Origin of the sequence: Gymnodinialimonas phycosphaerae (assembly GCF_019195455.1) — a bacterium.
Taxonomy (GTDB): Bacteria; Pseudomonadota; Alphaproteobacteria; order Rhodobacterales; family Rhodobacteraceae; genus Gymnodinialimonas; species Gymnodinialimonas phycosphaerae.
In genome coordinates this window covers 2,139,629-2,194,824 of the sequence record NZ_JAIMBW010000001.1, presented here as the reverse complement: position 1 = coordinate 2,194,824, position 55,196 = coordinate 2,139,629, and the positions used below count along the sequence as shown (strand labels likewise).

The 55,196-nt window shown below is 63.6% G+C and carries 58 protein-coding genes (2 of these 58 running past the window's edge); 29 read left to right on the top strand and 29 right to left on the bottom strand.

Features of this window, described 5'->3' with window-relative positions; all coding sequences use genetic code 11:
* A protein-coding gene (locus KUL25_RS10885; protein ID WP_257892956.1) for a DUF2235 domain-containing protein crosses the window boundary here: on the top strand, positions 1-731 show its 3' portion. 364 nt of this gene lie to the left of the window's left edge; only the last 731 of its 1,095 coding nucleotides appear in the window; its start codon lies beyond the left edge, outside the window; it ends in the stop codon at positions 729-731.
* A gap of 23 nt (positions 732-754) precedes the next feature.
* Here KUL25_RS10885 and hrpB read toward each other — a convergent pair whose 3' ends face one another.
* Positions 755-3,151: an ATP-dependent helicase HrpB gene (gene hrpB, locus KUL25_RS10880; RefSeq protein WP_257892955.1), complete on the bottom strand. Its 2,397-nt coding sequence runs from the start codon at positions 3,149-3,151 to the stop codon at positions 755-757.
* Positions 3,152-3,242: 91 nt separating this feature from the next.
* On the opposite strand from hrpB, the gene meaB reads away from it, so the two are divergent.
* Positions 3,243-4,214 carry a methylmalonyl Co-A mutase-associated GTPase MeaB gene (meaB, locus tag KUL25_RS10875; protein WP_257892954.1) on the top strand — a complete coding sequence of 324 codons (972 nt, stop codon included), beginning with the start codon at positions 3,243-3,245 and terminating at the stop codon, positions 4,212-4,214.
* Here the strand turns inward: meaB and KUL25_RS10870 are convergent.
* The 10 genes from KUL25_RS10870 to KUL25_RS10825 form a co-directional block, all read right to left on the bottom strand.
* The gene (locus tag KUL25_RS10870) at positions 4,211-4,732 is read right to left on the bottom strand and encodes a DUF4166 domain-containing protein (RefSeq protein ID WP_257892953.1); all 522 of its coding nucleotides are present in this window, start codon (positions 4,730-4,732) and stop codon (positions 4,211-4,213) included. The genes meaB and KUL25_RS10870 overlap by 4 nt on opposite strands.
* The gene (locus KUL25_RS10865) at positions 4,732-5,184 is read right to left on the bottom strand and encodes a thiol-disulfide oxidoreductase DCC family protein (RefSeq protein WP_257892952.1); all 453 of its coding nucleotides are present in this window, start codon (positions 5,182-5,184) and stop codon (positions 4,732-4,734) included. The genes KUL25_RS10870 and KUL25_RS10865 overlap by 1 nt, the downstream gene beginning before the upstream one ends.
* A complete protein-coding gene (locus KUL25_RS10860; RefSeq protein ID WP_257892951.1) occupies positions 5,181-5,450 on the bottom strand; it encodes an HlyU family transcriptional regulator in 270 nt (89 codons plus the stop codon). The genes KUL25_RS10865 and KUL25_RS10860 overlap by 4 nt, the downstream gene beginning before the upstream one ends.
* A gap of 562 nt (positions 5,451-6,012) precedes the next feature.
* Positions 6,013-6,768 (bottom strand): sulfotransferase family protein, encoded by a 756-nt coding sequence (locus tag KUL25_RS10855; protein ID WP_257892950.1) that lies wholly within the window; start codon positions 6,766-6,768, stop codon positions 6,013-6,015.
* Positions 6,765-8,771, bottom strand: a complete 2,007-nt coding sequence (gene rpoD / locus KUL25_RS10850) for an RNA polymerase sigma factor RpoD (RefSeq protein ID WP_257894848.1) — start codon at positions 8,769-8,771, stop codon at positions 6,765-6,767. The genes KUL25_RS10855 and rpoD overlap by 4 nt, the downstream gene beginning before the upstream one ends.
* A gap of 92 nt (positions 8,772-8,863) precedes the next feature.
* Positions 8,864-10,825 carry a DNA primase gene (dnaG, locus tag KUL25_RS10845; RefSeq protein ID WP_257892949.1) on the bottom strand — a complete coding sequence of 654 codons (1,962 nt, stop codon included), beginning with the start codon at positions 10,823-10,825 and terminating at the stop codon, positions 8,864-8,866.
* A 107-nt stretch (positions 10,826-10,932) separates the two neighbouring features.
* Positions 10,933-11,469 carry a sarcosine oxidase subunit gamma gene (locus tag KUL25_RS10840; protein ID WP_257892948.1) on the bottom strand — a complete coding sequence of 179 codons (537 nt, stop codon included), beginning with the start codon at positions 11,467-11,469 and terminating at the stop codon, positions 10,933-10,935.
* Positions 11,462-14,392 carry a sarcosine oxidase subunit alpha family protein gene (locus tag KUL25_RS10835; protein WP_257892947.1) on the bottom strand — a complete coding sequence of 977 codons (2,931 nt, stop codon included), beginning with the start codon at positions 14,390-14,392 and terminating at the stop codon, positions 11,462-11,464. Before KUL25_RS10835 ends, KUL25_RS10840 begins: the two co-directional genes overlap by 8 nt.
* Complete coding sequence (locus tag KUL25_RS10830; RefSeq protein ID WP_257892946.1) at positions 14,389-14,652, bottom strand: sarcosine oxidase subunit delta; 264 nt, start codon at positions 14,650-14,652, stop codon at positions 14,389-14,391. The genes KUL25_RS10835 and KUL25_RS10830 overlap by 4 nt, the downstream gene beginning before the upstream one ends.
* Before the next feature lie 13 nt (positions 14,653-14,665).
* Positions 14,666-15,919, bottom strand: a complete 1,254-nt coding sequence (locus KUL25_RS10825) for a sarcosine oxidase subunit beta family protein (protein ID WP_257892945.1) — start codon at positions 15,917-15,919, stop codon at positions 14,666-14,668.
* 235 nt (positions 15,920-16,154) lie between these two features.
* Between KUL25_RS10825 and KUL25_RS10820 the strand changes: the two genes are divergently transcribed.
* Positions 16,155-16,364, top strand: a complete 210-nt coding sequence (locus KUL25_RS10820) for a hypothetical protein (RefSeq protein WP_257892944.1) — start codon at positions 16,155-16,157, stop codon at positions 16,362-16,364.
* A gap of 65 nt (positions 16,365-16,429) precedes the next feature.
* Here KUL25_RS10820 and KUL25_RS10815 read toward each other — a convergent pair whose 3' ends face one another.
* From KUL25_RS10815 to KUL25_RS10805, 3 genes are read right to left on the bottom strand one after another with little or no spacing between them, the layout of a single operon-like run.
* Entirely contained in the window at positions 16,430-16,984 is a 555-nt protein-coding gene (locus KUL25_RS10815) for a TadE/TadG family type IV pilus assembly protein (RefSeq protein WP_257892943.1), read from the bottom strand.
* Between the two features lie 12 nt (positions 16,985-16,996).
* Positions 16,997-17,539, bottom strand: coding sequence for a TadE/TadG family type IV pilus assembly protein (locus KUL25_RS10810; protein WP_257892942.1), 543 nt, complete (start codon positions 17,537-17,539; stop codon positions 16,997-16,999).
* Complete coding sequence (locus KUL25_RS10805; RefSeq protein ID WP_257892941.1) at positions 17,536-19,437, bottom strand: TadE/TadG family type IV pilus assembly protein; 1,902 nt, start codon at positions 19,435-19,437, stop codon at positions 17,536-17,538. Before KUL25_RS10805 ends, KUL25_RS10810 begins: the two co-directional genes overlap by 4 nt.
* 287 nt (positions 19,438-19,724) lie before the next feature.
* Here KUL25_RS10805 and KUL25_RS10800 point away from each other — a divergent pair, with 287 nt between their 5' ends.
* Positions 19,725-21,158 carry a Glu/Leu/Phe/Val family dehydrogenase gene (locus KUL25_RS10800; RefSeq protein WP_257892940.1) on the top strand — a complete coding sequence of 478 codons (1,434 nt, stop codon included), beginning with the start codon at positions 19,725-19,727 and terminating at the stop codon, positions 21,156-21,158.
* Positions 21,159-21,340: 182 nt separating this feature from the next.
* Here the strand turns inward: KUL25_RS10800 and KUL25_RS10795 are convergent, their stop codons facing one another.
* Positions 21,341-21,847: a hypothetical protein gene (locus KUL25_RS10795; protein ID WP_257892939.1), complete on the bottom strand. Its 507-nt coding sequence runs from the start codon at positions 21,845-21,847 to the stop codon at positions 21,341-21,343.
* Between the two features lie 88 nt (positions 21,848-21,935).
* On the opposite strand from KUL25_RS10795, the gene KUL25_RS10790 reads away from it, so the two are divergent.
* Positions 21,936-22,847, top strand: coding sequence for a pirin family protein (locus tag KUL25_RS10790; protein WP_257892938.1), 912 nt, complete (start codon positions 21,936-21,938; stop codon positions 22,845-22,847).
* Between the two features lie 87 nt (positions 22,848-22,934).
* Here KUL25_RS10790 and KUL25_RS10785 read toward each other — a convergent pair whose 3' ends face one another.
* Complete coding sequence (locus KUL25_RS10785; RefSeq protein WP_257892937.1) at positions 22,935-23,306, bottom strand: hypothetical protein; 372 nt, start codon at positions 23,304-23,306, stop codon at positions 22,935-22,937.
* A 112-nt stretch (positions 23,307-23,418) separates the two neighbouring features.
* Here KUL25_RS10785 and KUL25_RS10780 point away from each other — a divergent pair, with 112 nt between their 5' ends.
* From KUL25_RS10780 to KUL25_RS10770, 3 genes are all read left to right on the top strand, one after another.
* Positions 23,419-24,174, top strand: coding sequence for an alpha/beta fold hydrolase (locus tag KUL25_RS10780; RefSeq protein ID WP_257892936.1), 756 nt, complete (start codon positions 23,419-23,421; stop codon positions 24,172-24,174).
* 209 nt (positions 24,175-24,383) lie between these two features.
* Complete coding sequence (locus KUL25_RS10775) at positions 24,384-24,641, top strand: hypothetical protein (protein ID WP_257892935.1); 258 nt, start codon at positions 24,384-24,386, stop codon at positions 24,639-24,641.
* A 32-nt stretch (positions 24,642-24,673) separates the two neighbouring features.
* Positions 24,674-24,874, top strand: a complete 201-nt coding sequence (locus tag KUL25_RS10770) for a DUF2442 domain-containing protein (protein ID WP_257892934.1) — start codon at positions 24,674-24,676, stop codon at positions 24,872-24,874.
* Positions 24,875-25,914: 1,040 nt separating this feature from the next.
* On the opposite strand, the gene lepA is transcribed toward KUL25_RS10770, so the two are convergent.
* Together lepA and KUL25_RS10760 are read right to left on the bottom strand one after the other, a co-directional pair.
* The gene (gene lepA / locus KUL25_RS10765) at positions 25,915-27,714 is read right to left on the bottom strand and encodes a translation elongation factor 4 (RefSeq protein ID WP_257892933.1); all 1,800 of its coding nucleotides are present in this window, start codon (positions 27,712-27,714) and stop codon (positions 25,915-25,917) included.
* A 64-nt stretch (positions 27,715-27,778) separates the two neighbouring features.
* Positions 27,779-29,416: a DNA methyltransferase gene (locus KUL25_RS10760; RefSeq protein WP_257892932.1), complete on the bottom strand. Its 1,638-nt coding sequence runs from the start codon at positions 29,414-29,416 to the stop codon at positions 27,779-27,781.
* Positions 29,417-29,684: 268 nt separating this feature from the next.
* On the opposite strand from KUL25_RS10760, the gene KUL25_RS10755 reads away from it, so the two are divergent.
* Positions 29,685-29,933: a ParB N-terminal domain-containing protein gene (locus KUL25_RS10755; protein WP_257892931.1), complete on the top strand. Its 249-nt coding sequence runs from the start codon at positions 29,685-29,687 to the stop codon at positions 29,931-29,933.
* 7 nt (positions 29,934-29,940) lie between these two features.
* Here the strand turns inward: KUL25_RS10755 and KUL25_RS10750 are convergent, their stop codons facing one another.
* Positions 29,941-30,885: a phosphatidate cytidylyltransferase gene (locus KUL25_RS10750; protein WP_257892930.1), complete on the bottom strand. Its 945-nt coding sequence runs from the start codon at positions 30,883-30,885 to the stop codon at positions 29,941-29,943.
* A complete protein-coding gene (locus KUL25_RS10745; RefSeq protein ID WP_257892929.1) occupies positions 30,882-31,541 on the bottom strand; it encodes a lysophospholipid acyltransferase family protein in 660 nt (219 codons plus the stop codon). Before KUL25_RS10745 ends, KUL25_RS10750 begins: the two co-directional genes overlap by 4 nt.
* A 165-nt stretch (positions 31,542-31,706) precedes the next feature.
* Between KUL25_RS10745 and KUL25_RS10740 the strand changes: the two genes are divergently transcribed.
* Together KUL25_RS10740 and KUL25_RS10735 are read left to right on the top strand one after the other, a co-directional pair.
* Positions 31,707-32,006 (top strand): hypothetical protein, encoded by a 300-nt coding sequence (locus KUL25_RS10740; protein ID WP_068363795.1) that lies wholly within the window; start codon positions 31,707-31,709, stop codon positions 32,004-32,006.
* Positions 31,964-32,581 (top strand): protein kinase family protein, encoded by a 618-nt coding sequence (locus KUL25_RS10735; protein WP_235602214.1) that lies wholly within the window; start codon positions 31,964-31,966, stop codon positions 32,579-32,581. Before KUL25_RS10740 ends, KUL25_RS10735 begins: the two co-directional genes overlap by 43 nt.
* On the opposite strand, the gene KUL25_RS10730 is transcribed toward KUL25_RS10735, so the two are convergent.
* On the bottom strand, positions 32,536-32,865 hold the full coding sequence (locus KUL25_RS10730) for a hypothetical protein (protein WP_257892928.1): 330 nt from the start codon (positions 32,863-32,865) through the stop codon (positions 32,536-32,538). The two genes, KUL25_RS10735 and KUL25_RS10730, sit on opposite strands and share 46 nt — an antisense overlap.
* A 142-nt stretch (positions 32,866-33,007) precedes the next feature.
* Between KUL25_RS10730 and KUL25_RS10725 the strand changes: the two genes are divergently transcribed.
* From KUL25_RS10725 to KUL25_RS10695, 7 genes are all read left to right on the top strand, one after another.
* On the top strand, positions 33,008-33,640 hold the full coding sequence (locus tag KUL25_RS10725; protein ID WP_257894847.1) for a tyrosine-type recombinase/integrase: 633 nt from the start codon (positions 33,008-33,010) through the stop codon (positions 33,638-33,640).
* A gap of 235 nt (positions 33,641-33,875) precedes the next feature.
* A complete protein-coding gene (locus KUL25_RS10720; RefSeq protein ID WP_257892927.1) occupies positions 33,876-34,715 on the top strand; it encodes an arsenate reductase/protein-tyrosine-phosphatase family protein in 840 nt (279 codons plus the stop codon).
* A 4-nt stretch (positions 34,716-34,719) separates the two neighbouring features.
* Positions 34,720-35,718 (top strand): ArsJ-associated glyceraldehyde-3-phosphate dehydrogenase, encoded by a 999-nt coding sequence (locus KUL25_RS10715; protein WP_257892926.1) that lies wholly within the window; start codon positions 34,720-34,722, stop codon positions 35,716-35,718.
* The gene (arsJ, locus tag KUL25_RS10710) at positions 35,715-36,980 is read left to right on the top strand and encodes an organoarsenical effux MFS transporter ArsJ (protein ID WP_257892925.1); all 1,266 of its coding nucleotides are present in this window, start codon (positions 35,715-35,717) and stop codon (positions 36,978-36,980) included. Before KUL25_RS10715 ends, arsJ begins: the two co-directional genes overlap by 4 nt.
* Positions 36,981-37,210: 230 nt before the next feature.
* Positions 37,211-37,594, top strand: a complete 384-nt coding sequence (locus KUL25_RS10705; protein WP_345790976.1) for a hypothetical protein — start codon at positions 37,211-37,213, stop codon at positions 37,592-37,594.
* An 88-nt stretch (positions 37,595-37,682) separates the two neighbouring features.
* The gene (locus KUL25_RS10700; RefSeq protein ID WP_257894924.1) at positions 37,683-37,892 is read left to right on the top strand and encodes a hypothetical protein; all 210 of its coding nucleotides are present in this window, start codon (positions 37,683-37,685) and stop codon (positions 37,890-37,892) included.
* 269 nt (positions 37,893-38,161) lie between these two features.
* Entirely contained in the window at positions 38,162-38,794 is a 633-nt protein-coding gene (locus KUL25_RS10695) for a LysE family translocator (RefSeq protein WP_257892924.1), read from the top strand.
* A gap of 208 nt (positions 38,795-39,002) precedes the next feature.
* On the opposite strand, the gene KUL25_RS10690 is transcribed toward KUL25_RS10695, so the two are convergent.
* From KUL25_RS10690 to rpmB, 3 genes are all read right to left on the bottom strand, one after another.
* A complete protein-coding gene (locus KUL25_RS10690) occupies positions 39,003-39,527 on the bottom strand; it encodes a copper chaperone PCu(A)C (protein WP_257892923.1) in 525 nt (174 codons plus the stop codon).
* A 41-nt stretch (positions 39,528-39,568) separates the two neighbouring features.
* Positions 39,569-39,925 carry a hypothetical protein gene (locus KUL25_RS10685; RefSeq protein ID WP_257892922.1) on the bottom strand — a complete coding sequence of 119 codons (357 nt, stop codon included), beginning with the start codon at positions 39,923-39,925 and terminating at the stop codon, positions 39,569-39,571.
* A 113-nt stretch (positions 39,926-40,038) separates the two neighbouring features.
* Entirely contained in the window at positions 40,039-40,329 is a 291-nt protein-coding gene (gene rpmB / locus KUL25_RS10680) for a 50S ribosomal protein L28 (RefSeq protein WP_068363811.1), read from the bottom strand.
* A 193-nt stretch (positions 40,330-40,522) separates the two neighbouring features.
* On the opposite strand from rpmB, the gene KUL25_RS10675 reads away from it, so the two are divergent.
* From KUL25_RS10675 to ribD, 3 genes are all read left to right on the top strand, one after another.
* Positions 40,523-41,176: a DUF2161 domain-containing phosphodiesterase gene (locus KUL25_RS10675; RefSeq protein WP_257892921.1), complete on the top strand. Its 654-nt coding sequence runs from the start codon at positions 40,523-40,525 to the stop codon at positions 41,174-41,176.
* Positions 41,177-41,441: 265 nt separating this feature from the next.
* Entirely contained in the window at positions 41,442-41,912 is a 471-nt protein-coding gene (nrdR, locus tag KUL25_RS10670; RefSeq protein WP_068363817.1) for a transcriptional regulator NrdR, read from the top strand.
* 2 nt (positions 41,913-41,914) lie between these two features.
* Positions 41,915-43,030, top strand: a complete 1,116-nt coding sequence (gene ribD / locus KUL25_RS10665; RefSeq protein WP_257892920.1) for a bifunctional diaminohydroxyphosphoribosylaminopyrimidine deaminase/5-amino-6-(5-phosphoribosylamino)uracil reductase RibD — start codon at positions 41,915-41,917, stop codon at positions 43,028-43,030.
* A gap of 68 nt (positions 43,031-43,098) precedes the next feature.
* Here the strand turns inward: ribD and KUL25_RS10660 are convergent, their stop codons facing one another.
* From KUL25_RS10660 to KUL25_RS10650, 3 genes are all read right to left on the bottom strand, one after another.
* Positions 43,099-45,138 carry a capsular polysaccharide biosynthesis protein gene (locus KUL25_RS10660; protein WP_257892919.1) on the bottom strand — a complete coding sequence of 680 codons (2,040 nt, stop codon included), beginning with the start codon at positions 45,136-45,138 and terminating at the stop codon, positions 43,099-43,101.
* Between the two features lie 3 nt (positions 45,139-45,141).
* Complete coding sequence (locus KUL25_RS10655) at positions 45,142-46,293, bottom strand: polysaccharide biosynthesis/export family protein (RefSeq protein WP_427854420.1); 1,152 nt, start codon at positions 46,291-46,293, stop codon at positions 45,142-45,144.
* Between the two features lie 103 nt (positions 46,294-46,396).
* Positions 46,397-47,686 (bottom strand): capsule biosynthesis protein, encoded by a 1,290-nt coding sequence (locus KUL25_RS10650; protein WP_068363827.1) that lies wholly within the window; start codon positions 47,684-47,686, stop codon positions 46,397-46,399.
* Between the two features lie 177 nt (positions 47,687-47,863).
* On the opposite strand from KUL25_RS10650, the gene KUL25_RS10645 reads away from it, so the two are divergent.
* The 6 genes from KUL25_RS10645 (at position 47,864) to nusB (ending at position 51,592) form a co-directional block, all read left to right on the top strand.
* Positions 47,864-48,454 (top strand): riboflavin synthase, encoded by a 591-nt coding sequence (locus KUL25_RS10645; RefSeq protein ID WP_257892918.1) that lies wholly within the window; start codon positions 47,864-47,866, stop codon positions 48,452-48,454.
* 132 nt (positions 48,455-48,586) lie between these two features.
* Positions 48,587-48,811, top strand: coding sequence for a hypothetical protein (locus KUL25_RS10640; RefSeq protein ID WP_257892917.1), 225 nt, complete (start codon positions 48,587-48,589; stop codon positions 48,809-48,811).
* A complete protein-coding gene (locus KUL25_RS10635; RefSeq protein ID WP_257892916.1) occupies positions 48,808-49,365 on the top strand; it encodes a hypothetical protein in 558 nt (185 codons plus the stop codon). Before KUL25_RS10640 ends, KUL25_RS10635 begins: the two co-directional genes overlap by 4 nt.
* A gap of 78 nt (positions 49,366-49,443) precedes the next feature.
* A complete protein-coding gene (gene ribB, locus KUL25_RS10630; protein WP_257892915.1) occupies positions 49,444-50,574 on the top strand; it encodes a 3,4-dihydroxy-2-butanone-4-phosphate synthase in 1,131 nt (376 codons plus the stop codon).
* On the top strand, positions 50,574-51,110 hold the full coding sequence (locus tag KUL25_RS10625; RefSeq protein ID WP_257892914.1) for a 6,7-dimethyl-8-ribityllumazine synthase: 537 nt from the start codon (positions 50,574-50,576) through the stop codon (positions 51,108-51,110). The genes ribB and KUL25_RS10625 overlap by 1 nt, the downstream gene beginning before the upstream one ends.
* The gene (nusB, locus tag KUL25_RS10620) at positions 51,107-51,592 is read left to right on the top strand and encodes a transcription antitermination factor NusB (RefSeq protein WP_068362671.1); all 486 of its coding nucleotides are present in this window, start codon (positions 51,107-51,109) and stop codon (positions 51,590-51,592) included. The genes KUL25_RS10625 and nusB overlap by 4 nt, the downstream gene beginning before the upstream one ends.
* Positions 51,593-51,711: 119 nt before the next feature.
* Here nusB and KUL25_RS10615 read toward each other — a convergent pair whose 3' ends face one another.
* Together KUL25_RS10615 and KUL25_RS10610 are read right to left on the bottom strand one after the other, a co-directional pair.
* Complete coding sequence (locus tag KUL25_RS10615; protein ID WP_257892913.1) at positions 51,712-52,521, bottom strand: COG3904 family protein; 810 nt, start codon at positions 52,519-52,521, stop codon at positions 51,712-51,714.
* The gene (locus KUL25_RS10610) at positions 52,514-53,845 is read right to left on the bottom strand and encodes a hypothetical protein (protein WP_257892912.1); all 1,332 of its coding nucleotides are present in this window, start codon (positions 53,843-53,845) and stop codon (positions 52,514-52,516) included. The genes KUL25_RS10615 and KUL25_RS10610 overlap by 8 nt, the downstream gene beginning before the upstream one ends.
* 169 nt (positions 53,846-54,014) lie before the next feature.
* Between KUL25_RS10610 and KUL25_RS10605 the strand changes: the two genes are divergently transcribed.
* Together KUL25_RS10605 and KUL25_RS10600 are read left to right on the top strand one after the other, a co-directional pair.
* On the top strand, positions 54,015-54,935 hold the full coding sequence (locus KUL25_RS10605; RefSeq protein WP_427854419.1) for a sodium:calcium antiporter: 921 nt from the start codon (positions 54,015-54,017) through the stop codon (positions 54,933-54,935).
* 81 nt (positions 54,936-55,016) lie between these two features.
* Positions 55,017-55,196, top strand: partial view of a hypothetical protein gene (locus KUL25_RS10600; protein ID WP_257892910.1) — the 5' portion only. The gene runs 153 nt beyond the window's last position; the window shows 180 of its 333 coding nt (coding positions 1-180); it begins with the start codon at positions 55,017-55,019; its stop codon lies off the right edge, out of view.

Here is a 55,196-nt window from a genome sequence, read left to right as displayed (position 1 = left end):
TGGGGTACTCACGGGGGGCCTATGCGGTCCGGTCCCTTGGGGGGCTGATCGACCAGATGGGGCTTCTGCGGCCTGAAGCCTTGAACCAGGCGCGGGTGGAAGAGATCTATGAACTGTACCGCACCGGCCGTGATCGCACAGCGGTGGCAGAGATGACGGCGGCCTATTGCCGTGCCGACGTGCCGGTCACGTTTCTGGGCATCTACGACACCGTGCGGGCGCTTGGCATCCGTTACCCGTTGGTGTGGCGTTTCCTGCCGCTGCCTCACCCCTACCACACCCATACCCTCGGGCCGCATATCGAGGTAGCCCGCCAGGCGCTGGCGCTGGATGAAACGCGGGTCGCCTATAGGCCGATCCTTTGGGATACCTCCGGGGCCGAGCCGGGGCAAAGCGTGGTGCAGATGTGGTTCAAGGGCAGCCATGGCGACATTGGCGGGCAGTTGAACGGACGCGCCGAGGCGCGGCCCCGTGCGAATGTGGCCCTGACGTGGATGCTGGAGGAGGCAGAAGCGACCGGCCTGCGGCTGCCGCCCGATTGGCGCGCCCGGTTTCCGGCCGATCCAGATGCGCCATCGGTGGGTAATTTCACCGGGTTCGGGAAGTTTTTCTGGGAACGTCGTCGCCGCGAGGTGGGGCGCGACGCATCCGAGGTGCTGCACCCCAGCGCGGCGGCATGGGCAAAGGCGCGGGGCATCGAGCTTGTGGACCTCGAAACCGCCCTTAACTGAAAAGACTGCGCATCGTTTTGGCCCTAGGTGCCGCGCGGCTTCACGCGCAGCGTCGGATCTGCCTCCCGCGGGTCCTCGGGCCAGGGGTGGCGCGGGTAGCGGGCGCGCATGTCCTTGCGGACATCGGCGTAAGAGCCATCCCAGAAGCCCGGCAAGTCGGTCGTGACTTGCACGGGCCGTTGCGCTGGCGACAGAAGCGTGACCTTCAGGGGCAGTCTGTCGGGGCCGATCAAGGGATGCTTAGTTGTTCCGAAGACCTCCTGCAGGCGCAACGCGACCTCGGGCGCATCGCCTGAATAATCGATTGCAATCCGACGGTTCATCGGCGTCGTCCAGACTTCCGGGGCGAGGCGGTTGACCTCCTGCAAGGCGTCCCAGCCAAGCCACGCCTCAAGGGCCGGGGCCGGATCGAAGCGCGCCAGGTCGGCCGCCGACCGAACACCGGAAAGGAAGGGGGCCGCCCAATCGGACAGCGCGTCGGCAAGCGCCTCGTCCGACACATCCGCGACGCCCGAATAAGCCACCCGCGCCCGCAACAGACGCGCGCTTTTGGACCAGCCAAGTGCCGCGATCCCAAGGTCGCGGATGCCGTCCATCGCGGCCCCGATCATCGCATCTGCGGGGGCGTCCTTCCATGCCCGGTCCGCCAGAACCAGCGCGCCAAAGCGCTCTTGCTGGCGGGTTTCCACCCGGCGGTGGCGCTTGGACCATTGGCAAACGTCGTGCCAGCCGATCTGGTCGGCGTAAAGCCTGCGCAGATCATTCTCCGAGACCTCAACCCCCAGTCGCACGCGCGCTTCGCGCGGGTTGCCATCCAGATCCGTCGCCACGATCAGGCGCGCCCCGCTTAGCCCATCGCCATCGGACAGCACGGCCCCTTTCCCGCCCGAAAGGACATAGCGCGGCTGGTCGCCTGCGCGGCGCAGGCCGATACGGTCGGGATAGGCCAACGCGGCCTGCGCACCGACGCTTTGCTGCGCGCCGCCTTCAAACCGTTTTAACCGCTTGGCGTCTTGACGCACGCGGGCCAAAACGCCCGCATCGCCGTCTCGCGTGTCCAATGCCCGTAAGCGCAGGGTCAAATCCGCTCCCACCCCCCTGAGCGGATCACGCTCGGCCATCAGTGCCGCAAGCCGCGCCGCGCCGGGGCCGCCTTGGGTCACCATGTGCGCCAGACGCGGGTGCAGGGGCAGGCGCGCCAGCTTGCGGCCGTGGGGCGTGATCGTGCGGCCGTCGAGGGCCCCCAACGCTTGCAACAAGGCCCGCGCTTCCCCCAGCGCGCCCTCGGGCGGCGGCGTCAGAAATGCCAGCCCGTCCGCGTTGCCCCAAAGCGCTAGCTCCAGCGCCAGCGAGGTCAGATCCGCGGCCTCGATCTCGGCGGGGGGAAAGGCGGGCAGGGCGCCCTCGGCCCCTTTGGTCCACATCCGGTAACATACGCCCGCCGCCACACGGCCCGCGCGGCCCCGGCGCTGATCGGCTTCGGCCCGGCTGACCGGCTCTGTCACCAGCCGCGCCATGCCAGAGTCGGGGTCGAACCGCGCCCGCCGGGCGCGCCCCGCATCGACCACGACGCGGACGTCTTCGATGGTCAGGGAGGTTTCGGCAATGGACGTGGCAAGCACCAGTTTGCGACCCGCGCCCTCGGGCCGGATCGCCGCGCGCTGGTCGGCCAGCTTCATCGCCCCGAACAGGGGCCGGATGACAACGTCCTTCGGCAAACGGCCCTGCAACGCGCCCTCGACCCGGCGAATCTCGCCCTCTCCGGGCAGGAACACAAGGCAGCCGCCCGCGACCTCTTCCATGGCCAGCACGACCAGATCGGCGACCGAGGCCTCGAACCGCGTGTCGCGGTGGGGGGGCTTGGACAGCCACCGCGTCTCGACCGGGAAGGCCCGCCCCTCGGACGAGACAAGCGGCGCATCGTCCAGCAAGGCGGCCACGGGCCCCGCGTCCAATGTCGCGGACATGACCACCAGCCACAGGTCATCTCGCAAGGCGCCGCGTACCTCCCAGGTCAGTGCCAAACCCAGGTCCGCGTTCAACGACCGTTCGTGGAACTCATCGAAGATCACCGCGCCGACGCCCGGTAATTCCGGGTTGTCCTGCAACATCCGTGTCAGGATGCCCTCGGTCACCACCTCGATCCGCGTGTCGGGGCCCACGGCGCTATCGCCGCGCACGCGGTAGCCGACGGTTGCGCCCACGTCCTCGCCCAAGGTCTGCGCCATGCGCTCTGCCGCTGCGCGGGTGGCAAGGCGGCGGGGCTCCAGCATCAGGATCTTGCCCGTGACCTCGGGCAGCAATGCCAAGGGCACCCGTGTGGTCTTGCCCGCGCCCGGGGGGGCTTGCAAGACGGCGCGTCCCTGCGCGCGCAGGGCTGCGACCAGTTCGGGAAGGATGGCGTCGATGGGCAAGTGCATGGCCTCCGCGATAGGGGGCGGGCGGGGCTGCGTCAACGGCTGGACACGGGCCGCACCAGTGGGGCATGTGGAGGCAGCGGAAGGAGCACGCATGACCGACGATCTGGCAGAGCGGATAGCAAAGGGGGAACGCCGTGCACTGGCGCGGGCGGTGACGCTGGTGGAAAGCACGCGGGCCGATCATCAGGCGCAAGCGGCAGTGCTGTTGGAGCGTTTGCGCGGGCTGAACCGACAGGCCTTGCGCATTGGTCTTTCCGGGACACCGGGCGTGGGCAAATCGACCTTCATCGAGGCGTTCGGCATGGCGCTGGTCAAGGCGGGATTGCGCGTGGCGGTGCTGGCGGTGGATCCCAGCTCGGCCCGGTCCGGCGGCTCGATCCTTGGTGACAAAACGCGGATGGACCTGCTGAGCCGTGAACCGGGGGCGTTCATCCGCCCATCCCCCTCTTCGGCCGCTTTGGGGGGCGTGGCCCGCCGCACCCGCGAGGCGATCGCCCTATGCGAGGCCGCGAACTTCGATGTCGTCTTGATCGAGACCGTGGGCGTCGGCCAGTCCGAGACGATGGTGGCCCAGATGTGCGACCTTTTCGTGCTGATTCTGGCTCCCGCGGGCGGGGATGAATTGCAGGGCGTCAAGCGCGGTATCATGGAGATGGCGGACCTGATCCTGATCAACAAGGCTGATGGCGACCTGAAAGCCACCGCCACCCGTACGGTCGCCGACTACGCAGGCGCCCTGCGGCTGCTGCGCAAGCGCCCGCAGGATCCGGAGGGCTTCCCGAAAGCGCTTGCCGTGTCAGCGGTGGAGGGCACCGGGTTGGAGCAGGCGTGGGACGAGATGCAGACGCTGGCGACATGGCGCCGCGACACCGGCCATTGGGACCGCACCCGCGCGGAACAAGCCGCCCATTGGTTCGAATATGAGGTCCGTGAGGGCCTTCTGGCGCGTTTGCGCGAAGACGAAGACGTGAAATCCGCCATGGCTGAAATGGCCCATGCGGTCGCACAGGGGCAGGCGACGCCCACCGCCGCGGCGCGGACCATTCTGGAGCGGTTGGCTTAGGCGGGCGCCAACTCGCCCTTGTAGCGGATGATCAGGCCCAGGCCCCGCACGCTGGCATGCACATCGAAGGTGATCTTGCCGTCCTGCGTGACGCCCTCGACCCCTTCGGCACTGCTGAGAACCCAGGACGGCATCGGCAGGCCGAAGCCACGCAGGCCGATGATCGGAATGCGCAGCTTGTGCCCGTCGACCCTTGGCTGCATCAGGAACGCGCTTGTGCCAACCCGCTCGGCGACGACCCCATCCGAATGCAGCCATTGCAGGGACCGTGTCATGTGGCCGTCGAAATTCCGCTCCCATATCTCGGACTTGCCATCGCGGGTGGCGCGGAAACTGAACGGCATCTCTCCGGATTTGCTTGGCATGCCGCCCGACTTGGCGATCATCCGGCTAAGGGCATTGTCATGGGTGACGGTGACGTGGCCCTTGTAGAATATCGTGTTTTCGACGGCATGGAACGCCTGCAACGGCGTGGGCAAATCGAAGAACGCATCGCCCATGACACGGGGATACAGCATCAGGCGGCCCCGTCGATGAACCGCGCCCGCAGGCCTGCGTCGGGCATCATGCAGGTGTCATAGCGCCCGAACATCGCATAGCGGTTCCGGGCGATGCGATAATAGATGAAACTGCGCAGGGGTTCGGGGATGAAGCGGCTGACGGCCAGCGCCCTGTAGGGCCAGCCCACGGCGGACATCGCGGCGGCGAATGCATCGAGGCGTTCATGGATCATGCCGTCCACGATAACGAGATTGGTGTCGAAGTCATCCACTGGCATGCCGAGGGCGGCGTAAAGCTGCGCCCCAAGGGCGGATTGCGCATGGGCGAAGTGAAACCGCTGCGCCTTGTCCGTCCGCACGATGAAGCGGAAAAAGCCCGAACAGAGAACGCATTCGCCGTCGAACACGATCAGATCGCGGCCTTCTAGCGTGGCTTGCAGGTCAGGGGGCAGGGCGGCGGTGGTCTTCACCGGAAAATGCTGTCGCCCTGCTGATCGATCAGCATCTTGGCCTTGAGCAGCGCGGTTTCCGAGGCCTCTTCCATCGACTGGCACTTGTCGGCGCGGATCATCTGGTGGGTCTTGGTCTCCCCGTCGATGTCCTTCTCGATCCTTGCCTGCACCTGAAAGCCGCCCTGGGCTTGGGCGGGATCGGGGAAGATGCGGTAATCATTGTGGAGGGTGGGTTCAGCGGCGGGTTTGGGTTTGCCGCCGAAAAGCTTGGAGAGGATGGACATGCGGGCTCCGGGTCTGGTTGGTGTTGGGGGAAGGTAGGGCCCGGCGGGCGGGAGGGGAAGGCGGAGCGGGCTATCACGCGTGATAAGGGGGGTAAGTAACGGATATCGCGAAAGAGTTAGTGTGATGTTAGGGTTCTATTAACAGTTTGGAGCGGGGGAACTGCGGGTTTCAGCGCGTCTGGCGGGGGCTGACAGCGCAAGTTTTTGAATGGCTTGCCTCGGGGCAAGGCGCGCTCGTTTGGCGGGTGTGCGTGAAGGCACGCGGTGGGGGTTGAGTTTTTTTGGCAAGATGAAGGGGGAGGACGGCGCGTTTCCGGCTGGCGGCGGGGGACGTGGCTACGGGGATTTGAGCGCTGCTGCGCCCGAGCCGCAGGCGAGGGCGCCGGGGCCCCGCTGGCGGCGCGCGCGACGGGCGACGACGCAGTCGGCGCAAGTCCGCTGGGGGGGGAGCTGAGGGGTTGTGGGTGTTCAGCCTTGGGCAGGCGCCGCTGGTCGCGCCGTCGGCTGATTGCTCTGGCCGGTTGGTGCCCCGCGAGGCAGCCTGACCGCGCAGCCGTTGCGATCAATTGGCCCCGTCAAAGGGGATGGGCGCCGGGTAGCCGAGCGCCTCGAAATCCTGCCTGTAGAGTGCGCTGATCAAATCTGTGTTCTCAGGCGTGAGCAGGGCCGCGCGGTTCGTGGCCGCGCCTGTCCTATGGGCCACGCGATCGGTGCGGGCGGTGAAGCCGCCGAAGAGCCGGGTGCAGATCACCTCGAGATCGGCGTCCAGCGTCTCGATGCGGCCCACGTGATCCATCGCGCCCAATCCGCCGGGGATCATGGCGGTTTGCGGGATGAAATGACCGTTCTTGCGATAATCCCCGTCACGCAACTCCTGCAGGAAAGCCCCAAACGCGTCAGGTCCGAACCCATCGGCGTCGCGGGCCACCTTGTCCAGATAGCCGGAGATGACCCGATCCGTTGGATCGCGCACGACCGTGAATTTGAAGGCCGCGTCGAACTGGCGCTTTGTCGGCAGGCGGTTCAACCGCTGCTTATCTGCGGCCATGCTCGCCGCCGATGCTGTCGGGTCGATGTGGCGGATCAGCGTCGAGACGACGGTGGAATTGCCCGCCTTGGGGATCCGCGCGAAAAAGAATTTGTGCTTCGGATCGTAAGCCAGCCGCATCATCACCGGACGGTGGTAGGCAGGGTCGATCCCGGCGAAGAGCGGATAGCGATGGACCGCGCCGTAGCGCACGATCAGCCGCGCCTCCATGCGACGATTGCGAGAGAATTTGCGTGCGATCCAGGACCGACGTTCGGGTTGGGCCGTCACTGATCCAAGAACGACCGCAGCTTCCGTGACCGGCTCGGGTGCTTCAGCTTCCGCAACGCCTTCGCCTCGATCTGGCGGATCCGTTCGCGGGTCACGCTGAACTGTTGGCCGACTTCTTCCAGGGTGTGGTCGGTGTTCATGCCGATACCGAAGCGCATGCGCAACACGCGTTCTTCGCGGGGCGTGAGCGACGCCAGCACGCGGGTTGTGGTTTCTTTCAGGTTCTCCTGGATGGCAGAATCCAACGGCAGGACGGCGTTCTTGTCCTCGATGAAATCGCCAAGCTGTGAGTCTTCCTCGTCGCCGATGGGCGTCTCAAGGGAGATCGGCTCCTTGGCGATTTTCATCACCTTGCGGACCTTCTCCAGCGGCATTTGCAGCTTTTCGGCCAATTCCTCGGGCGTCGGCTCCCGGCCGATTTCGTGGAGCATCTGGCGGCCGGTGCGGACCAGCTTGTTGATCGTCTCGATCATGTGGACCGGGATACGGATCGTGCGGGCCTGGTCGGCGATGGAGCGGGTGATCGCCTGACGGATCCACCACGTCGCATAGGTGGAGAACTTGTAGCCGCGCCGGTATTCGAACTTATCGACGGCCTTCATCAAGCCGATGTTGCCTTCCTGGATCAGGTCGAGGAATTGCAGGCCGCGGTTGGTGTATTTCTTGGCGATGGAAATCACGAGGCGCAGGTTCGCCTCGACCATTTCCTTCTTGGCCTGACGGGCTTCTTTTTCGCCCTTCTGGACCTGGTTCACGATGCGGCGGAATTCAGGGATATCGAGGCCGACGTATTGACCGACTTGCGCCATATCTCCGCGCAGTTCTTCGATCTTGTCCGACGAGCGTTCCATCAACGCCTGCCAGCCGCGACCGGATTTCTGCGTCATCCGCTCCATCCACGAGGGGTCGAGTTCCTGACCGCGATATTCCTCGATGAATTCGCGGCGGTTGATGCGGGCCTGGTCGGCCAGCTTCACCATGGAGCTGTCGATGGACATGATCCGGCGGTTGATGCCGTAAAGCTGATCGACCAGCGCTTCGATACGGTTGTTGTGCAGGTGCAGCTCGTTCACCAGTTCCACGATCTCGGAACGCAGGTGCTGGTATTCTGTCTCTTCCGTCTTCGAAAAACTGTTGTCTTCGTTCAGGGTCGCTGACAGGCGGCTGTCCTGCATTTCCGACAGCCGGATGTAGTCGTTCGCGATCTGATCGAGGGTCGCCAGAACCTGCGGCTTCAGCGCCATTTCCATGGCCGCCAGCGACATGTTGGCCTGCTCGTCCTCATCCTCATCGTCGTCCTTGGCGATGGGATTGCCGTCGGCGTCCAGCTCTTCGGCCGGTTCTTCCTTCTTCGGCTCGGGCGTCACGGGGGCGATGCCGGGCGGGGTGGAGCCCACGCCTGCGGGCACGACGGGCGTATCCGCGTCGTCGCCCATGGTGCGGCCAAAGGTGGTGTCGAGGTCGATGACATCGCGCAGCAGAATGTCTTCTTCCAGAAGTTCGTCGCGCCAGATGGTGATGGCCTGGAATGTAAGGGGGCTTTCGCACAGGCCCGCGATCATCGTGTTGCGGCCCGCCTCGATCCGCTTGGCGATGGCGATTTCGCCTTCGCGAGACAGCAGTTCGACGCTGCCCATCTCGCGCAGGTACATGCGGACGGGGTCATCGGTGCGGTCGAGCTTCTCGGTCTCGGTCGCGGCGACGGCGACTTCGCGAGAGCCTTCGGTGGTGACCAGTTCGCCGGCGGCCTTGTCGTCGCCGTCTTCGGCTTCGTCATCCTCGATGATGTTGATGCCCATTTCCGACAGCATCGACATCACGTCTTCGATCTGCTCCGAGCTGACCTGCTCGGGCGGGAGAACGGTGTTGAGCTGGTCGTAGGTGATGTAGCCGCGAACACGGGCCTCCGCGATCATCTTCTTGACGGCGGCTTGGCTCATGTCGAGGCCCATCTCTGGCTCGTCGCCGTCCTGCTTACGATCGTCGGTGTCTTTGGCCATTATCGTCTACCCCTTTGGGCTTGGATTGTTTCGGGCGCGCCCGAATCATTTCGACTGCAAGCATACTTTAAGCCGAATCACTGATTCGGGTAGGCCTACATCCCTTTTTTCTTGCCCTGTCCGGCGGTCGAGAGCAACTGGTGGAACGCGGATCGCGCCTGGGTGGTCTCCCCAAATTGTTCAGCGTTCTCTTCACCCTTCGGGTTTTGGGCGGCGTGTTTGCTGCGCAGGGCCTCTTTCATGCGGTAGGCCAGCGCGGGATCTCCTTCGTCGGGCACGTCGGCCATGTCGTGGCGCGCTTCGGCCATCTCTTCTTCAATGGCGCGTGCGGCGGCCAGCTTGGTGAATTCCTCTTCCAGGCATTCCTCGGCGCGCACAGCATCGCCATTGCCAATCAAGAAGGGCGTGATGGCGAGATGGGAAAGACCCAGCAGGCTTTCAAGGGCAGGCGCGAGGGGGGAGGCATTTATTTCGTCCAGAAGCGTGGCGGCGTCGCGTGTCGCGGTGCGCAACAGATGCGCGACAAGGCGGGCGTGGTCCGGGTCGCGGGGGGGCAGGCGGTCCAACTGTGGCTCGAACAAATCGATCAGGTCGGGGAAGCGAATACACGTGGCCACGATCAAGCCCGTGCGCAACGTCTCGCCGTTCAGCGCGCCGACACGGGCGCGCGTTGCGGCCAGTGGCGCCTGCGCTTCGGCAAAGCCGCGCCCTTTCCACTTCCCCTTCGGCTGCCATTTCCCGCGACCGCCGCCGGGTTGCCACGGTTGCGAGGCCGGGCGGAACAGGGCCCGGCGCAATTCGGCGATGGCGTCGGCATAGTGGCGGCGCAGGCCCTGGTCAGTGATCCGTTGCAGGGTCGCGCGCAGACGTCCATCCAGCGCCGCGCGCCGCTCGGGGCTGTCAAAGACCTGGCCCTCGGTCTCTCGCCGCCACAAAAGCGTCACCATCGGCTCGGCCTTGTCGAGCAGTGCCTGCATCGCCGCAGGGCCTTGGGCCCGGATCAGATCATCGGGGTCCTGCCCCTCGGGCAAGACAACGAAACGCAGGCTCTTGCCGCCTTCCAGCAGGGGCAGCGCCAGATCGACCAGGCGCATCGCCGCGCGCAGGCCCGCCGTGTCGCCGTCCAGCGCAATGATCGGCTCGTCGGTGATCCGCCACATCAGGCGCAGTTGATCTTCGGTGATTGCGGTGCCAAGGGGCGCCACCGCCGCCCCGAAGCCCGCCTTCACCAAGGCGATGACGTCCATGTAGCCTTCGGCCACGATCAGGGGCTGGCCCTTGCCCGCCGCTTCGCGGGCGGGGCCGTGGTTATAAAGCGCGCGGCCCTTGTCAAACAAAGGTGTCTCGCGCGAGTTGAGGTACTTGGCCCGCGCATCCGCCGCCATCGCGCGGCCGCCGAACCCGATGCAGCGCCCGCGCGCGTCGCGGATCGGAAAGATGATCCGGTCGCGGAACGCATCATAGGGCGCGCCGCCGTCATCGGGCTTGGTCGAGAGGCCCGCCAGCGTCACATCCTCGGCGCGCATGCCCTTGCCCACCAGTGCCTGGTGGATGCCTTGGCGGGCATTGGGGGCAAATCCGATCTCGAACCGGTCCAGAGTTGCAGCGTCCATGCCGCGCGCTTCCAGATAAGCGCGCGCCTCGGCGGCGGCCTGGGTCTTCAGTTGCAGGCGAAAGTGCTGAACGGCGGCTTCCGTCACCTTGGCCAGTTCAGCGTTCTTGTCTGCCTTTTCCTGCGCCATTGGATCACGCTCGGGCATGGGCATACCGGCCTCGGCGGCAAGGATCTGCACCGCTTCCATGAAGCCCACATTCTCGGTTTCCTGCACGAACTTGAACATGTCGCCTTTGGCCTGACAGCCGAAGCAATAATAGAAGCCCTTGCGGTCATCGACGTGGAAACTGGCGCTTTTTTCCTGATGGAACGGGCAGGGTGCCCACATGTCGCCCTTGCCCTGGTTGGACTTGCGATTGTCCCACATCACCTTGCGGCCCACCACTTGCGCGATGGAGGTGCGGGTGCGCAGTTCATCCAAGAATCCGGGGGGCAATGACATGAACGCAATATCGGCCCGCGCGCGGGCGAAGTCTAGGGCTGGCCGACCCTGATTGGTTAACCCACGCGACCCGCTAGATATTTAGGTCGGCGAGAGACGCGGACGGGTCAGACGAGGCTTTGGCGCGCTGCCACCATCGCCATCGCGCGGGTCAATTCATGCGTCGCCGTCTTCGCCATGGAGCGGAACACCATGACCTCATAGCGATCGCGGGTGGGGCGCATCACAATGCAATTCATATGCCCCAGCACCGTCCGTGCGGCGTGGCCGACCTTGAACACGTCCGCGCGCAGATCGATGGGCACAAGCCGGGAAAGGACATCGCGCGCGTCCGGGCCGATTATCGCGCAGCAAGCCCAGGCGCTGGTCTGATCCGACAGCGCCGCCCCGGTCAGCGGCCTGAGCGGCTGCCCCAGAACCATCGCTTGCCCCGGGCCGGTCCAGACGGCGGGGCCGCTCATACGGTTCGGCTTGGGGAAGGGCGCCTGGATCTGTTTTTCCAACGCCTTGGACACCGCGACCGCCTTGCCCCTGGCGGGCGAGACCCAGGTGATCGCGTCATGGGTCACCTCTTCCAGCGTGGCGGTGCCTGCGGTGATCGGAAGCAGCCCGCCAAAAGCTGTCTTTTGGGTCAAACTAGCCACGGGCGCGCCCTCCGTCAGGATCGAAGAAGACCGGATCGCAGATTTCCACTTCGGCGGTCACGCCGCGCAAATGGTCGACGATTTTCATGTGGTGCCCGATGCGGTTGGGGCCGTCGCGCAGGAACCCAAGCCCGATGAAATGCCCCAGCGTGGGCGAGTAGCCGACGGAGGTGACATAGCCCAGATCGTTCTGGCGGGTGGGTGCTGCGTCGGCTTCGAAAAAATGCGCCCCGGCGGTCAATTCCTTGACTGCGCCCACAGGTTTCAAGCCCACCAGACGCTCTCGATCTTCTTCCAGCAGGCCGGGGCGCGTCGCCGCCGCCTTGCCGATGAAATCCTTCTTTTTCGACAGCATGCCTTGCATGCCGACATCAAAGGCCGTCACCCGCCCGTTGATTTCCGAGTGGGTGATAAACCCCTTCTCGATCCGCAGAACGTTGAGCGCCTCCATCCCGTAGGCGCCGCCGCCCAGGGCCTCGGCGCGGGCCACGAGATCGCGATAGAGCGCGTCGCCATAGGCGCTGGGGACGGCAACCTCATAGGCGTGCTCGCCGCTGAAGGAGATGCGGAAAAGGCGGGCGCCGATGCCGTGCACCTTGACGGCACCGCATTGCATGAAGGGGAAGCTGTCGTTGTCGATCGGCTGATCGGCGATGCCGTTGATCAGGTCCCGTGCGCGGGGCCCGGCGACAGAGAACTGCGCCCATTGCTCTGTGACCGAGGTGAAAGCGACGTCCCATTCCGGTTTCAGGACTTGGCTCACGAACTCCATATGGGCCATCACCTGACCCGCCGCAGCGGTAGTGGTGGTCATGACGTAATGACCCTCGGCAAGGCAGGCGGTGGTGCCGTCGTCCATGACGTGGCCGTCTTCACGCAGCATCAGGCCATAGCGCGCGCGGCCCGGTTTCAGGGCGGAGAAGTTATTCGTGTACAAGAAGTCGAGGAACGCGCCCGCGTCCTTCCCGAAGATCTCGATCTTGCCCAGGGTCGAAACATCGACGACGCCAACGGCGGTGCGGACCATGGTGACTTCTCGGTCGCAGGACTGCCGCCAGTGGGTTTCACCGGGCTGCGGCATGTAGGAGGCGCGATACCAGAGGCCCACGGCGATCATCGGCGCGCCGCGCGCGCGGGCGGCCTTGTCGGAGGTGGTGAACCGCTCGGGCGCGAAGCCCTTGCCCTGCGCGCCTGCGGCCATGGTGCCGAGGGCCACGGGCGTGAAGGGCGGACGGTAGGTGGTGGTGCCGGTCTCGGGGATGCCGCGGCCTGTGGCATCGGCCAGCACCGCCAGGGCCCCGATGTTGGAGGATTTCCCCTGATCGGGCGCCATGCCCTGCGTGGTGTAGCGCTTCATATGCTCCACCGATTTGAAGCCTTCTGCGGCCGATTGCTTCACGTCCTTCGTCGTGACGTCATTGGCAAAATCAAGCCAGGCCCGGCCTTTGGCCTCAACGCTCCAGAGGGCCTGGGTCGCGCCTGCGGCGTCCTCTGCCTGCGGCAGATCGGGTTTTCGCACGCGCCGCCCGAGCGCTTTGAGCGCCTCCTCTGCGGCCTGACGGCCTTCTCGCAGGCACCCTTCGGTGTGCAGGGTGCCGTTGCACGCCCCTGCGGGGCGCAGGCCCGCTATCGCGTTGGCCTTGGGGACGAAAGCATGGATGCCTGCGTCCCATTCGGGGCGGGCGCCGAGGTGGCAGGTCAAGTGCAGGGTCGGGTTCCAGCCGCCGGACAGACCGAGGCAGTCGGTTTCCAGCCTGAACTCGGAGCCGCCGCTGCGCACGGTGATTTCGCGCAGGGCCTGACGGCCCCTGGAGCCGACAACTTGCGCGCCACGATGCAGGCGATAGTCGCCGATGGCTTGCGCATCGGGGCGGCTATCGATGACGGCTGCGACGTCCACGCCCGCGTCCAGCAATTCGAGCGCGGTCTTGTGGGCATCATCGTTGGCGGCGAAAATCGCCACCTTCTCACCCGGCGTGACCCCATAGCGGTTGATATAGGTGCGAATGGCCGAGGCCATCATGATGCCGGGGCGGTCGTTATCGGGAAAGGCGATGGGGCGCTCCAGCGCGCCTGCGGCAAGCACGGCCTGGCCCGCGCGGATGCGCCAGAAGCATTCCTGCGGCAGGTCATCGGCACGGGGCACATGGCTGCCCACACGCTCCACGGCGCCGAAGGTCAGGCCGTCGTAGACACCCGTGGCGGTGGTGCGGGTCATGATCCGCACGTTGCCCGTTTCTTTCAGCTTTTCGACGGTTTCCGAGACCCAGATGTCGGCGGGAATCCCGTCGATGACGTCCCCGTCCGACAAGAGCTGCCCGCCAAGATCGGCGGTTTCCTCCAGCAAGATCACATCCGCGCCGGACATCGCGGCGGTCAGCGCGGCCATCAGGCCAGCGGGTCCGCCCCCGATCACGAGCACGTCACAGAAGGCGAAGGCGCGCTCGGACGGGTCCGGGTTTGCCGCAAGCGTCATGCGCCCCAGACCGGCGGCGCGGCGGATCGCGGGCTCGTAGACGCGTTCCCAGAAGGCGCGGGGCCACATGAACGTCTTGTAGTAGAAGCCTGCGCTGAGGAAATTCGGGAACAGGTCGTTGACGCTGAGAAGATCATAGGCGAGGGGGCCCATGTGGTTTTGCGAGGACGTCTCCAGCCCGGTGAAGACCTCTTGCACCGTGGCGCGGACGTTGGGCAGCATCGCGTCGCCTGCGCCCACCTGGATCAGGGCGTTGGGTTCTTCCGATCCGGCGGTCAGCACGCCGCGCGGGCGGTGGTATTTGAACGAGCGGCCCATCAGCTTCACGCCGTTGGCCATCAGCGCCGAGGCGACGGTGTCGCCCTTGAAGCCGGTGTAGGGCTGGCCGTTGAAATGGAACCTGCTCAAGCTTGAGCGGTCCACTAAGCCTTGGTTATCTAACCTCATTCCAAAACCTCGCGCGCCAATCGCGTGCCGAACACCTCGTGCGTGGTGGTATCGCGGTCCACCACCAGCCACGCACCGCAGCCGCCGGAGTGATACCACAGCTCCTCCGTGCGGCCTGCGGGGTTGTCACGGTTGTGGATGAAGTCATCCCAGGCGTCAGACCAGACCTCGCCCTCGGGGCGGGCGGCGCCCAAGGCGTGGCCTCGGACGGTGAATTCCCGCAAGTCGCGGTCGCCGCAAAGGGGGCAGGGGATTTGCATGGTGCGTGCCTCCTTAATGCAGGTTGTGCTGGCTGCCCGTCGCTTCTTCATCCATCAGGCCACGGCCAGTGGTGAAGCGATCAAGGCGGTGCCTTGTGGCGGCGGGGTGGGGCTGGTCGGTGGCCATCAGATGGGCGAAGCAATGGCCCGAGCCCGGCACCGCCTTGAAGCCGCCATAGCACCAGCCGCCGTTGAAATAGAGCCCCTCGATATGGGTCTTGTCGATGATCGGAGAGCCGTCGGACGACATGTCCATGATCCCGCCCCAAGAGCGCAACATCGTGGCCTTTCCGATCATCGGCATGAGCGTCATCCCCGCCTCTACCACATGTTCGGCCATGGGCAGGTTGCCGCGCGCGGCATAGGAGGCGTAGAAATCCAGATCGCCGCCAAAGACCAGCCCGCCCTTGTCGGACTGGCTGATATAGAAATGGCCCATGCCGTAGGTGATGACATTGTCGATGGTCGGTTTCAGGCCCTCGGTCACGAAGGCTTGCAGGACGTGGGATTCAATCGGCAGGCGCAGGCCGGCCATGGCCGCCACCTGAGAGGATCGCCCGGCCACGACCATGCCCACCTTACGCGCGCGGATCGCGCCGCGCGTGGTCTGCACCCCGCGCACGGCGCCGTTTTCGATATCGATCCCGGTGACTTCGCAGTTCTGGATCAGGTCGACCCCGCGCTGATCTGCACCACGTGCAAAGCCCCAGGCCACGGCGTCGTGACGGGCGGTGCCGCCGCGCGGGTGGTAGAGGCCGCCGAAGATCGGAAAGCGGGTCTGTTCGAAGTCGAGGTAGGGCACCATGCGGCGCACGCCTTCGCGATCCAGCAGGATCGCATCGTCACCCTGATTGATCATCGCATTGCCACGCCGCGCGTAGGCGTCGCGCTGGCCGTCAGAATGGAACAGATTGATGATGCCGCGCTGGGAATGCATCACGTTGTAGTTGAGGTCCTGCTCCAACCCCTCCCACAATTTCAGCGAATGGCTGTAGAACTCGGAGTTGCCGGGCAGCCCGTAGTTGGCGCGCACGATGGTGGTGTTGCGGCCGATGTTGCCGCCGCCAAGGTAGCCTTTTTCAAGGACGGCGATATTGGTGAGCCCATGTTCGCGGGCCAGGTAATAGGCGGTCGCAAGACCATGGCCGCCGCCACCGATGATGATGATATCATACTCGGGCTTGGGATCGGGATCGCGCCAAGCGGGCGTCCAGCCCTTGTTGCCTGTCAGGCCCTGCCAAAGCACCTGAAGCCCGGAATATCGCATGGTCTCTCCGTTCAAACGGGTAGGGTTCGGGCAGAGGTTATGCGCAGGGCGGGGAAGAGGAAAGACCCGCGGGCGACATGAGTTGGGTTAGAGGCGACGCCCCGTTTCACCGGCGTTCGGTAGGGAAAACCACCAGTCGCCGGTGGCGTTTTCTTCTTTGGGATGCGCGGACGGCTTGTTATCCTGAACACATTCCAAAGCAAATGCATTCATCCCCTTTTGAAAGGAGCAAATCATGTCTGACAAATACAAAACGCAAGAGCTGACCGATGCGGATCTTGAAGGCGCGCAGGGCGGTCTGGGCAATTTCGAGATCCAGGACCTGATGGCACGCAAATCGCAAGCCATGCAGCCCGGCCGCACGGGTGTCGTGGATCACAAGGCCGATGATTTCGCGCCCATCAAGGGCAGAACCGGCGTGGTAGACCACAAGGCGGACGACTGAACCGCCACAAAGCGAAGGGAACCGGCGTCAGGCGACGCCGCCCTTCACCATCTGCCTTATAGACCTCAGCTCGACGGCGGGGTCATTTCGTCGTCGTAGGGGACCTGTCCCGCGTAGCGCGGCCGGGTCAGGGTGAAATTGTCGAAGGTCAGGTCGTTCAGGCCGACGTTGAAGGCGGGGTCGTAGTCGACGAAGCTTTCCACCAGCACGACACGCTCGCCGTTGGCCATGTCCGGCAGGCGGTCTTCGACCCCTGCGAGGCTGGCGGTAAACAGTTGAGCCTGGGTGCCGGTCGCATGGCTCCAATCCACCTGATAGTTGCCGTCGTTGTCACGCAGGATCTGCGTCACGCGCATCTCGACCCCATCGGTGTCGCGGATCATCGCCTCCAGCATGCGGGCCATGCCCTCGATGTCATACCCGTAGACCGTGGAGGTCTGGCGCGAGATCAGGTCCGCAATCGTGAAGGTTGCCTTGATCGATGTGTTATAGACGCGGTAGGCGTCGAAGAAGGCAAAGGTTCCGATCCAGGCCCAGGTCAGCAGCGGGAACACGATCACGGTCTCGAACGAGACGGCGGCCGAGGTATCGCGGAGGAAGTGCTTGAACAGGCGTTTCATGGCAGGCGTTCCTCAATCCGGTTCGTTCACGAAGATCGTGGAGGCCATCATGTGCATGCCTCCGCTATCGTCGCGGGTCAGGTTCAGGCCGAAGCCCGAGAACGGCAGGATCCGATCCACGATCAGACAGGTGCGGATCAGCAGGAAGTCGTTGTCGGCGCCGACCTGGAATTCGTTGTCGGGGGCGATGACGATGTCTTCGCCGCGCCCGGCACAAACCTGATCGTTGGACGGCATGTCGTAGACATCGCGGTCGATGATCTGAAGGTCGATGGTGAGAAGCGTATCGCAGTTGGGCAGAAGGTTGGTGTTGGCGCACATGGTATCACGCACCGTGTCGGCGTCGGTGATCACGCCCTGGGCCAGCCGCAGGACCCGCGTCGACATATCCAGCGTCCGCTCCAGCATGATCTGGCGCGTCAGGATCAGCGCCGTCTCGAAGGCGGCGATGAAGACGATCATCAGAAGCGGGAAGACGATCACGAATTCCAGCGTCGCCGTGGCGGACTGATCCTCCCAGAACTCTTTGACGCGGTAGCGCAGGGGAAACATCATTGGATCAATCGCAGCTGGTTGATGGTCCGCGCGATGGAGGCGAAGGCCTGAGAGATCTCGATCCCGTCCACGTCATAGTAATGGGCATCGGACGAGGCGCAGTAGCGCATCACTTCCTGGCCCCGGTCAGGCGCCTCGAACCCGATGGCGAAGACAATGATGCCCGCGCCGTTGGCCGCGTCGCAGACTGCGCGCAGGTTGGTGTCGGCCTGGCCGCCGCCTGCATAAAGGTAGCTGGCGTTGTCGGCTACGAGATCGTGGAAATCCCAGTTGCCCGAAGCGCGGGCCGGTTCCTCGAACCATTCCTCGGCGATATTTTCGGCGGTCAGCATGCCCCAAAGCCCGGGCCAGTTCATCACCGTTCCTTGCAGGTCGTCGGTGTTGCCATCGCCATCGCGGTCCACCGTGGGATCGAATGCGTTCGCCCGCTGGGTCTCCCAAGTGTCCACGACCTGCCCATCGTCCGGGTCGAGCATGCCGTAGGCCGCCCATCCGCCGTAGGGTTCATTGGACCAGTAGCCGCCCGCGTCGCGGGGATCGCCCGTGGGGATCCAGAACTGGCCGGTTGCGCCGCGATCTTCCCACCAGATCGAGAAGCGGTCATCGCCAAAGCGCCAGCGATCGCTGTTGGTGTAGCCGTTCGACAGGACGCCGTCGGCACCTTCATGCCGGAATATCGGAGCCCGCCCCGTGCGCAGGCCGATATAGCGGGCCGCAGCCGGCGGGGTGGAGCCGTTGAAGTAGTAGGTGCCGTTATGCTCCCACACATCGCGCAGGTCATTTTGGTTGGTGTTGTCGCCGTCCGTCATCAGGACCACGACCTTGATCGTTTCGTCATCCAGCGTCGTGTTCGGGTCGCCGTCGCGGTAGGGGGCGGGGCGATCTTCGAATTCCGAGTGCACATTGTTGGAGGCGATCAAGCCGTCCACGGCAGGCCGTGCCGCCGGGTCCAGCAGGGCCACGGCCCAGTTCATGCCCAGGTCAATGGCGGTCCAGCCGCCGGTGTTCAGCGCGTTGATATGGCTGTGCAGAACGTTTTCACGATATTCCCAAGGCAGGATCGCGCCGTATTCGTCGGTTTGACAATGGGGCGAGCCGAACAGCTCGTCATCGCCCTCGTCATCGCGGTCCCAGTGGGAAATCCGCTGGATCGCGACGGCGGGGTCAATCGCTGTCGTCTGGAAATCGGCCGCGCTGAAGCGCGCGCAGTTGGATTCGTCATGGACATCGTCGAAGGTGAAGACGCTTTCGATCAGGTCGCCACCGTTCACGCGCCCGTTGTAGGGCACGATGGAGACGGACACGAGAAGCTCGTTGTTGACGTTGTTGTTGGCGTTCAGGACCTCGGTCACGAATTCCCGCGCGGCGGGGCGCATGTTGGTCATCCGGCTGTTGTTGCCCATGGAGCCCGAGATATCGAGGACCATGGAAACCTCGATCCGGCGCACCCGTTCCTCGGCTGCGCCAATCGCGGGCGATGTCATCACGCGCACGCCGAAAAGCTGCATGAACAGCGAGCGCACTTCAAGCTCTGCATAGGCGTGCACGCGGCGGAAGTTGATGCCTTCCTCGACGCGGACGTCGAGGCGGTAGCCCTCGATTCCGGCGATGGAGAAGTAGTCGCGCACCACACCTTCGGGGTCATAGGGCTGGGTCAGCGAGGCCGCAGCCAGAACGGCGCGGTCCAATGTATACTGCAACTGGGTGCGCTGTGTCTCGTAGCGCATGACATCAATGGCGATGCCGCTGGCACCGATCATCAGCACGAAAAGCATCACCGCGAAGGCCGTAACCGTCCCGTCTTCGCGCTGCATGTAACGGCGCGGCGCCAGAGACGATCCCAATCGGGCGGCCATCGCCCCGGCGGAACTTTGCATCTTGTGGAAGAGGCCAAACATGCCTTCTCTCCTGCTGATAAACCCAATCGGCCAAGGACTATCCGGGGGACAGACCCATGGCACCGAGGGTCCTTGTGACGCGAAAGCAAGGCAAAAATGGGGCGCAGACGTGGAGGAAACGGGTTCTTTACCAACGCGTCGTAACACGGGGTGCACAATGTTTGTGCACCTCAAGGTTGCGCGGCGTCCCATGCTGTGGCCTTGTGGCCATGGGCGCGCGGGGCCCCACGCGCCTGAACGCTGCTGCTGTTTTGCAAGCCGGGGGCAACCGCGAAGGGAGACGCGCCATGACGACCAACCGGGTAGAGCCCAGTTTCCGAGAATCCGTTGACCTGATGTTCAACCGCGCTGCGGCACTTCTGGATTTGCCGCCCGGGTTGGAAGAGAAGATCCGCGTCTGCAACTCTACCTACACAGTGCGGTTCGGCGTGAAACTGCGCGGCGAGGTGCGGACGTTTACCGGATACCGAAGCGTCCACTCCGAGCATACGGAACCGGTGAAGGGCGGTATTCGCTACTCGCTTGGCGTGAACCAGGACGAGGTGGAGGCGCTGGCCGCCCTGATGACCTATAAATGCGCGTTGGTGGAGGCGCCGTTCGGCGGCTCCAAGGGGGGGCTGTGCATCGATCCGCGTGAATATGATGTGGACGAACTGGAAAAGATCACCCGCCGCTTCGCCTATGAGTTGATCAAGCGTGACCTGATCGACCCGGCCCAGAACGTCCCCGCCCCCGACATGGGCACCGGAGAGCGTGAGATGGCGATCATGGCCGATCAATACGCGCGGATGAACACCACCGACATCAACGCGCGCGCCTGCGTCACCGGCAAGCCGCCCCATGCGGGCGGCATCAAGGGCCGGGTGGAGGCAACGGGGCGCGGCGTGCAATACGCGCTTCAGGAATTCTTCCGCCATCCCGAGGATATCGCCAAGGCGGGCATGACCGGCACGCTCGACGGCAAACGCGTCATCGTCCAGGGCCTGGGTAACGTGGGATATCACGCCGCCAAGTTCCTGAGTGAAGAGGACGGCGCCATCGTCACCCATGTCATTGAACGTGACGGGGTGATCCATGACGATCACGGCATCCATATCGAAAGCCTGCACGACTGGATCGTGCAGCATGGCGGTGTGAAGGGCTATCCAAACGGCCACTATCTTGAAGACGGCAAGGCGGCGCTGGAAGAGGCCTGCGATATCCTGATCCCCGCCGCGCTTGAAGGCGTGATCAACATGGAGAACGCCGCACGGATCCAGGCGCAGTTGATCATCGAGGCCGCCAACGGCCCGGTCACGGCAGGGGCCAACGATATCCTGATGGAGAAGGGGACAGTGATCATCCCCGACCTTTACGCCAACGCAGGCGGTGTGACCGTGTCCTATTTCGAATGGGTCAAGAACCTGAGCCACATCCGCTTTGGCCGCATGCAACGCCGTCAGGAGGAATCGCGTCACCAGTTGATCGTGGACGAGTTGGAGCGTCTGGACCGCCACCTTGGCGGCGCGTGGTCAATGACGCCGGACTTCAAGTCAAAGTACCTGCGCGGCGCCGGAGAGTTGGAACTTGTCCGCTCGGGCCTCGACGACACGATGCGCGAGGCTTACGCCGCCATGCGCGAGGTCTGGCACGGCCGCGAAGACGTGCATGACCTGCGGACGGCGGGGTTCCTGGTGTCGATCAGCCGCGTCGCGGCCAGCTATCAGGCGAAGGGCATCTGAGGCGTCTCGGACCCGGCACGTACCCTCTGGAGGTGGCGCCTGTTGCAACGGCGGACCCTCCGGGGGGAGTTGTATTTGGCAAGATGAAAGGGAGCGTGGTGCAAGAGCCCGCATGTAACGTGAAACCTTTCGTTGCGAGGCGGGCAGGCAGCGTAGGGGCTTGATCCAGGGAGGAGCAGCGTTCAGACGTCTTCGCCGCGCTCCACCAGCATCACGATCATCATGTCGGCGACGTTCTTGCCATCTTGCCGCGCTGTCACGCCGCCCACGGCCACCGTGCGCCCCGCGCGCCACCAGACGCCCGGCGCATAGGTGCGCGGGCCTTCGGGCTGTTTCAGGCGGATCAGGAAGCCGCCCGCGGGTTTGAACGCGAAAGCGCCGCGATCCACGCGGGCTACGTTGTCGACGCGGCACAGCACCCGGCCCCCGACCTCTCGCAACTCGGACCGGGTCAGCTCGATCTCACGGGCCGAGGCCTGCCACATCCCGTAGGCCAGCCAGAAACAGCCCGCGCCGAAAAACACGAGAAACAGCATGTAGCCGAAATGCTCGGGCGGGCGCGCGGCGGCGACTGTCCAGACGATCACGGCCAAGGCCGCGACGAAGCCAACCGCCACGACCCGGCGGGCCGGGCGCGGGACGATGGAGGCCAAATGCTCATCCGGGTCGATCTTCTTCTTCCGCGCCATTGCACACCTTTCGTGCCTCCGTGCAGGATAGACGAAGGCTGAGCCCGGTCCTACCTATCGTGAAACCACGCCGCAAGGAGGCAAGCCCATGTCACTTCGTCCCATTCTGGAAACACGTTCCGCACAGCCCACCATGGAGGGCGCGGGCGTCCACCTGCACCGCGCTTTCGGGTTCCACGACCCGAGTGAGCTGGATCCGTTCTTGTTGTTTGACGATTTCCGCAACGACGACCCGGCCTTCTACGCCAAGGGCTTCCCGTGGCACCCCCACCGGGGCATCGAGACGATCACCTACGTGCTGGAAGGCACGGTGGAGCATTCCGACAGCCTTGGGAACACTGGCAAACTGGGGCCCGGATCCGTGCAGTGGATGACTGCGGGCTCGGGCATTTTGCACCAGGAAATGCCATTGGGGAACGCCAAGGGTCAGATGCACGGGTTCCAGTTGTGGGGTAACCTGCCTGCCGCTGACAAGATGACCGCCCCGCGCTACCAGGACATCACCGGTGCCGATATTCCCGAGGTGACCGATGACGATGGCACCCGTGTGCGTGTGATCACGGGCGCGTTCTGGGGCAAGCGCGGCCCGGTCGATGGCATCGCGGCGGACCCGCAATACCTGGACATCAGTGTGCCCGCAGGCGTGAAAAAGACGTTCCGCATCGACACCTACCGCCGGGCTTTCGCCTATGTGTTCGAGGGCGCGGGGGCCTTTGCGGATGCCTCGGGGCCGGAAGGCGTGTTGCTGGAGAAAGAGGTTATGGGCCAGGAGGTCAACATCCGGGACCTGTCGGGCGACAGGACGTTGATCCGCTTTGGCACCGGCGATGAGGTGACGGTGCAGGCCGGTGCAGAGGGCGTGCGCTTCCTGCTGATTTCCGGCGCGCCGATCGAGGAGCCGGTGGCGTGGCACGGCCCGATCGTGATGAACACGCAGGAAGAGTTGCGCACCGCGATGCGAGAGCTGAACAACGGGACGTTCATCAAGCCCGCGCACTAGGGGGCTTTCGCTCTGCCTTTGGCAGAAGCGACCAGGCGAGGGGGGAAGGCCCCCCGCGCGCTCCCCCATGGCGCATGTTGCGGGTGTTCAGACCGGCCCCTGCCACTGCATGAAGGCGAGGCCTGCGCCGATCACCACAAGCGCGCGGAAACCAATCTCGGCGGCCAGAAGGCTGCGCTTCTGACCGGCGCGGGCGCCGGGACGATGCCGCATGAGCGCGTAGCGGACCGTCTCGGCGGCGCGCGTTGCTTGCGCCGGATCGGTGCGCGCGGCCAGTTTGGGGTGGCTCAGGCGGGTCTCCAGCGCGATCAACTCCTGCGCGGCGGTGCGTGCGGGGGCAGGCAACAGCCGCCCGGCCCGGCGCACAGCGCGCGGGAACGTCCGCCCCCGCACCGACAAACGCTCGGCCATGAGGCTGCGAAGCTCTTCGGTCAGGGCTTGATACTGCACGTGATCCATCGAATCGGCCTTCCCCAGTCTGGCACCGGCTAAGGGTAGGCCTTGCGCCCCTTCCGCTCAACCCGCACCGCCCGGCTGGAAATCGGCCGTGATCGCGCGTACTCCTTGCCCCATGTTGGAGACCTACACTTTTGGCGCCGAAACCGCCGCCCCCCCGATCCTGATCGTCCATGGGCTTTTCGGCTCGGCCCGCAACTGGAACGTCATCGCCAAGCGCCTGTCGGAGACGCGCTTCGTGGTCAGCGTCGACATGCGCAACCACGGCCACAGCCCCTGGGCCGCACCCCATGACTACGCGGCGATGGCCGATGACCTGGCGGAGATCGTGGCGGAATTCGGCGGGGTTGCCGATGTGGTCGGTCATTCCATGGGGGGCAAGGCCGCGATGATGCTGGCCCTGCGCGCGCCTTTGGCCGTGCGCAAGCTGGTCGTCGCTGACATCGCGCCGGTGGCCTATGGGCACACGCAGCAGGGCATGATCGACGCGATGCGGGCGGTGAATTTGGCCGTGATCGAGGCGCGGGGGGATGCGGACCGGCAGTTGGCCCTGGCGGTGGACGACCCGGGGGTGCGCGCGTTCCTTCTGCAATCGCTTGATGTGAAGGGGCGGCGCTGGCGGCTCAACCTTGATCAATTGCAGGCCGACATGGCCCAGATCCTGGGGTTTCCGCCCGTTGACGGCGCGTTCGGCGGCGATGTTCTGATGCTGTCGGGCGGGGCCTCGGACTATGTCCAGCCAGCGCACCGGGGGGAGATCAAACGCCTCTTCCCCGCCGCCCGCTTCGCGAAAATTCCGGGCGCGGGGCACTGGCTGCACGCGGAAAAGCCCCGGGAGTTCGAGGCGGCTGTGGGGGCGTTTCTTGGCTGAGATTTGAGGGGCTGTGCAGGGGTGCTCAAGCTTGAGCAGGGTTTTAAGGTGTTGGTTTTGTGGGGTATTTGGATTTTATATAAGAATTGGGGTGGTGTGATTTCCAGGGTTGCTTACGGTGATTTGAATGGGTGGCGGCACGGGGACATGGTACTTCGCGAGATGGCTTTGTAGGGTGCGTCGAACACCAACGATCAAGAGAATTTACAATGTTCTACACTAGGATCGGCAGCTTCATTGCCGCAACAGTCTTCGTCCTTTCTGTTTTCTCAATTGTCTTTGCAGTTGGGCTGCTGTGGAGCGGAAGCGCGGTAGAAGCAATCCAGCAACGCTCTGGAATGACGCCGGGCCAAGCGATTGATCGGGGCATATACGGCATCGTGTTCAGCGTGGCCTTGGGTATTCTCACGGAAATCAGTGGGAAGGTCGGCTACATAGAGGAGAAATTGCCAGAGTCGCCGGAGTAGTGGGCTTAGGAAAGGCCATTTCGGCAACTAGGGTGCGGTTCGACGAGGACACGATGTGGATGGGCCTGGAAAAAGGCCGGACGCTAGGCGTACCGCTGGTGTGGTTTCTTCGGCTACTGGGGGCGGACGCGGCGGCGCAGGAGATTGTGGCGTTCAGGTTGCAGTGGGGGGCGCTGAACAAGGATGTGAGCGTTGTGGAGTTGTTGGAAGGGAAGCGGGGGGCGGCGGCTTGAGGTTGAGGTGGGTTGCACTCACCCTAAACCTGTTGCACTCCGTCACTGTTTAAGCATACCGAAATTCGCTCAGTCCACGTTAGTCGTAATACTAGGTCTTATGCAATGCCATCTATACTGCTGAATCCCGCTGGAGTTTGCATTTATTGCGGTGCGACTGACCAGAAGTTGACCCTTGAACATGTTATCCCGGCGGCGTTTTCTGGGCATATAAGACTTCCAGAGGCTTCCTGTTGCGTTTGCCAGCGACTAATAAATGCCAGTATTGAAGGGAGCTATATCAACCGCGTTGTTGGTCCTCACCGTGCACGTTTACGTCTTAAATCAAGATCAAATAGCATCCGGAGACGGGTTTCATATCCGGTAACGTTTATTTTGGGTGATGGATCTGAAGTGGAGAGATACGTTGATATCGCGGACTATCCCCCATTATTCAGCAGGGTATCGTTTGACGTTCCTTCTTACATACAACAGATTTGGCAAGCTGGGTCAGTTGTTTTTAGTAGCGCTCACACCGAAACTGTAGAATTTCCAAGAACACTTGTTAAGCTCAAAAACAGGTATGAGCCCGAAGCGGTTCAGGTTAAGATTCGAGCATATTTTGAGCAAGAAAAGCTTATAAGACTGCTCTATAAAGTGGCTGTCGGCCTATTCTTTGACTTTCATCCGCAAGGCGTAATGGATTTTCGACTCGGGTCGAAGGTTATAAGTGAATACTCTCGTATATTCAATTCGGAAGATTTATGGATCGCAGAAGATGTTTTCTCTCTCCCATTCAGTTATGAGAGTACCGAACAAACCGCGAGCTATGCCGAAGTGTTCGAAACGCAAGATCATGGAAACCGGGTGATTTACGCGTCATTCCGATTTGTTCCGCGAATTTTTCCCGTTACCTATTTCGTACGAATTCCGTCACCGCTGAACGGCGCATACAAGAAAGTTACGTATGGCCGTAAGCGCAAACAGTTCTTCCGAAGTGAGCCCTGGTAGCCAAAATTCATGTAACTTGAGAACGCGGTGTCTAGTTTGCTGAAAACCATTTACCCATCCATCTTCAACGCTGAAATAAACGCCGACTGCGGGATCTCCACCTTCCCGAACTGGCGCATTTTCTTCTTGCCCGCCTTCTGCTTATCCAGCAGCTTCCGCTTCCGCGACGCATCCCCGCCATAGCACTTCGCCGTCACGTCCTTGCGCATCGCGCTTAGCGTCTCGCGGGCGATCACGCGGCCGCCGATGGCCGCCTGGATCGGGATCTTGAACATGTGGCGGGGGATCAGTTCCTTGAGTTTCTCGACCATGGCGCGGCCACGGGTCTCGGCGCGGTCGCGGTGGACCATGATCGACAGCGCGTCGACGGGCTCATCATTGACCAGCACCTGCATCTTGACCAGCGCATCCTCGCGGTAGCCGATCATCTGGTAGTCGAAACTCGCATACCCTTTGGTAACACTTTTCAGCCTATCGTAGAAATCGAACACCACCTCGTTGAGGGGCAAATCGTAGACGACCATCGCGCGGGTGCCGGCATAGGTGAGGTCCATCTGGATGCCGCGCCGGTCCTGACAGAGTTTCAGGACGTCGCCCAGGTATTCATCGGGCACAAGGATGGTGGCCTTGATCCGAGGCTCCTCGATCCGGTCGATATGGGCGGGGTCGGGCATGTCGGCGGGGTTGTGCAGCTCCACCATAGAGCCGTCGCGCATGTGGACGTGGTAAATCACGCTGGGCGCGGTGGTGATCAGGTCGATGTCGTACTCGCGCTCCAGCCGGTCGCGGATCACTTCAAGGTGGAGCAGGCCCAGGAAGCCGCAACGGAAGCCGAAGCCGAGGGCGGCTGATGTCTCCATCTCATGGGAGAAGGAGGCATCGTTGAGGGCGAGCTTTTCGATGGCGTCGCGCAGGTCTTCGAACTGATTGGTGTCCACGGGGAAGAGGCCACAGAAAACAACGGGTTGGGACGGTTTGAAGCCCGGAAGCGGCTGCGCCGCGCCGCCCTTGTCGTGGGTGATCGTGTCGCCCACGCGCGTGTCACGCACCTGCTTGATGGAGGCGGTGAGGAAGCCGATTTCGCCGGGGCCAAGCTCGGCGATGTCCTGCATCTTGGGGGTGAAGACGCCGAGGCGGTCGACGGGATATTGCCCACCCGTCCGCATCATCTTGATCTTGTCGCCCTTCTTGATGACCCCGTCGATAACCCGGATCAGGACGACGACGCCGAGGTAGCTGTCGTAGTAGCTGTCGACCAGCATGGCCTTGAGGGGGGCATCGCGGTCGCCCTTGGGCGCGGGCAGGCGGGTGACGATGGCCTCCAGCACATCGGGGATGCCGATGCCGGTTTTGGCCGAGATTTCAACGGCTTCCGAGGCGTCGATGCCGATGACATCCTCGATCTGTTCGCGCACGCGGTCGGGTTCGGCGGCGGGCAGGTCGACCTTGTTGAGGACGGGCACGATCTCATGATCCGCATCGATGGCCTGGTAGACGTTGGCGAGCGTCTGCGCCTCGACCCCCTGGGAGGCATCCACCACCAGAAGCGAGCCCTCGACGGCCTGCATGGAGCGGGAAACCTCATAGGCGAAGTCCACGTGGCCGGGCGTGTCGATGAGGTTGAGCACGTAGGTATGGCCGTCCTTGGCGGGGTAGAGGATGCGGACGGTGTTGGCCTTGATGGTGATGCCGCGCTCGCGCTCGATATCCATCTGATCCATGATCTGCGCCTGCATATCCCGCGCGGCGACGGTGCCGGTGAGCTGGATCAGACGGTCAGCCAGGGTGGATTTGCCGTGGTCGATATGGGCCACGATGGAGAAGTTGCGGATGCGGTTGAGGTCGGTCATGGGGACGGCCTTGAAGCGTTGCGTTGCAAGGGGATGTAGCGTGTGGAGGGGGGGGAGGGAAGGGTTAGAGTTCCAACTTGCCCTGCGCCTTGGTGTCCTGTTCGCGCGCGGCCTTTTTGAAGGTGTCGTCGCGGCGGGCGGGCAGGCGGACGGCGCGGTCGCGCAAGCTGAGGGCATCCTCGACCGAGACGATCTGAATGCGCGGCACCGGGTCAAAGCCGTCTTCATGGTGTTGGCCCGCCGCCGCCGCCTCGGCCACCATGGGCTTGGTGGGGGGCGTGAGGGTGAGGAAGATGCCGATCTCGGCGCGCTCGCGCTCGATCACGCCGCGCAGATCTCGGATCATGGCGACGCCGACGTTGTCGCCCGCCTTCACGGACACGATGGCGCGAGAGGTCTTGGCGAAATAGACGTTGCCGTCGATGCCCTTGTCCGCGCCTTTCTTCGAGAGGTTTCCGGGTTGGGCGTTGATCAGCGACAGGGCCCATTTCTCAAACTCGAAATAGTAATTCTTGTCGGTGCGGCCCCGGTTCGCCATGTCACGCGCACCGGAGATATCCTGAGGGACGCCGTGGGTGGTGAACTCGACCTTGGGAAACGCATCGCGCAGGCGCTTTTCGATGAGACCGATGGCGAGGTGGGTGACGTCGATGCCGATCCACTGACGGTCGAGTTTTTGGGCGGCATGGACGGTGGTGCCGCAGCCGCAGAAGGGGTCCAGCACCACGTCGCCGGGATTGGAGGAGGCGGAAAGGATGCGTTCGAGAAGCGCCACGGGTTTTTGGGTAGGGTAGCCGAGGCGTTCTTTTGCTTGGGAGTTGAGCGGAGGGATGTCTGTCCAGATGTCCCCCATCACGCCGCCCTCCATCTCGTTGAGGTAGCGTTTGAGTTGGGGGCGACGCGATGTGTTGAATTCGCCGGTCTCCGTAGTTGGATACCAAATACGGCCCTCGTCATCCAATCGCTGCATGGTTTCGCGTTGGTAGCGCCAGCCCTTTTCAGGAAACGGAAACCCGCGCCATTCATACATCATGTTGGGCCGTGGGCTTGGGCTTGTCATGTTATCGAGGCGATAAGGACCGAGCCCATCGTTGTCGTCTCGTCCATACTTGGACTTGATGTATTCGGCGGAATGAGGTTCGCGGGGTGTATTCCAGATGAAATCTTTTTCAGACTTCGCATAGAATAGGATGCAATCTGCGTTATTGCTCCACGTCTTTGCATCGCTGTGAGTGCTGGTTCGCTTCCAATCAATTTCGTTCTTGAAATTCTTCGGCCCAAACACCGCATCCAGCAGGATCTTGAGGTAGTGGCTCGCCGTGGGGTCGCAGTGCAGATAGAGGCTCCCCGTGGGTTTCAACACCCGGTGAAGCTCCAGCAGGCGCACGGCCATCATCGCCAGATAGGCCATCATGTCGTTCTCACCCAGAAACGACCGCATCGCCCGCAGCATTTCCGCCGCCGCGCCATTACCCGATCGCAGGACCTCGCCAAAGGCCTCCTCCGCCGTGTCGTTCCAGCTCCATGTGTCGTCGAACGCCTCGATCTGTGCGGCACTCTCGTTGCCCGAGGGGCCTTTGAACAGCACGTTGTAGGAGGCATTGGAGTTGAACGGCGGGTCGAGATAGATCAGGTCAACGGTTTCGTCCGCGATGCTCTCGCGCAGCACGGCGAGGTTGTCGCCGTAATAGAGGTGGTTCATCTGCTCTCTCTCCGGCTTCTTGCGCGTTCGGCGTTAGATTTTGTTGGCCGAAGCCTGCAACCTGTGGCGCACGGACGCAAGGCCCCCGGCACGGTGATTTGGCTGGGGCTGGGTGCTTCGAATGGGTGGAGAGCTTCCGTGGCTGCCATAAAGTGATATGAACGGAGGTTGTATCGCCGCACTACGGCCCGCCGATGGCGCGGCGTGAATTGTCGGTGCATGTGGGAGGCTGCGTGTTAGGCTCCACCCAAACCAAGGAGCGCCCCCCATGCCGAACCCTGTCCCGCTGCGAATTGCTGACATCTATGTGCCCGGCCCGCGCAAGAAGACGTTGGAGCCGGACAAGGTGGAGGCCTTGGCCAATGACATCATCGAGAACGGGCAGACGACGCCGATCCGGGTGCGGGAAGGAAAGGGCAGATATGTGCTGCTGGAAGGCCTGCACCGGTTGGAGGCGCTAAGGGCGCTTGGGGAGGAAAAGGTCGTGGTCTACATCACCCAGGCGCGGTTGCACTGAGGGGGCCCTAGCCCCAGACCAGATGCGTCACGTGGTAGAACACGGGGGCTGCGAAGATCACGCTGTCGAGTTGGTCCAGCAGCCCGCCCTGTCCGGGGATCAGGTGGGACCAGTCCTTGACGCCCTTGTCGCGTTTGATCGCGGCAAAGACGAGAGAGCCGAACATGCCGGTGAGCGAGGCCAAGGCGGCCATGGCCGCCGCCCCTGCAACGCCGAAGGGGGTGGTCCAGCTGAGGAGCGCGCCGATGAGGGCGGCGGCGAGCACGCCGGTCACCATCCCCTCGACCGTTTTGGGCGAGAGGGTGGGCGCGATGCGGCGGCGCCCGAAACGGCGGCCTGCGTAGTAGTCGAAGAGGTCTCCGAACTGGACGACCATGGCGAAGAAGACGATCAGCAGGATCGAGCGGTCAGAGCCGTCGGGCATGTCATAGGTCAGAAGCGCGGGCACGTGGCTGATGCAGAAGACGCAGATCATCAGGCCCCATTGCGTCTCGGCCACGCGGGCCAGGAAATTCTGGCTGTCACCGCGCAGGGCGCTGACGATGGGCAGAAGCAGGAAGGCATAGACCGGGATGAAAACGGTGAAAAGCGCGGTCCAATCGAGCGCCACGAAGAGGTATTGCAGCGGCAGGATCACGAAGCATCCCAGCGCCAGCGACAGGTGATCGGCGCGGCGTTTCACGGCATAGGTCAGGTATTCGCGCAGGGCCGCGAAGCTGGCGAAGGCGAACAGAAGGATGACCCCGATGCGCCCGCTGATCACGGCCAGCGACAACAGGATCGCCAGGCCCCACCAGGTGTGGACGCGCATCACGAAAGCCTCGACCACCGGGTTGGAAGTGCCGCGCGGCTGGCGCGCGCGCAGGGCCTCACCCACCAGGGTGAAGGCCAGAAGGATGCCCGCAACGGCGAGGCCCAGGATCAAGATGTCGGTGGTGGTTTGGGAGGTCACGGTCGCGGCTCCGGCGGGGCGAGGGCTTTGAGCGCGTCGGCGGCGCGGGTCAGGAAGGCGTCCTTGCCCTCGCCTTCGGCCACATGGATCGGCGCGCCGAAGGTGACAGTGCAGATCAGCGGCAGGGGAATGACCTCTCCCTTGGGCATGATCTCGTTGAGGTTGGCGACCCAGGTGGGCACGAGGTCCACATCGGGGCGCGCCCGGCCCATGTTGTAGAGGCCCGAGCGGAACGGCAGCAGCGGATCGTCGGTCATGTTGCGGTTGCCTTCGGGAAAGATGATCAGCGAGGAGCCTTCATCGAGGGCTTCGAGGATCTTTGCCATCGGGACTTCGGTCCGCGCCTCGGGCCTGCGGTCGATCAGGACGCAGTTGAACACCTCGGGGCCGATGAAGGCGCGCATCCTGGTCTTGAGCCAGTAATCGGCGGCGGCGACGGGGCGGGTCTGGCGGCGCATGTGGCCGGGAAGGACGGTCCAGATCATCGGCATGTCGGCGTTGCTGACGTGGTTGGCGTAATAGACGCGCTGTTTGGCCACGGGCTCGATCCCGCGCCAATCGGCGCGCACGGCGGTGATGAACCGGGCGACGAAGGCCAGCGCGTGGCCCACGATGCGGGCAGCGATCCGGCGCGGAAGTGACGCGACGTCAGACATTTGGCGGTTGTGGCAGAGCCGCCCGCCTAAAGAAAGAGGCTTGGTGCCTGGCGGGCCCGCGACGGGTGGGGGCGCAAACACGTGAATTGACCGAAATGGCTGCGGTCTGGCATAAGCCCCCCAGAGCAAAACCGGGCAAAAGACCCAAATCCTGAGGCCATCGTCATGAAATTGATTTATCCCGTTCTTGCGGCTGCATTTTTGGCCGTCCCCTCAACCGCCGAGGCCAACCCGATCCAGCGCGCCTGCATGGCGTCGGACCGTTATACCTCACGGTCCTTGTGTTCGTGCATCGGCGAGGCCGCCGACGCCACGCTGTCGCGCAGCCAGATGCGCGAGGGTGCGCGGTGGTTCGATGATCCACAGCGCGCGCAGGACACACGGCAATCGGATCGGGAGCGGGATGAAGAGATGTGGCAGGCGTGGCGCACGTTCTCATCGCTGGCCGAACAGCGGTGCGGCTGACCGGCCCCGGCCTTTGGGCAACGGCGGCGATCGGATGCGGTGCGGCCTTGGGCCTGAGTGCGCCTGCGGGCGCGTTCGTGCTGGGTGGAGAGATCCTGCAACAGACGGGTAACGGCAGCTTCGTGAAGCTTGGCACCGACGCGCCCTTTGCCGTGGGCGCCGATACCTTCGACACCGACGACCTTTATGCCTTTGACGAGGATCAGAATATCCTGCTGGTGGAACCTATTCGCGTGGACATCGGCGGCGGCGATCTTGGCGCGATCCCGGCCGGTACGGTGGTCGCCAGCCACTACGTGTTCTTCGACAGCCTGAATGGCACGCAATATGGCTACGTCGATTTCGACGCGCCGATCCTGGGCATCGCGGCGCAGCAAGAGACCATGGCCGCGACGGACTTCCTTGCCAATACCGCCGTCACCTACCTGAGCCTGGAGCTGCGGGGCCTTGAGCGCGGGGATCAGGTGTGGATCGACGCAGACGACCCATTTCGGCTGTGGGTCTACTGGGCCGGGTCGTCGCCCGGCGACTACATCCGCGTCTTCACCGCGCGCTCCGCGGCGGCAATGATGTGAGCGGCACGGGCCGGGCCTTCGGACACGGTGGCGCGGATGTTAGTTGCGCGGATGGAGCGGGCCATCACTTGGATTAATCCGACTGTTGCTTCCGCCCCAAACCGGACCTTCATGACGTCCGCAGCGAAAGGCAAGAATGAGCCCAATCTGTGAATCTGGTTTTCATGCTGCGTGCGCTCGCAGCGAGGATAATGCTGCAACTGCGTAGATTTCCATGCAGATTCGCAGCAGGAAAAGTGATCATTCAAACAAATCGCAGCGAAGAAAAAAGGCGAAAGGATCAAGTGTGGCTTGTTGCGGCGCGATGCTGTCTTGGAAATGCCGCCTGCACGCACGTCCAAGGACGGCCATTCAATCCAATGCTATGCTTTTGATGTCAGCGTGGTGCTGACGTTTGGGTTTGGAGGGAGGATTGGAGGGCAAATCATGCCAAGAGTCCAACTTCCTGCAGTAACCCCTAGGCGAAAGGCCTGGAACAAAGGGCGGCTCATCGGGCAGAAACGGCCGCTGCTTCCCAAACAAGTCTGGGCAATCCGCGCGCGCCTCGAACTTGCAGGCTACCTGCGCGACCTAGCGCTGTTCAATGTTGCGATTGATAGTAGGCTGCGGGGTTGCGATCTGGTCAAACTCGCCGTGACTGACCTGGTTAAAGAGGGTCGCGTTCGCGAACGCGTTTCGGTGATCCAAAGCAAGACCAAAAAGCCGGTTCAGTTTGAATTGACCGAAAACACACGAGATGCCGTCATTGCTTGGACGAGGTCACCAGAGATGATTGGTTGCCGCTTCATATTTCCGAGCCGCTTCCACGCCCGCCCACACATTTCAACACGTCAATATGGTCGGCTTGTTCGTGATTGGGTGACATCAATTGGGTTGGAGCCGAGCGGCTACGGCACCCATTCGCTCCGTCGAACCAAAGCTGCCGAGATATACCGTAAGACCGGCAACTTGCGCGCAGTGCACCTTTTGCTGGGCCATACGAAGGTCGATAGCACAGTGCGCTACCTCGGTGTCGAACCAGAAGTTGCTCTGACTATCGCAGAGGGCATCGACATCTAAGCGATATCGGCGAACGGTGCTGGCCGTTCGCCGAGGGCTTGGTGAGGTCTGCCGAATTGGAATATGACTATCAGGTTGCAGGTGATGCACAGATCGATTGCTTCATTCCCACAGACCAGTTCGCCTAAGCTCGTGTAACCGGGACGCGTCACAGAGTTTTGCGGCCACGGCCCCCGGGCTCAGCGTCACAAAACCTTCACTTTGAGCCGATCCATAATTCACATATTCATGAATTATGGATACTTTGATTCCCAATCGACTTTCGACACTTGGCCATCCAAACCGGCTAGCCGTGTTTCGGCTACTCATGCGGCGCTATCCTGATCGGGTTCCGGCGACGGAGCTCGCGAATGCGCTCGACCTGAAGCCCAATACGCTGTCCACCTATGTGTCCGGGCTGATGCAGTCCGGCCTGATCCTGCAAGAACGGGTGGGGACATCGTTGCGTTACACGGTGGATATAGACGCGGCGCAAGCGACAATCGGGTTTCTTGTGCACGACTGCTGTCGGGGGCGACCCGAAATTTGTCTTCCTTTTGATCATCATGCAACGCATAGGACTCTCGAAATGGCGGACCGAAAATTCAATGTCTTGTTCATCTGCACCGGCAATTCCGCCCGGTCGATCTTTGCTGAAGCCATCCTGCGCGACCTCGCGCCGGAACGTTTCAATGTATATTCGGCGGGTACAAAGCCGAAATCGGAGCTGAACCCCTTCGCCCTGGAGGTGTTGGAGCAGAACGGCCATGACGTGTCTGCCCTTCGCGCCAAGAATGTCGGAGAGTTTCAGGGCGAAGATGCGCCAACCTTGGATTTTGTGTTCACCGTTTGTGATCAGGCCGCCAACGAAGAATGTCCCGCATGGCAGGGTCAGACAATCAGCGCCCATTGGGGGCTTCCGGATCCGGTCAAGGTTGATGGTACGGATGCCGAAAAGGGCCTTGCGTTTCGTCAGACCTATGGCGCGTTGCGCAACCGCATGACGGGGTTTACCGCGCTGCCGATCCCGGCGCTTGATCGTATTTCCCTGCAAAAGGCCGTCGATGACATCGGCCAAATCAAAGACAATGGATAGACCAATGACAGTTTACGCCCTCAACGGCCTTGGCCGGATTGGTAAGCTCGCACTGAAACCATTGTTGGTGCGCGGCGCAAAGATCGCTTGGATCAACGACGCGGTGGGTGATCCCGAAATGCACGCGCATCTGCTGGAGTTTGATACGGTCCACGGACGTTGGGACGCCGAATTTAGCTATGACGACGACAGCGTGACCATTGATGGCACGCGGCTGCCCTTCATCGGCACCCGCGACATCGCGGACCTTCCGCTGGACGGTGTTGATGTGGTGATCGACTGCACAGGCGTGTTCAAATCCCAGGCGAAACTGGCCCCGTTTTTTGAGGCGGGTGTGAAAAAGGTCGTTGTTTCGGCCCCGGTCAAGGATGGGAATGCAGCCAATATCGTGATGGGCGTGAACGATGACATCTACGATGCGGATCGCCACAATATCATCACCGCGGCCAGTTGTACGACGAACTGTCTTGCCCCCGTGGTGAAGGTGATCCACGAGAACTTGGCGATCAAACACGGATCGATCACCACGATCCATGATGTGACAAACACCCAGACCATCGTGGATCGCCCCGCCAAGGATTTGCGCCGTGCGCGATCAGCCTTAAATTCCCTGATCCCGACGACAACGGGCAGTGCGACGGCGATCACGCTGATCTACCCGGAACTGACGGGGCGGTTGAACGGCCATGCGGTGCGGGTGCCGCTGCTGAATGCCTCACTGACCGATTGTGTGTTTGAGGTGGAACGCGCAACGACCGCAGAAGAGGTGAATGCCCTTTTCAAAGCCGCGTCCGAGGGCGAGTTGAAGGGCATCCTTGGCTACGAAGAACGTCCGCTGGTGTCGACGGATTACACCAACGATGAACGCTCAAGCATCGTGGATGCGCTATCGACCATGGTGATCAACGGCACGCAGGTGAAAATCTATGCGTGGTATGACAACGAAATGGGCTATGCACACCGCTTGGTGGATGTGGCGTTCATGGTTGGGGACAGTCTGTGACCACAGCGCGGCCCGAAGGTCTTTCAGCCTACATCGCGGTGACAGCGGCCTATTGGGCGTTTATGCTCACCGACGGGGCGTTGCGGATGTTGGTGCTGTTGCACTTTCATACGCTGGGATTTTCACCCGTGCAGCTGGCCTATCTGTTTGTGCTATACGAGATCGCAGGCGTCGTGACGAACCTGTGCGCAGGCTGGATCGCGGCGCGGTTCGGGCTGACATCAACCCTTTATGCGGGGATTGGGTTGCAAGTCGTCGCCTTGTTGGCGCTGGCGCAGCTTGATCCCGCATGGGCTGTTGGGGCGTCGGTGGTGTTTGTGATGTTGGTGCAGGGCGCAAGTGGCGTCGCCAAGGATCTGGCCAAGATGTCGTCTAAATCGGCGGTCAAATTGCTCGCCCCCACACTTGATGCGGGATTGTTCCGCTGGGTCGCGTTGCTGACGGGGTCCAAGAATATGGTCAAAGGCTTGGGGTTTCTGCTGGGTGCCGCGCTTCTGGGAACGGTAGGTTTTGTGGGCGCGGTGCTGGGGATGGCTGCGGTTTTGGCGGCGATCCTGATCGCCGTGTTGGCCTTCATGCCGGCGGGCCTGCCCAAGGGGCGCAAGGACGCGAAATTCACAGAGGTCTTTTCCAAATCGTCCAACGTCAACTGGCTAAGCGCTGCGCGGGTTGTGCTGTTCGGCGCACGGGATGTCTGGTTCGTGGTCGGCATCCCGATCTATTTTTACGCCGTTCTGTCGGATGGCACGACGGACGGAAATCGCACGGCGTTCTTCCTGATCGGGACATTCATGGCCGTGTGGGTCATTCTTTACGGGTTAGTGCAGGCCAACACCCCACGCATCCTGCGCGCCAAAACGCGCCCCACAGCTGAACTGATCACAGCGGCACATGGATGGGCTTGGGCGCTGGCGGTGGTGCCTGCGGTTCTGGCCTTGGCAGCTCTGGCGGCGAATGGTCCGCAAAATTGGCTAACGCTCTGCGTGGTCGCTGGCCTGTTGGTGTTCGGGGCACTCTTTGCAGTGAACTCCTCGCTCCATTCCTTTCTGATCTTGTCGTTCACAAAGGCGGAACGCGTCACAATGGACGTCGGATTCTACTACATGGCAAACGCGGCGGGGCGTTTAATCGGGACGCTTGCGTCGGGGCTTAGCTATCAAATCGGGGGACTTCCGCTGATGCTGGGGATCGCGGCGGGCATGGTCGCGCTCTCCGCCGTCGCGGTGAGTTTCCTGACACCCGAAGAGCAACAAGCAGCTTGATACCTTTGGCTCTGCGTCGCTGTCGGCGTTGTGTTTTGGCACCATACAATTTGGCGGCACAGCCGATGCTTTGGCGAGCCGTGCGCATCGACTGACACCGGATCAGCGATTTATGGGGTAGGCCATTTAACGGTCCGCGCCTTCGCCTACCGGTTACAATTCCATATTTCGCTCCCGCGGGGGGCCGCTGCATCAAGCGCGCTTTGACACCCGAAATAATAGGAAGAAACATGACTGTTCGCACGCTTTTTATGACATCTTCACTCGCTTGTTTTGCGCTGCCAGCCTTCGCACAAGACATGAATTTCAACCGGATCGCGTCGTTTCAGGTCGCAGATAACCTACCGAACTCCGAAGAAACCCCTGCCGAGATTATTGCCGCCACCGCCGACGGGATGACGCTGGTCTATACAGACAGCCCCGGTGCCTCGATCGGCTTCATCGACATCACGGACCCCGCAAATCCTGCCCCCTTGGGTGTGTTTATGCTAGAAGGCGTGCCCACATCCGTTGCCGTTATCGGAAACTACGCACTTGCCGGCGTGAACACATCTGCCAGCTACACAGAGCCATCGGGCTTTCTCGTTGAAATCGATGTGACCACGCAAGAATAGGTCGGCCATTGCGAACTGTCCGGCCAACCCGACAGCGTTGGCATTGCGCCATACGGATCCTTCCTTGCCGTGGCGATTGAAAACGAGCGTGACGAAGACCTTGGCGATGGCCGCGTCGGACTTCCTTGCCAATACCGCCGTCACCTACCTGAGCCTGGAGCTGCGGGGCCTTGAGCGCGGGGATCAGGTGTGGATCGACGCAGACGACCCGTTTCGGCTGTGGGTCTACTGGGCCGGGTCGTCGCCCGGCGACTACATCCGCGTCTTCACCGCGCGCTCAGCGGCGGCAATGATGTGAGCGGCACGGGCCGGGCCTTCGGACACGGTGGCGCGGATGTCAGTTGCGCGGATGGAGCGGGCCATCACTTGGATTAATCCGACTGTTGCTTCCGCCCCAAACCGGACCTTCATAACGTCCGCAGCGAACGGCAAGAATGGGCCCATACCTCCCAAATTGCTGCAATGAGGCGAATGGCCGTTCTCCGGTACGTCCGGGTGGCGAAATGCCGCCCTCGTGAAAATCGACCGCGCTGCTAGTGACAACGAAATACTTTCAAGGAGAACATGATGCCACCCGTAGAACTGCTTGTTCCATTTCTGGCCGCGACGGCGATATTCGCGTTCACCCCCGGCCCTGGAATGCTCTACATGGCCGTTCAAACAATAGCACATGGAGCGAAGGCGGGATGGCTCAGCTCCATCGCATTTCACCTCGCGTCCTATTTGCACATCTTTGCGGCTGCCTTCGGTGTAATTGTTCTTTTGAAAACCGTGCCAGTCGTGTTGGTCGTTCTCAAGGTAATTGGAGGGTTCTACCTGATTTGGATGGGAATTCGACTGTGGAAACGCCCAAGCAGCGATGTTCCAACAGTCCAGTCATCCGACGCGCAATCTGCTCGTAGGGCTTTTCGCGATAGTCTCACCATCGAAGTACTAAACCCGAAATCCGCACTCTTCTACTTTGCCTTCCTTCCCCAATTCACAACACTAGATGCGACCTCTCCGTTTTGGTTGCAAATCCTAGCACTCGGCATCATCGCCAATGTAGCCTTCAGCCTTTCGGACATCGTTTGTATCGTTTTTGCTCGACTTGTCGCTGCCAAAGCTGCAGCGTCGGCCCGCCTTGTCGCATGGGGGCGATGCCTCGGAGGCACCGTTCTTATCGTATTGGGTGCAAGGATCATCGCGGATGCGCGTTAGCTCAGCGGACATTCACCACCGGCAACGGAACGGCGGCTTTGTCCCGCAGAGCAAACGTTAGAGCGAACCGCAGCGAAGCGCCGCTTCCCGCCCGTTGCTGCCGTCTATGCCGTTTCAGCCGGCACCTTGGGCGCCAAGCCGCCGTTCGCCGGGCCATGAACTGGCGGTGCCCACCCTGCGTGGGTCGCAGGGTGGGGCCATTCAGGGACTAGCCGTCGGTGCCGTGGCCCGCGCCGTTCATTTGCATGGTGCCGTTGCCTTCACCATTCATCTGCATGTTGCCATGGCCACCCATCGTGGGCTGACGCTCGTTGTCGATGATGATGGTATGGGTCAGGGGCTCTGCGTGCTCGAAGGTGAACGTGACCTCGATCTCTTCGCCCTGGACCAGCGGCTCGGTCAGGCCAAGCATCATTACATGCAAGCCGCCGCGCTGGAGCGTGATGGTTTCACCGGCGGGGATGGCGAAGCCCTCCTCGACCTCGACCATGCGCATGATACCGGAGTCCTCCTGAATGTGGGTGTGCAGTTCCAACCGCTCGGCGGCGGTGGACTCGGCGGCGATCAGGCGGTCATCCACGTCGGTCGGGTTGAAGATGGTCATGAAGGCCGCGCCCGATTGGGCCAGGGGACTGGCAGAGCGCGCGTAGGCGTCCTCGATCACCATTTGAGCGGACGCAAGGGCGGGGAGCACCGCGAAGGCGGTGGCAAGAAGCGTTGTCTTGAAGGTCATGAGTGTCTCTTTTCGTGTATGTCGTTTGGATCTGTTCGGGCTCAGGCCGTGTGCGGGGGGGCACGGGCCTGGGCCGCCAGAAGGGCGACACGCGGCGTGAGAGAGACGGGAGAAAGGGGCGCTGCCTGTTGCAGCACGAGGAGGGGTGTTTCGGCGTTGGGCGGCGTGGGCGCGAGAATCGCCAGCGTGAGGTGACAGGCGGGACAGTCGGGCGCCATGACGGCGGTGCCGTCGGCGTCCAGAAGCGGCAGACCGGCGGCATCCAGCAGCAGTTGCGGCGTCCCGATGCCGCAATAGCCCCCCGCCGCCGCCATCCGCGTTTCCGCGACAACAGACGTCAGGCCGCTCAGCACAAGGCTGAGGGCGAGCAGCATATGGAGGAGCGCGCGGCGGATCATGCCAAAGTGTGTAGCGCGCGCGGCGGGGCGGGGGAAGGTGGCCAAGCGTCAAAAACGCAATCGCCCCGCGCGGGATGTCCCGGCGGGGCGATGTGTCAGGCGTGGAAAGAAGATCAGGCTTGGGCCGCTTGGGCTTTCGCGATCTCTTTCTTGATCTTGAGGGCCTTTTCGCTCAGCTCTTCGTCCTTGGCTTTCGCCATGAACGCGTCAAGGCCGCCGCGGTGGTCGACCGTGCGCAGGGCTGCGTTGGAGATGCGCAGCTTGAAGCGGCGATCAAGCGTGTCCGAGCCGAGCGTCACATCGCTCAGGTTCGGGAGGAACCGACGGCGGGTGCGGTTCTTGGCGTGGCTTACGTTGTTGCCCGTCATCGGGCCTTTGCCGGTCAGTTCGCAGACGCGCGACATGGGGTGTCCTTCTCATATCTCATGCAGGGCCGGGGCGGATGCCGTGGGCTCTGAAACCAATAGGGCGCGGAGAAGCCCCCTGCGCCCGGAAAATCTGAAATGGGGAGTACGAAGGCAGGGGCCGGGTGTCAAGGCGTGAATCGGCGGGTTTGGGGGATTCACGCGGCGCCGTTTTGCCCGTAGCGTGGCGGCGATGAAAGAGACCGATCTATATCCGCCCGTGAAGGCCCATCTGGAGGCGCAGGGCTTCGAGGTGAAGGGCGAGATCGGCCCCGCCGATGTCGTGGGCGTGCGGCCCGGATCAAAGGGCGACGACATTGTGGTGGTGGAGTTGAAGCGGGGGTTCTCGTTGACGCTGTTCCACCAAGGCATCGCCCGGCTGGCCGTGAGCGATTGCGTCTACGTGGCGGTGGCCAAGGGCCGGGGGCGGCCGTGGCTGAAGTCGCTGCGCGAAAACGTGCGCATGGCGCGGCGGTTGGGCCTTGGGGTGATCGGCGTGGATGTGGGGGCGGGCGCGGTGAAGGTCTATTGCGAGCCGGGGCCTTACGTGCCGCGCAAGGTGGCGCGCAAGAAACGCGCGATATTGGGCGAGTTCGAGAAGCGCGAGGGCGACCCGAACCTGGGCGGGCTGCAAGGGCCAAGGGTGACGGCATACCGGCAGGAAGCGGTGCTTTGCGCCGAGTTCCTGGCCCTGGCCGGAGAGGCGCGGGGCGCGGAGGTGGCGAAATCCACCGGCGTAGCGCGCGCGACCCTGATCATGCGCAACAACCACTATGGCTGGTTCGAGAAGGTGTCCAAGGGTGTCTACACGCTGACCGACACGGGCCGCGCGGCGCTATCTGACTGAAAGGCGCGCGTGCCGCGCACGCCATGTTTCATTGGCGCCCGTGGCTGATGGCAGCGCGCCGGTTGCGGGGGATGGCCAAGGGATTGCCAGGGGATGGCCTGTCTGCAACAGGTGAAACTCCCCTATATCGTGTGGGGGTGAATTGGGCCTACACAAGGCATGCGAGCCTGCCTATAGTGCCTGTGGATAAGCGGGCAAAAGCCCCAAGGATCGAGGCAGGCGTGGCGAGAGTTCTCCAAGCGCGCTAGGGACAGGAGGCTGCGCCATGCGTTGCCCATTTTGCGGAAATGTTGACACCCAGGTGAAGGACTCGCGTCCGGCCGAAGACCATGTGGCGATCCGGCGACGGCGGTTTTGCCCGGCCTGTGCGGGGCGCTTCACGACCTATGAGCGCGTGCAACTGCGTGATCTGGTGGTGATCAAGTCGAGCGGCAAGCGCGAAGATTTCGACCGGACGAAGCTGGAACGCTCGATCCGGATGGCGTTGCAGAAGCGCCCGATCGACCCGGATCGGGTGGATCAGATGATCTCGGGCATGGTGCGACGGCTGGAAAGCCTTGGCGAGACGGATGTGCAGTCCAAGGTCATCGGCGAGATCGTGATGGAGCGTCTAGCGGCGATCGATACCGTCGCCTACGTGCGCTTCGCGAGCGTGTACAAGAACTTCCAGGCGACGGGCGATTTCGAAGACTTCCTGTCGGAGCTACGCCCCCCTGCGCCGACTTCTGAAAGCTGATCATGCCGGATCTTCCCGCGCCCCATGACGCGCGCTGGATGGCTCTGGCGCTGTCTTTGGGCGCGCGCGGATTGGGCCGCGTGTGGCCGAACCCGGCGGTGGGCTGCGTGCTGGTGCGCGGGGCCCGCGTTGTCGGGCGCGGCTGGACCGCGCCGGGGGGGCGACCCCATGCGGAAGTTGTGGCCTTGCGCCAAGCCGGCGCCTTGGCCCACGGGGCCTGCGCCTACGTGTCCCTGGAGCCGTGCAATCACACCGGACAGACCGGACCCTGCGCGCAGGCGTTGATCGACGCGGGCGTGGCGCGGGTTGTCGTGGCCTGCACGGACCCGGACCCGCGCGTCGCGGGCGGCGGGATTGACCGCATGCGCGCGGCGGGGATCGAGGTGGTGACGGGCGTGCGGGCGGCAGAGGCCGAGCGCGCCCATGCGGGATTCTTCAGCCGGGTACGGTCTGGGCGACCGATGGTGACCCTGAAGATGGCGACGTCGTTGGATGGCCGTATCGCGACGGCCAGCGGAGAAAGCCAGTGGATCACCGGGCCCGAGGCGCGGCGGCGCGTCCACAGCATGCGCGCGCGCCACGACGCTGTGATGATCGGCGCGGGCACCGCGCGGGCCGATGACCCGGCCTTGACGGTGCGCGGGTTTGGCGAGGTGCCGCAGCCGGTGCGCGTGGTGGTGTCGCGGCGGTTGGGCGTGCCGGTGGCCTCGGGTCTGGGGCGCACGGCGCAACAGGTTCCCGTGTGGTTGATCCATGGACCCGACGCGCCGGAGACAGCGCGCGTGGCCTGGCGAGACGCAGGTGCGCGGTTGATCGAAGGGACCTTGGAGGACGGCGGGCAACTGGACGTTGCGGCGGCGTTGCAGGCCCTTGGTGCGGCCGGCCTGACACGGGTGTTTTGCGAGGGCGGCGGCGCGCTGGCGGCCTCGCTTCTGGCGGCGGATCTGGTGGATGATCTGGCGGTCTTCTCGGGCGGGCTGGTGATCGGCGCCGAGGGTACGCCCTCGGTCGGGGCGATGGGGGTTGCGGGTTTGACCGAGGCGCCCCGGTTCGCGTTGGAGCGGGTTGAGGGTATCGGCCCGGACGCGCTTGGTCTTTGGACGCGTCGCCGGGATTAGTCCGTTACTAGACGTATTTCTGTGGATAAAGCTGTAAGTAGCGGCATTTCAGATGCGCTTTGTGCAAGTCAACGCCGCCAGAGCCAACTTTGCCCGGCAAGCCAGCCTTGCAGTTTCGCCAAGACACGCAGACCCGGTTTGCGGGGAGTGCCCTCGCCGGAGGCAAGGCGTGCGACGGCGATTTCGACGGGGCAGGGCAGCCCCGTGACCGGATCGATGTAGCGCGGGTAGGTGATGAGGGCCGCATGGACGAGGGCGGCGAGGGACGGCTGGGCGCGGCGGCGCGCGGGCACGGTCCCGTGGTCCGTCGTCAGGCTCCAACCGGCATAGAAGGGCGCGCCCAGGGTGGTCACGGGGATGCCCCGGATCAACGCCTCGAACCCCATGGCAGAGGTCATCGTCACGACGTGATCTGCGACAGCCAAAAGCTGTTCCGCGCCGGTTTGATCGGCGATGTGATCGGCCAGGGCGCGGGCGTCATCGGGCAGCGCGCCGATGCGCAATCCGGCCTCTACATCGGGGTGGGGTTTGTAGATCAGGTAGGCGTCGGGGTGCAGGCGGCGCGCCTTTGCCAAAAGCGCGGCGTTGGTGTTGATCGCGCCCGCCCCAAGACGGATGGAGGCGTCGTCTTCGACCTGTCCGGGCACCAGCACGATGGTGCGATCTGGGGGCAGATCGGGCAGGGTGCCGCCGCTGAGGTTATACTTTGTCAGGCCCGCGCGGCGCAGGGTTGCGATCAGCTTTTCGGCCCGCTCGAGACGGGCGAGGGGCAAGTCGGCGGCCTGGGCGATCAGGCGTTCCAATCGGCTTTCGCGGGTGGGATCGTAGTAGATGCCAAGGTCGTCCAGGACGAGCGACAGGGGGGGCACCAAATTGGCACCGAGGCCGCGCGACCGAAGAAATCCGTCCTCCATCCGCAACAGCTTGCCTGAGGCTGCCGCGATCTCGGGCGTCTCGCGACCGGCCCAGACGATCGTGGGACGGCCCGCCACGGGGGCGTCGGCGAAATCCAAACGCCCATGCTGGCCGAAGCCCGCCTGGAGGTGTCCCTTTTTCCAGCTGCGCATGCCGACGGCGACGTATCCGGCGCGGTCCTCTCGCCAACTGCGGGCCTGTGCTTCCAGCGCGCCGAGGACGTCTTCAACCGTGCCCAACGTATCGCGGTAGGGGTCGTACCAAACCGGATAGAGCAGCAGCGCACCCACCACGAGTTGTGCGCGGGTCAGCACCCGTCGGCGGCGGGCGGGGGTGGGCCTGCGGTCATCGGTCAGGCCCCACCCGGCATAGAAGGGCACGCCGAAGGTCACGGGCCTGTGGCCTGCAAGAATAGCCTCGAACCCGGCCTGTGAGGTGACGCAATAGACGGCGCGCGCGCCCTCGAACATCCGCCAGAGGCTGATGGGGCGATCATCGAGCGACACGTTGGGGGGCAGGGTTTCGGGGTCGAAATGGCCGGGGCGATGGCCTTGCTGGGTTTCGGGATGGGTCTTGATGACGATATGGGCGTCGGGGTGATCCTCACGCGCCCAGGCCAGCGCCTCGGCGAAGCTGTCGGGGGTGGCTTGACCCAGCGCAATGGAGGCATCGCCCTTGGTTTGATCGATCAGAAGCACGTAGCCGGGGGCGGGCGGTTCCAGCGCCGGGTCATTGGCGGAATACTTCGACAAATGCCCCTCGGCCATGCGGGCCATGACATCGCGGGCGCGGTTCAGCAGCGCAGTGTCGTCGAAGGGATGTGTCGCGAGGATATGTTCAAGGTCGGACGGACGGGTCGCGTCGAAGTAGATGCCGCGCCGGTCAATCACGAGGCCCAGGGGCGGCTCGCCCGTGCGACCGGGTTGGAGAGAACGCAGGAAGGCATCCTCCACCCGCACGAGGTGGGCGCCGGTGGCCTCTGCCACGGCCTCGCCGCGCAGGGCATAGGGCGAGTGGCCCCAGACGATGACATCGTCGGTCGCATCGGGTTTGCCCAATTTCAGGTCATGGTCCGCGAGGGTCAGGATGCGGCGCACGCGAGCGTTCGTCAGAAAGCCCGCGTTGAAGTGGTAGGCGCGGCGTCGGGGCGTGACCCCGGAAGGTCCCGCCCCGTTATCGCCAGAGGGCGCCAAGGATCAGTTGCCGTTGACCGCGTCGGTGACGCCCGTGACGCTGGTCAGGGTGCCGGTCAGCGCCGAGATCGCAGTGTTGAACTGCGTGATCGGCGCGGAGGTGACGTAGACGGTATCGCCGTCACGGATCACGAAATCACGGGCCTCGAACATGCCGGTGGGTGCGGTAAGGTCGAGCACGTAGATCATCCGCTGGGCACCGATCAGGTCATTGCGGGCAAGGACCAGGTTGGCCAGTTCTTCCGGCTCGTTGCGGAGCACGAAGACGCCGGTGGGATCGGCAAGCGACGGGTTCAGGCCGCCGACGGAGGCGATGGCATCGATCGCCGAGATCACCTGGCTGTCGAAATCCACCACGGTCTGGGCACCGGTGGCCCCCAGCGCCGTAAAGCGACGGGTGTCGCCTTCGACGATGATCCGGTCATCGGCGCGCAGGGAGATATCGACGGAGGGGTCGCGGAAGATGTCTTCGTACCAAACGGTGCCGGTCTGGCCGCCGCGCACCAGGGTCACGCGGGTAATCTCGGCATCGTTGGTGGTGCCGCCCGCCGCCGACAGCATGCCGGAAAGGGTGCGTGTCGGACGCTCGATCGGGAAAATCCCCTGGCCGTTCACATCACCGGATATCACGACCGTCGCGCCGTCCCCGGCTTCACGGGAAACGATGACCTGCGGATCGGGGGTCTGTTCGTCGAGGTTACGGGTGATCAACTCACGCAGTTGGTCGGGCGTATTGCCCGCCGCGCGGATGCGGCCCGCGTAGGGGATGAAGATGAAGCCCGAGGTGTCCACTTGCAGCGTGGTCAGCTGCGCGGCATTGGCACCTTCGCCCGCCAGAAGGCCATCGGTCACGTTTTCGAAGATGGTCAGGGTCAGCGTATCGCCGGGGCGGATCAGATCGGTGTTGGACACGCCTGCGTTCAGCAACGCGGGCGGGAAACCCAGGGTCGGGACCAGCGAGGTCGCGGCGGTCACGCGTTGGTTGACCTCGACCACGAAAGCGTCGCCTTCGTTCTGGACGGATCCTGCGAAGATCTGGTTGCGGGTGGGACCTGCGGACGGAAGCACACGGGTGAGCACGTCACATGCGGTAATAGACACCACACAGGTGCACAGCGCGGCGATGCGCGCGAAACGGGGAACCCTCGATGTCACGGGGATGGCTCCTTTAGCCTGAACTGCCTCAGATACTTTATTCTCGTTTTGAGGCAGATTAGCCAATAAGCCTCGACCGGGGAAGCCCTTTGCAAGGATTACCTTATTTCACCAGTGAAAGGTGTTGCCTTGGTGCCGGTCTGCCCGCGTCGAGCGCATCATAGGCATCTTCCGGGGACAGCATCATGTCGACCACCTGGCGCAGAAGTTGGCGGCGGCCCCGGGCGGAATAATAGCTGCCCGAGATTTGCGAGGTTTCCAGCAGATAATGGCGATAATCGCGGTAGGCGCGGCTGTCAGGGCGGGTGGGGTTCTGGAAGAAGGCGGGCAGGGGCTGATCCGAGACGAACTCGGGCTTGAGGTAGACGGCTTGGCCGAAGGCCTTGAGCGGAAGTCCGCGCCAGAGCGCCTGCTGCGCGGCGGTGGAATTCACGGTGACGGCAGAACGCGCATCATTCAGCAGGCGCGCCAGCTTGCCGCCGCGCACGTAATGCACGCGGTCCGAGACGCCGTGCTGGGCGGCAAGGCGGCGGATATCGGCCCGGATCGGGGTGCGCCCATCCTCCAGCGGGTGGGCCTTGAAGACGAGGTGATGGTGCGCGGGCGCGCCATCGGCAAAGCCTGCGATCAAGACCTCAAGAAACTCGGCCATTGACTCAAAAGGCCCATGGTCGCGGAAGCTGGCGTCATGGGCCAATTGCAGAAGGGCCAGATGATACGGAAAGCCGCCGGTCTTGATGCGGTAGGTAGCCTGCACCCGGTCGAGCCAGAGAAACGGCATGAGGGCGAGGCGGCGCAGGTAGAGGCGGAATTCCTGCGATACGGTCAGGGTCCGGTGGGGTTTGAACGAGGCGTAGCGTCCGTTCCGGGTCATCACGAACCAATGATAAAGGGCGCCGTAGAAGACATGCTGGCGCATGTCGCCCCATTTGGCCGGCGCATCGGGCAGGTCGAGATCAAGGCCCTTGAGGGCGTTGCGCATCCGCGCGACCGGAGTGTCCATCAGGCGCGAGTGGCCGTTGGCGCCGCCGCGTTCGTACGTCACCCAATAGGGGCGCAGGTAGCCTTCTTCGAACACATGGACGGTGATGCCACGGGCCTTGGCGTGTTCAATGGCCTGGGCATGGATCGGGCGCGTGTCGCCGTAAAGCACCAGATCGGTAATGCCTTTTGCGTCCAGCAGGTGGGCCACGTGGTCAGGCCAGTCCGCGCTGGGATCGGTGAAGGGAAGGTAGGTGGATTTGTTGGGCCAGAAGGCCTGGTCCCCCCGGTTGAAGCCGACCCGCCAGACCGATGCGCCTGCATGCGCCATCATGTCAGCCAGGCGCGCGAAGAAGGGCCCATGGGGGCCTTGCAGGAACAGGAATGCGCGATGGGCGTGGCTGGGCGCCATGGGGGCAGGATCCTTCGGTCTGGCCTTTGTCTATCCGGGTTTTGTTAACAAGAGCAAAAGGGAACGGCAGGGTCTGGGCTGAATTGTGGCATCTGCGTGGCTGGAGCAACGCTGGACCTTGGCGTCCAGAGCACGATATCAGGGGGCAAGCAGCGGAGCCAACGGGGGAGCTTGCAGATGTTCACAGGAATTATCACCGATCTGGGCGAGGTTCGCGCGTTGGAGCATCGCGGCGATCTGCGCGCGCGCATTGGCACGGGCTACGACATGGGCACGGTGGATCTGGGGGCCTCGATCGCCTGCGATGGCGTGTGTCTGACCGTCGTGGCCATGGGCGACGATTGGTTCGATGTCGATATCTCGGCCGAGTCCGTTTCGAAGACCAATATCGGCACCTGGGAGGTCGGCAGCCGTCTGAACCTTGAGAGGGCCTTGAAGGTGGGGGACGAGTTGGGCGGTCACATCGTCTCGGGGCATGTGGACGGGGTCGCCGAGATTGTGGAGATGCACGACGAAGGCGATAGTACCCGGTTCACGTTCCATGCACCGGGTGATTTGGGGCGGTTCGTGGCGCCCAAGGGCTCGGTCGCGCTGAACGGCACGTCCTTGACGGTGAACGAGGTCGACGGGGCCCGGTTTGGTGTGAATATCATTCCGCACACCAAGGAGGTGACGACCTGGGGGGCGGCCAAGGTCGGTGACCGGGTGAATTTCGAGATCGACACCTTGGCGCGCTACGTGGCGCGGCTGGCGGATTGGCAGGGGTAGGACGGGCAGAGGCGCGTCGCCCACCCACCCACCCCGACGCGCCTCTGCCCGGGTGCGCCTTCTTGGGGAAGACGGCGCATGGGGTGGGTGCGGGATTGAGTTTTTTCGGCAAGATGAAAGGGAGGGTCGCGCGTGAAGCCCCTGGTGGTGCGTTCGATTGAGGATGGGTCCGGGCAGCGCTGCGTCGATCTGCGGCGCGAGGGCGATGGGCTGTTTTCATGGGCAGAGTGCAGGCGCGACCCGGAAGACGCCCATGGGTGGCGGTTTTTGGGGGTTGGCGCGGGTGGGTTTGCAGGGGAAGCTGAGGCCCATGCGGATGCAGTACGCTGCGTGGATTGGATGGAGAACGCGCGATGACGGGAATGGGGCACAACAAGGGACCCAGCATGGAGGCCGGCGCGGGCTTTCGCCGGGTGGCGTGGTCCAAGGCGCGGGCGGCGTTGCTGCCGAGCCTGCCGCTGGAGGTCGTGCGGCTGCGCGTGAAACGGGCCGAGCGGTTGGGGCTGCCCTACAGGACCTACGCCACGGTGCACGCGGTGACCGGGCGCGATATCGTGGGGTTTCTGTTCTCGGACAATGCGTTGGAGATGCGGCGCGGGGGCGAGATGTCTGTCGCGGCTCGCCAGCGTTTGATCAAGTTGGACGGGGCGGTGGCGCGGTTGGCGGCAGTCCATGCCCCCCGCGATCCCGCCAGCGTGGTGGCGGCGGGCGTGTTGGACGGCGCGGGGCGGGCGCCGGGTTTGGCCACGCCGTGGCGTGCCGCACGCGAAAGTTTGCAGGCCTTGGCGCGCGACGCCGCCGTGCCGCTTGACGGGCTGGTGGTGGTGGCTGCCACCGCGCTGGAGGGCGAGTGGAGTGCCACGGGCGGCCTTGGCGGCACGATCCCCCGCGAAGTCATGTTCCCGGGCTAAGCGCCGCATGCCCTAGTCAATGGGGGCGTGTTGGATTATCTGCCGTGCAACCGTGCAGCGCGAGAGGGATGCCCGTCCATGACCCAAGCCTTTGAAGAACCCGGCCCCGTCGAGCGGGATTGGTCTGATGCCATCTCTTCCGTGGAAGAGATTCTTGAAGACGCGCGCAATGGGCGCATGTTCATTCTGGTCGATCACGAGGACCGCGAGAATGAGGGGGACCTTGTCATCCCCGCGCAGATGGCCACGCCCGAAGCGGTGAACTTCATGGCCACCTACGGGCGCGGGTTGATTTGCCTGTCCTTGCCCGGCGAGCGCATCGATGCCCTGGGCCTGAGCCTGATGAGCACCAACAATTCGTCGCGCCACGAGACGGCCTTCACGATTTCCATCGAGGCACGTGAAGGCGTCAGCACCGGGATCAGCGCCCATGACCGTGCCCGCACGGTGGCTGTGGCGATCGATGCAGGCAAAGGGGCGCAGGACATCGCGACGCCGGGGCATGTTTTCCCGTTGCGGGCAAAGGATGGCGGCGTGCTGGTTCGTGCAGGCCATACGGAGGCGGCGGTTGATATCTCGCGCCTGGCGGGGCTCAACCCCTCGGGTGTCATTTGCGAGATCATGAACGACGACGGCTCCATGGCGCGGTTGCCGGACCTTGTGGCTTTCGCTCAACGCCACAACCTGAAAATCGGCACGATCAGTGATCTGATCGCCTACCGTCGTCGTCACGACAACCTTGTGCGGGTGCGGCAGGAAGAGGTCATCACCTCGGAGTTCGGTGGGGAGTGGACGATGCGGATCTACACCGATCAGACCCAGGGTGCCGAACATATCGTGCTGATCAAGGGCGATATCTCCGGCGATGATCCGGTGCTGGTGCGGATGCATGCGATGGATCCGCTTCTCGACATTGTCGGCACCGGACCCAAGGGGCGGGCGGCGGAATTCGCCGATGCCATGAAGCTGATTGCCGACGAGGGGCGCGGAGTGCTGGTGTTGCTGCGCGATCTGACGATGAAGCTGGCGGTGGATGATGAGGTCAGCCCCCAGACGCTGCGCCAATACGGGCTGGGCGCGCAGATCCTGTCGTCGCTGGAGATCAGCGATATGATCCTGTTGACGAATTCGCCCAGGCCCAAGGTCGTTGGGCTGGATGCCTATGGGCTCTCCATCGTGGGAACGCGCAAGATATCGGAGCTTGGATAATGGCTGGACATTCTGACCACGATTTGGGGCTGCCGTCCTTCGACAAGCCGGTGAAAGTCGCCATCGTGATCGCGCCGTATTACACGAGCATTTCCGAGGCGCAGTTGGCTGCGGCCCGTGACGTTCTGGACCGCGCCGGCGTGGCCCACGAGACGATCGAAGTGCCAGGGTCGCTGGAGGTGCCGACGGCCATCGGCATCGCCCACCGCATGAGCAATTTCGACGGTTTCGTCGCCTTGGGCTGCGTGATCCGGGGGGCGACCTCGCACTACGATATCGTAATCAACGAATCCTCGCGCGCGCTGACGATGTTGGGCTTGCAGGGGGTTTGTATCGGCAACGGCATCATCACCGTGGAAAACCGCGAGCAGGCCGAAGAACGCGCTGATGGCGCGCGCCTGAACACGGCGGGCGGTGCCGCAGAGGCCGCGCTGCACCTGATCGCGTTGACGCGCAAGTATGGCGCGCCTAAGGGGAACCTCGGGTTCAAACCCAGGGGCACCCTTGAGATTGCGGACGGATCAGGCACGGCATGAGCGACAAGAAACCAAAGGGCCCGTCACGGGACGAAAAGCGGCAGATGCGGTCTGCCGCGCGGCTTTATGCCGTGCAGGCGCTGTTCCAGATGGAGCATTCCAACCAGTCCTATGATCAGGTCCGGGTGGAGTTCGAGGATTACCGGTTCGGTGAGACCTACGAAGGCGACGAAATGGCAGAAGGCGACCCGACCCTGTTTCGCAAGACCCTGGAAGACGCCGTGGGTCATCAGGCCAGGATCGACCAGATGACGGACCGGGCACTGGTGGCGAAGTGGCCGATCGATCGCATCGACCCGACCCTGCGCGCCGTTTTTCGGGCGGCGGGGGCCGAGTTGGTTGCGGGCAACGCGCCGCCCAAGGTGGTGATCACGGAATTCGTCGACGTGGCGCGCGCGTTCTTCCCCGAGGGTAAAGAGGCCAAATTCGTCAACGCCGTGCTTGACCACATGGCGCGTGAGGCCAAACCCGAAGCGTTTTGAGCCGGGGGGCCCCGCGCGGAAGGGCGGCGGCGGTTTCGGCACGGGACGCGCGTCGCTGGCCGGGGCAGTGACCGGGGTGGGCGTTGGATTTGCAAATTGGTAGAACAAAGAGGGGCGGGTCAGCCCTCTGACTCTGGGTCCGCGTCAAACACCATGCGGTACGCCTCCAATTCCTCGGGCAAGAGCACATAGATCGCCTCGGGCGGGGTAGTCAGGGCGTGTTGCATGAGGCGGACGTCGATGCCCATGGCGTCGAGGTGGGCCATGACCTCACCCTGTCCGAACTGGATGTCTTCGATGGCGAGAAACGCAGGCAGGGCGGTGTTTTCACCAAAGTAGTGCTGATGCACGCCGACCATGGCACCGTCGGGGACGGTGCGCGTGGTGCCGCCTGCAAGAACGTAGGGGCAGGCCGACAGGCAGATGTCGCCGGGCTCCATCACGGTCGCGATCCCGGCGTCGCGGATGGTCTGGCCGATCGCCAGCGCGTCGTGGACGGAGCCGCCGGGGGAATGCAGGCGGATCGCCTCGAACGTCGCATCCGTTTGCATCCATTCGGCAAAGCGTGTGCTGTCGCCGGGGGCGATCTGGCCGGTCATAAGGGCGATGCCCCCCTCTACCGAGAAGCGCAGGCGGGAGGGCATATCGCCGGGGTCGGGGATCGGCGTTTGCCGGTCGGGATCTGTGCGCTGGCGGGTTGGCAGATCACCGGGGCGGTAACGGCGCACCTGATCGCCGGGGGCGACGGGCGCGTCGAGGTGCGGCGCGGACGTTCCCGCCAGCAGGCGGGGCAGCGCCGAGATCAGGTCCGACCCGGCCAGCACCACCGCCATGGCGATCTGGAACGCAAGGATCGCGGTGATCGCGCGTTTGACCGTGAAGCCGTTTGCCGCCGTTCCGGGGCCCGTTTCAGTCGCTGTTTCAGTCATTGGAGCGCGCGGGCTGTGGCGGCAGGGGGCTGACATTCTCGGGCGTCGCAGCGGCGGGTGGGTGCGCCGGTCGCCCTGCCTCCTCCACATGCAGTTGATCGGCGCGGTCCAGCGCCTCCATCTCGCGCATGGCATGCAGCGCCGAGCGCAGTTCGGCCAGCGTCAGCGTGTCTTCGGCAGGCAAGTCGCCGCGTCCGGCACGGATCGCGCCCTGGGTGACCATCAGGATCAGAACCAGGACGGCGGGCAGTAGGTCGATCGCGATCGCCCCGGCCCAGGAGGGCACGAAGTTGCCCGCGTAAAGGATGACGGCATCGGCGGATGAGATCGGCGTGTAGGTGACCTGCGCGGTGGCGGGGCGGGCCAGGACCTGTTCGGCCGCATCTTCCAGCGAGGTGGCGCGCAGGGCCAGCACCTGAAGGACGGAGGTGATGGTAGAGGCCTGCGCCTGTTGCCCGCCTGCGCCGCTGGCATCCAGTTCCGGTAACACTACGGAGGCCGAAAGATCCTCGGCCGCGCGGTCCACGAGGGGCGCGACGGAGAGCTGCCGTAGGGACGACACAAGGCCCGCCAGACGCACAGCGTCTTCGGAGAAGGCAACGGAACGCGCCTCGACCGCGCCGGGCTCCACGATCAGGGCGCGCATGCGCGACAGGATCACGTTGCCTTCCTCGAACGCGGCTTCGATCAGGGGCGTTTGTGCCTGGATCTGAACCTCCAGCGCGGCCAGTTCCTCGGCCTTCTGGCGCAAGACCCGGAAGACGGCCCCGCGCCCGGCAAGGCCCGACAGGTTGCCGTCGGCCTCCTGTTCGGACAAGTCTTCGAACGATTGGCGCACGCGGGCCACGTCCCGCTCGAGCGCTTGTGCGCTGACGGCGGTGTCATGGGCTTGCTCCAGCGCTTCCTGATATTCCTGCACGGTCTGCGCCAGGTGCTGCTCGACCGCGGCAGATCCCGCCAACGCGGCGGCGTTCAGCCAGGACGACATGGCGATAATCGCCAGCGATCCCAACGCCATGGCGCCCATCAGCTTCAGCTTCGCGGCCACCGTGCGCATCGCTGGCATCAGGCGCATCAGGTAGGACCAGAACACGAAAATGCCCACCGACACGGCGATGGAATAGGCCGACGCCGCGAAGAATGACAGCGCCCCGGTGTCGTCCAGCAGCGAGGACACGCCAAGGTAGGTGTAGATCCCCGACGCCGTGGCCAATACCGCCAGCGCGGTGCCGGAAAAGCTTTCGAGCCACGTCAGATGCCCCTGCAATTCACGGGCATGGGCCAGGCCATGGGGGTTGGTGTTTCGGGGGATCGGGTCGGACATGGCAAAGGGCTCCGCTAACGCTTTGGGATGACATATAGACCTGCGGGCGCTGCTTCGTAAGGGACGGGCCATCGGATGGGTTGGCGAGCGGGCCTTGTGCGCGTCGATTTCCGCCCCATGTACGCTCAACCGGGGCTGCGGGGCCGCACTGATTTTCCGCGCTGGAGGGGTGTTTGGTTTGGACTATTTGCTGGTTGTCTTGGGCCTGGCCCTGCTTGTGGCCGGGGGCGAGGTTCTGGTGCGTGGCGCCCTGGGCCTGTCGGTGCGGTTTCGGATGTCGCCCGCCGTCATCGGCGCGGTGGTCATGGGTTTTGGCACCTCGACGCCGGAACTTGCCGCCTCACTCAGTGCGGCACTGGCGGGGGCGCCCGGCCTGGCGCTGGGCAATGTCATCGGGTCGAACGTCGCCAATGTGGCGCTGATCCTGGCGGCCAGCGCGGTGATCGTCCCCCTCGTGGCGCGGATCGGCTGGGCAGAGGCCATTGCCGTGGCCGCCGCGACCTTGGGGATGATTGCCGTGATCATTTTGGGCGGGATCGGCCCGGTACTGGGGGCGATGTTCCTGGGTATCCTGGCCATTTTCCTTTGGGTCAGCGTGCGCGGGGGCGAGGTCGCCCTGTCCGAGCAAGAGACCGAGGCCGCCCCAGGCCGCCTGGGCCAAAGCCTGATCTTCGTGACCGTGGGCCTTGTGCTGTTGATCGGCGGTGCCCAGGCCCTGGTGAGCGGCACGGTAGACATCGCCGAGGCCTTTGGGGTGCCGCCCTCGGTCATCAGGCTGACGGTGGTGGCCATCGGCACATCGCTGCCCGAACTGGCCGCCAGCCTTTCGGCGGCGGTGCGCGGGCAGGGCGGCTTAGCATTGGGCAATATCGTCGGTTCCAACAGCTTCAACGTGTTGGGAATATTGGGGATCACCGCGCTGGTGCATCCGATCGCCGTGCCGCCGTCGCTGGACATGGCCGAGGTCTGGGCGCTGGCCATTACCGGGGCGGCCCTGCTGGTACTGGGTCTTTGGGGACGGGTTCCGCGCGCGGCGGGGGCCTTGGGGCTGGCGGGATACGCAGGCTACATGTGGCTGGTGATCGCCTGAACGGGGGCTTTCGTGGCCAAGGGCTGGACGACGCCCACGGCTCTGCTACCATTTGCCTGTCGCACACAATGGAGCTGCCCCATGCCCGACTACATCAAGATGATCTTGCGCCATGCCATTTACGGCGGCGTCATTGCTGTCGCTTTCGTGGGGGCGTTGTTGTGGTTCAACGTGGCGAACCTGTGGCACCTTGTGACCCATTCGTCTGATGGCGTTCTGGCGCTGATCGTGATGACCGCGCTGTGCTGGATCACCTTCGGG

Excerpts from the sequence above, each read along its gene's own strand:
- KUL25_RS10860 (WP_257892951.1), bottom strand. The coding sequence starts at position 5,450 with ATGTCCATCCTCTCCAAGCTTTTCGGCGGCAAACCCAAACCCGCCGCT.
- KUL25_RS10780 (WP_257892936.1), top strand. The coding sequence starts at position 23,419 with ATGTTGGAGACCTACACTTTTGGCGCCGAAACCGCCGCCCCCCCGATC.
- KUL25_RS10650 (WP_068363827.1), bottom strand. The coding sequence starts at position 47,686 with ATGGCGCCCAGCCACGCCCATCGCGCATTCCTGTTCCTGCAAGGCCCC.
- KUL25_RS10610 (WP_257892912.1), bottom strand. The coding sequence starts at position 53,845 with ATGTCCGACCCGATCCCCCGAAACACCAACCCCCATGGCCTGGCCCAT.
- KUL25_RS10820 (WP_257892944.1), top strand. The coding sequence starts at position 16,155 with ATGTCTGACAAATACAAAACGCAAGAGCTGACCGATGCGGATCTTGAA.
- lepA (WP_257892933.1), bottom strand. The coding sequence starts at position 27,714 with ATGACCGACCTCAACCGCATCCGCAACTTCTCCATCGTGGCCCATATC.
- KUL25_RS10790 (WP_257892938.1), top strand. The coding sequence starts at position 21,936 with ATGTCACTTCGTCCCATTCTGGAAACACGTTCCGCACAGCCCACCATG.
- KUL25_RS10635 (WP_257892916.1), top strand. The coding sequence starts at position 48,808 with ATGACGGGAATGGGGCACAACAAGGGACCCAGCATGGAGGCCGGCGCG.
- KUL25_RS10835 (WP_257892947.1), bottom strand. The coding sequence starts at position 14,392 with ATGAGGTTAGATAACCAAGGCTTAGTGGACCGCTCAAGCTTGAGCAGG.
- meaB (WP_257892954.1), top strand. The coding sequence starts at position 3,243 with ATGACCGACGATCTGGCAGAGCGGATAGCAAAGGGGGAACGCCGTGCA.
- KUL25_RS10800 (WP_257892940.1), top strand. The coding sequence starts at position 19,725 with ATGACGACCAACCGGGTAGAGCCCAGTTTCCGAGAATCCGTTGACCTG.
- dnaG (WP_257892949.1), bottom strand. The coding sequence starts at position 10,825 with ATGTCATTGCCCCCCGGATTCTTGGATGAACTGCGCACCCGCACCTCC.
- KUL25_RS10695 (WP_257892924.1), top strand. The coding sequence starts at position 38,162 with ATGCCACCCGTAGAACTGCTTGTTCCATTTCTGGCCGCGACGGCGATA.
- KUL25_RS10715 (WP_257892926.1), top strand. The coding sequence starts at position 34,720 with ATGACAGTTTACGCCCTCAACGGCCTTGGCCGGATTGGTAAGCTCGCA.
- KUL25_RS10745 (WP_257892929.1), bottom strand. The coding sequence starts at position 31,541 with ATGTCTGACGTCGCGTCACTTCCGCGCCGGATCGCTGCCCGCATCGTG.
- KUL25_RS10795 (WP_257892939.1), bottom strand. The coding sequence starts at position 21,847 with ATGGCGCGGAAGAAGAAGATCGACCCGGATGAGCATTTGGCCTCCATC.
- hrpB (WP_257892955.1), bottom strand. The coding sequence starts at position 3,151 with ATGCACTTGCCCATCGACGCCATCCTTCCCGAACTGGTCGCAGCCCTG.
- KUL25_RS10805 (WP_257892941.1), bottom strand. The coding sequence starts at position 19,437 with ATGTTTGGCCTCTTCCACAAGATGCAAAGTTCCGCCGGGGCGATGGCC.
- KUL25_RS10625 (WP_257892914.1), top strand. The coding sequence starts at position 50,574 with ATGGCTGGACATTCTGACCACGATTTGGGGCTGCCGTCCTTCGACAAG.
- KUL25_RS10705 (WP_345790976.1), top strand. The coding sequence starts at position 37,211 with ATGACTGTTCGCACGCTTTTTATGACATCTTCACTCGCTTGTTTTGCG.
- KUL25_RS10785 (WP_257892937.1), bottom strand. The coding sequence starts at position 23,306 with ATGGATCACGTGCAGTATCAAGCCCTGACCGAAGAGCTTCGCAGCCTC.
- KUL25_RS10815 (WP_257892943.1), bottom strand. The coding sequence starts at position 16,984 with ATGAAACGCCTGTTCAAGCACTTCCTCCGCGATACCTCGGCCGCCGTC.
- KUL25_RS10825 (WP_257892945.1), bottom strand. The coding sequence starts at position 15,919 with ATGCGATATTCCGGGCTTCAGGTGCTTTGGCAGGGCCTGACAGGCAAC.
- KUL25_RS10830 (WP_257892946.1), bottom strand. The coding sequence starts at position 14,652 with ATGCAAATCCCCTGCCCCCTTTGCGGCGACCGCGACTTGCGGGAATTC.
- KUL25_RS10685 (WP_257892922.1), bottom strand. The coding sequence starts at position 39,925 with ATGATCCGCCGCGCGCTCCTCCATATGCTGCTCGCCCTCAGCCTTGTG.
- KUL25_RS10740 (WP_068363795.1), top strand. The coding sequence starts at position 31,707 with ATGAAATTGATTTATCCCGTTCTTGCGGCTGCATTTTTGGCCGTCCCC.
- KUL25_RS10810 (WP_257892942.1), bottom strand. The coding sequence starts at position 17,539 with ATGATGTTTCCCCTGCGCTACCGCGTCAAAGAGTTCTGGGAGGATCAG.
- ribB (WP_257892915.1), top strand. The coding sequence starts at position 49,444 with ATGACCCAAGCCTTTGAAGAACCCGGCCCCGTCGAGCGGGATTGGTCT.
- KUL25_RS10615 (WP_257892913.1), bottom strand. The coding sequence starts at position 52,521 with ATGACTGAAACAGCGACTGAAACGGGCCCCGGAACGGCGGCAAACGGC.
- KUL25_RS10720 (WP_257892927.1), top strand. The coding sequence starts at position 33,876 with ATGGATACTTTGATTCCCAATCGACTTTCGACACTTGGCCATCCAAAC.
- KUL25_RS10775 (WP_257892935.1), top strand. The coding sequence starts at position 24,384 with ATGTTCTACACTAGGATCGGCAGCTTCATTGCCGCAACAGTCTTCGTC.
- KUL25_RS10690 (WP_257892923.1), bottom strand. The coding sequence starts at position 39,527 with ATGACCTTCAAGACAACGCTTCTTGCCACCGCCTTCGCGGTGCTCCCC.
- KUL25_RS10760 (WP_257892932.1), bottom strand. The coding sequence starts at position 29,416 with ATGAACCACCTCTATTACGGCGACAACCTCGCCGTGCTGCGCGAGAGC.
- nusB (WP_068362671.1), top strand. The coding sequence starts at position 51,107 with ATGAGCGACAAGAAACCAAAGGGCCCGTCACGGGACGAAAAGCGGCAG.
- nrdR (WP_068363817.1), top strand. The coding sequence starts at position 41,442 with ATGCGTTGCCCATTTTGCGGAAATGTTGACACCCAGGTGAAGGACTCG.
- KUL25_RS10755 (WP_257892931.1), top strand. The coding sequence starts at position 29,685 with ATGCCGAACCCTGTCCCGCTGCGAATTGCTGACATCTATGTGCCCGGC.
- KUL25_RS10870 (WP_257892953.1), bottom strand. The coding sequence starts at position 4,732 with ATGCTGTATCCCCGTGTCATGGGCGATGCGTTCTTCGATTTGCCCACG.
- KUL25_RS10725 (WP_257894847.1), top strand. The coding sequence starts at position 33,008 with ATGCCAAGAGTCCAACTTCCTGCAGTAACCCCTAGGCGAAAGGCCTGG.
- rpmB (WP_068363811.1), bottom strand. The coding sequence starts at position 40,329 with ATGTCGCGCGTCTGCGAACTGACCGGCAAAGGCCCGATGACGGGCAAC.
- KUL25_RS10645 (WP_257892918.1), top strand. The coding sequence starts at position 47,864 with ATGTTCACAGGAATTATCACCGATCTGGGCGAGGTTCGCGCGTTGGAG.
- ribD (WP_257892920.1), top strand. The coding sequence starts at position 41,915 with ATGCCGGATCTTCCCGCGCCCCATGACGCGCGCTGGATGGCTCTGGCG.
- KUL25_RS10675 (WP_257892921.1), top strand. The coding sequence starts at position 40,523 with ATGAAAGAGACCGATCTATATCCGCCCGTGAAGGCCCATCTGGAGGCG.